This is a genomic window from Cupriavidus sp. MPR-AND1C, from assembly GCF_058809705.1.
Window position 1 is genome coordinate 1 of sequence record NZ_JBXASU010000029.1, and the last position, 57,432, is coordinate 57,432.

The window sequence follows — 57,432 nt, forward strand, 5'->3', positions numbered from 1 at the left end:
GGATAGTGGGGGGAAGCCGTATGTGACCGGGGGACATCGTGGCGGGCATCGGCGCGCAATCCTTGGGCCAAAGGCACGTGCCGGCGCACCGGCGCGGGGCGTTCGAGGATAAAATGCGGCCGACGCCTGCCACCTGCCGCCTTGTCAACCGTGATGCATGCGGTGCTCGGACGCCTCCCCCTCGACATGGACGACTCTCCCCAGCGCGCGCCACTTTTGCCCTGTCATGCCAATCCCGCGAACACGCCGCCCGCTGGGGCGTTGCCCACGCATCTTGCCGCGATGCTCGATAGCGTCGCGGATGGCGTCATGTCGCTCGACCGCGAGTGGCGATTCGCCTACGTCAACCAGACCATGGAGCGCTTGCTCAAGCGCAGCCGTACGGATCTCGACGGGCGCGGCATCTGGGAGTGCTATCCGGACCTGATTGGCTCGGCGTATTACCGGACGTTTCATGAGGCCGCCGTCAGCGGCGCATCACGCACCTGCACCGCCTACTATGTCCCGCTGGCATGCTGGTTCGAAGCGCGCGCCTTTCCCGATGCCAACGGCCTTATCGTGCTCTTTCGCGACGTCAGCCGCGAACGGCAGCAGTCGGCACAGCTGGAATACCATGCCGACCACGACTACCTGACCGGCCTGGCGAACCGCCGGCGCTGCACGCAGGTGCTGGCGCGCGCGGTGGCGCAGGCGGCAGAGCAGGCTGCACAAGCCCAGGTTGCGGTGCTGCCGGCCGGCATGCAGGCGCAAGCGCCGCAAGCGGCCGGGGTGGTGGTGCTGTTCGTCGATCTCGACCGCTTCAAGGAAGTCAACGATGCCTTTGGCCATGCAGTGGGCGACACGTTGCTGTGCAAGGTCGCCGAACGCTTTCGCGCGCTGCTGGCGTCTTCGGCTTTTGTCGCGCGCGTCGGTGGCGACGAGTTCGTGTTCATCCTGCGCGACGCACGGCCGGGACAGGCCGAGCGCTTTGCCGGCACCATCCTGGCCGGCGTGTCGCAGCCATTCCAGGTGGACGGCCACACGCTACTGCTGGGTGCCAGCGTAGGGATCGCGCAGTGGCCCGAGGCCGGCGACACCGCCGACACCCTGTTGAACCACGCTGATGCCGCCATGTATGCGGCCAAGGCTGCGGGGCGTTTCCAGTTCCGCGTCTTCCACCTGGACCTTGCCCAAGGCTTGCGGCAGCGCTTGCAGTTGCGCGCCGACCTGCATGCCGCGATGGCCGACGACCAGCTGGTGCTTCACTTCCAGCCGCAGTGGTCGCTGCCGGATGGCAGGCTGGCGGGCGCGGAGGCGTTGTTGCGCTGGCAGCACCCAACGCGCGGCCTGCTGCCTCCCGCCGCCTTTCTCGATGTGCTGCTGGAGTCGCCGCTGGAGCCGGCGGTGGGGCTGTGGGTCATGCGCGCCGTGTGCCGCCAGATAGCGGCCTGGCGGCGCGGCGGCCTGACGGTGCCCAGGATCTCGCTCAATCTGTCGGCGCGGCAGCTGGTCATGCCGGGGCTGGCGGGCTTGCTGGCGGACCTCGCGCGCGAGCATGAGGTGCCATGCGGGCTGCTGGACGTGGAAGTCACCGAGGACACGCTGATGACCGACCTCGACAGTGCTGCGGCGGCGCTCGACGAGCTCAGGCACTGCGGCATCAGCGCCTCGCTGGACGATTTCGGCTCCGGTTACTCGAGCCTGGCCTACCTGACGCGCCTGCCGGTTGTGACCCTCAAGATCGACAGATCATTCGTTGCAGTCCTCGGCAGCGCACCCGAGGCCCTGGCGGTCATTCGCGGGGTCATCGCGCTGGCGCGCTCGCTGGGCATGAGAACCCTGGCCGAAGGTGTGGAGACCCACGTCCAGCAACGCTTGCTGGTCGAGGAGGGCTGCGATGCGGCACAGGGCTACCTGCTTGGCCGGCCGATGCCGGCAGCGGATTTCGCCGTGGTCATGGGCCAAAGTGCCGTGGCGAGGGGGGATTGACGCGGCGCGGCAACAGCCCCCGCCGTGCCGCAAGCATGTGCCGTCCCGGAGGTGCATAATCGCTCACCGATACGTTGAGCCCTAGCCCGATTTCTCCGGCCTCAACATACATTCATGAACGGATGTATAATTCCGTAATTATTCGCTTGTCCCTAAGCGATTGTTGCGGAAATTGACCATGACTTACCGATTTATTGCCGGGTGCATGAGCGCCTGGCTCGCGATCTGCGTGACCGCGGGCTGGGTAGTGGAACGCCTCTGGTCCTGAGTACGGGTGGTCGGCTTTGCCGCTGGGAGGTGGCAAGGTTTTCGCTAGGACTTGTCATTCTTTGCGGTAATTACCACCCATCATGCACATGACCATCGATAAGAAGAACGCCGGCCTTGCCCGTCGGATTGCAACACGTATCAAGGCGCTTGGCGCCATGGCTGCTCTCGGCGCATGCGCTGCCGCGCACGCTGATCCTGCGGTGCACGTGGCCTTTGGCCGCGATCCCGGCCACAACCTCGACAAGTACGAAGTTGGCGTGAACTGGGACTCCGGCTTTGCCTGGGGCAACCCGCAGGGCTGGCTGGCCAAGCTGCAGTGGGAGGCCGAACTGGCCGAATGGAACGCCCGCAGCGGTACCAATCACCAGAATGTGACCGAATTCGGCTTCTCGCCGATCCTGCGCGTGGAAAAGCGCGGCGGCTCGCTGGTGCCTTTCCTGGAAGCCTCCGTCGGCGTGCGCATGATGAGCCATAAGGCCACCTCCGACGAGCACCGCTCCGGCAGCCTGTTCCAGTTCTCCGACATGATCGGCGTGGGCATGGCCTTTGGCTCCAAGACCGCGTACGAAGCCGGCTTCCGCTACCAGCACGTCTCCAACGCCGGTATCAAGCAGCCCAATCCGGGCAGCGGTTTTTACACGGGTTACGTGCGTTATCGCTTCTGATCCTGCAAAAGTGGCTGGCTTGGCCTGAGGCCATGACGCTCAGGCCAGCCTGACCATGCCTGCGCGCGGGGCGCGCGTGCTGGGGGAAACGGATTCCGCTTCCGCTTCCGCCCCCGCGCCTTGCGTCTGCCTGCCGCGCAGCGCGTCAAAAAACCGCCACAGCGCGGGTTCATCGCTGGTTGCCACGTTGAACCGTATCCACGGCGAATCGCCTTCTTCCGGTTCAAAATAAGACCCCGGCGCCAGCCAGATGCCGTGCTCCAGCGCCAGCGTCGCCAGCCGGTTGCCCGATAGCGCGGCCTGCTCTGCGCCGTCTTCCGGCCGCATCCTTGCCCAGGCGAACATTCCGCCTTCCGGGCGCAGCATCACCTCCAGCCCGTGGGCTTCCATCTTCTCCGTGATCCGGTCCTGCTGGGCGCGCAGCCGTTCGGCCAGTGCAGCGACATGGCGGCCATAGTGGCCGCTGGTCAGCACCGAGTACACCAGCCGCTCGGTCACTTCCGATGACGTCAGCCCCACTGCCATCTTGGTGCGGGCCAGCGCCTTGGCTAACTCCGGGCTGGCCGCGAGGTAGCCGACCCGCAGCGATGGCGTGATGGTCTTGGAAAACCCGTTGACGTAGATCACGTGCGAGAGCCCGTCCATGGCAGCCAGCATGGGTGAGCCGGGCGGCGCCAGCTCGCGGTAGATATCGTCCTCCACCACCAGCAGCCGGTACTGCTCGGCCAGTTGCAGCACGCGGTGCGCGTTCATGCTGGTGAGCGTGCCGCCGGTGGGGTTCTGCAGCACCGTGTTGACGAACAGCGCGCGTGGCGCGTGGGTGCGGATGGCGTGGTCGAGCGCGTCGGTGTCGAGCCCGCTGGCGGTGCGGCGCACGCCAACCACCTGCAAGCCGGCAAGGCGCAAGATCTGCAACAGATTGCAGTAGCAGGGGTCTTCCACCAGCACGGTGTCGCCCGGGCGCAACAGCGTGCGGACCACCAGGTCCAGCGCTTGCGTGGCGCCCTGGGTCAGCACCACTTGCTGGGCCTGCACCGGCATGCCGTACTGGCTGAGCCCGGCGGCGATATGCTCGCGCAGCGCGGCGAAGCCGTAAGGGTGGCCGTAGCCCGAGACTTGCGCGGCGGGCACCCGCGCCGCGGCGCGCATGGCCTGGTGCAGCCCTTCCTCGTTGAGCCAGTCGCCGGGCAACCAGCCCGCACCCGCCTTGATCGGCACCGAATGATCGGCGAACACATCCGACAGCAGCCACGCGGCGTTGAGCCCCGGCGCCTCCCAGCGTGCCGCCGGGGCCTGGCCGGCGGGGGCGTGGCGGTGTGCCACCGTGTAGCCCGAGCCCACCCGCGCGCTCAGGTAACCCAGCGCGGTCAGGCGGCCGTAGGCCTCGGCCACGGTGAAGGTGCTGACCCCATGCTGCTGGGCAAAGCGCCGCACCGACGGCAGCGCCACGCCGGCGCGCAGCACGCGCCGGTCCACCAGGCTGGCAATGCCCGCCACGATCTGCTCGGTGAGGGTGTCGCCGCTGCGCCGGCTGCGGACAAGTTCGAGGTGAAACATGCGTGACATGAAAGGATGGACCTGTACAGTTTAATGGCCGTACCGGTTCGGTGGGAAGCCTCATGGCGGCGCGGGGCTTTGCGGCGCTGCAACGTGAATTCGGCTGCTGGTGGGACTTTGACCGCTGTGGCGGGCGAAGTGGCTGGATCCGCGGGTGCGATCGCCCGGCTTGGGCGGCTCTTGATCTGTACAGTTGTCTCACTCTTAACTGTACGGTAAGGCGAGGTTCTGCCGACCGTATATTCTTTAAGCCGGGCAGGGCCGCTACAGTGGCCGCATTCACCAGAATCACCTGACAACCCGGGCGGCGCCAGCCGCCGCCCAAGCCAATGCCAATTGCTCCTGAGGAGGATGTATGGATGCCGCCAAGACTGTGATCCCCGATCTCGATGCCCTGTGGATGCCGTTTACCGCCAACCGCCAGTACAAGGCGGCCCCGCGCCTGCTCGACTCCGCCAGCGGCATGTACTACACCTCGCATGACGGCCGCCAGATCCTCGACGGTTGCGCCGGCTTGTGGTGCGTCGCTGCCGGGCATTGCCGCCAGGAGATCGCGGACGCGGTCGCCCGCCAGGTGCAGACCCTGGACTACGCGCCGCCGTTCCAGATGAGCCACCCGCTCACCTTCGAGGCTGCCACCAAGGTGGCAGCCATCATGCCGGCCGGGCTGGACCGCATCTTCTTCACCAACTCGGGCTCGGAATCGGTCGACACCGCGCTGAAGATCGCGCTGGCGTATCACCGCGCCCGTGGCGAAGGCCAGCGCACCCGCGTGATCGGGCGTGAGCGCGGCTATCACGGCGTTGGCTTCGGCGGCATGGCGGTGGGCGGCATCGGCCCCAACCGCAAAGCCTTCTCGGCCAACCTGATGCCCGGCACGGACCACCTGCCGGCCACGCTGAATATTGCCGAGGCGGCTTACTCCAAAGGCCAGCCGACCTGGGGCGCACACCTGGCCGACGACCTGGAACGCATCCTGGCGCTGCACGACCCGTCCAACGTGGCCGCCGTCATCGTCGAGCCGCTGGCCGGCTCGGCCGGCGTGCTGGTGCCGCCGGTGGGCTACCTGGAAAAGCTGCGCGAGATCACCAGCAAGCACGGCATCCTGCTGATCTTCGACGAGGTCATCACCGCCTTCGGCCGCCTGGGCGCGGCCACCGCCGCCGAGCGCTTCAAGGTCACACCGGACCTGATCACCATGGCCAAGGCCATCAACAACGCAGCCGTGCCGATGGGCGCGGTGGCGGTGCGGCGCGAAGTGCACGACACCGTGGTCAACGCCGCGGCGCCGGGCGCCATCGAGTTCCTGCACGGCTACACCTATTCCGGCCACCCGCTGGCCATGGCCGCGGCCATCGCCACGCTGGATATCTACAAGAACGAGAACCTGTTCGGCCGTGCCGCCGAGCTGGCGCCGAAGTTCGAAGCCGCGGTGCACGGCGTGCGCGGTGCGCCCCACGTGAAGGACATCCGCAACCTCGGCATGGTCGCCGGCATCGAGCTGGAGCCGCGTCCCGGCCAGCCCGGCGCGCGTGGCTATGAGGCCTTCCTGAAATGCCTGGAGCGCGGCGTGCTGGTGCGCTACACCGGCGACATCCTGGCTTTCTCGCCGCCGCTGATCATCACCGAGGCGCAGATCGAAGAGATGTTCGACACCGTGAAGACAGTGCTGCAAGAACTGCAGTGATTGCAGCGAATGCCGTGGCCGCAAAGACAAGACAAGGAACACTGACGTGAACATCGCAGAGAACCGGCAGATCGCCGACATTGCGCACTACATTGGCGGGACCGTGCGCGCCGCCTCGTCGGACCGGTTTGCCGACGTCTTCAACCCGGCCACGGGCGCCGTTGCCGGGCGCGTGGCGCTCGGCTCGGCGCAGGACGTGGATGCCGCCGTGGCTGCGGCCCACGCCGCGTTCCCGGCCTGGTCCGAGACCGCGCCGCTCAAGCGCGCGCGCATCCTGTTCAAGTTCAAGGAACTGCTCGACCGCCACCATGACGACCTCGCCGCGCTGATCACGCGCGAGCACGGCAAGGTGTTCTCGGATGCCAAGGGCGAAGTCACCCGCGGCGTGGAGATCGTTGAGTTTGCCTGCGGCATTCCCAACCTGCTCAAGACCGACTTCACCGACAACATTGGCGGCGGCATCGACAACTGGAACCTGCGCCAGCCGCTGGGCGTGGTGGCCGGCATCACGCCGTTCAACTTCCCGGTGATGGTGCCGATGTGGATGTTCCCGGTGGCGCTGGCCTGCGGCAATACCTTCGTGCTCAAGCCGTCCGAGCGCGATCCCTCGCCCTCGCTGCTGATTGCCGACCTGCTCAAGCAGGCCGGCCTGCCGGATGGCGTGTTCAACGTGGTGCAAGGCGGCAAGGAAGCCGTCGACGCGCTGCTGGCGCACAAGGACGTGCAGGCGCTGTCCTTCGTCGGCTCCACGCCGATCGCTGAGTACATCTACACCGAAGGCACCAGGCGCGGCAAGCGTGTGCAGGCCCTGGGCGGTGCAAAGAACCACCTGGTGGTGATGCCTGACGCCGACCTCGACCAGGCCGTGGACGCGCTGATCGGTGCTGCCTATGGCTCGGCCGGCGAGCGCTGCATGGCCATCTCGGTGGCCGTGGCGGTGGGCGATGTCGCCGACAAGCTGGTGCCGCGCCTGGCCGAACGCGCGCGGTCGCTGAAGATCCGCAACGGCATGCAAGACGATGCCGAGATGGGCCCGCTGGTGACCGCCGCGCACAAGGCCAAGGTAGAAGGTTACATCGCCAAGGGCGTGGAAGAGGGCGCCAAGCTGGTGACCGATGGCCGCGGCCACAAGGTCGACGGGCACGAGAACGGCTTCTACGTGGGTGGCACGCTGTTCGACAACGTCACGCCGGACATGACCATCTACAAGGAAGAGATCTTCGGCCCTGTGCTGTCGGTGGTGCGCGTGCATGACCTTGCCGAAGCAGTGGACCTGATCAACGGCCACGAGTACGGCAACGGCGTGTCCTGCTACACCAGCGATGGCGGCGTGGCACGTGCGTTCTCGCGCCAGATCCAGGTGGGCATGGTGGGCATCAACGTGCCGATCCCGGTGCCGATGGCATGGCATTCGTTCGGCGGGTGGAAGCGCTCGTTGTTTGGCGATCATCATGCTTATGGCGAGGAAGGCATTCGCTTTTACACGCGGTACAAGAGCATCATGCAGCGCTGGCCGGACAGTATCGGGAAGGGGGCGGAATTTACGATGCCGGTGGCTAAGTGAGGGTTCTGGCGTTGAATGGATGATGGGGTGTTTTGGCTGTTGCCGCTCAAAGAAACAGCGAGCAACCCAAAAGTGACGAATCCGTCCGCCCCATCGCGCTAAAATACGCCGCTTTTCAAAGCCGCCCAGCGCGCCAGGGGTACCCACCGATGAGTCTGTTCCGCACCAAGAACATCGAGGCCATGCTGGCCGCCGCACGCGATGACGGGCTGAAAAAGGTGCTCGGCCCCGTCGACCTGATCCTGATGGGCATTGGCGCCATCATCGGCACCGGCATCTTCGTGCTGACGGGCACCGGCGCGCTCACGGCGGGCCCGGCGCTGACCGTCTCCTTCGTGATCGCCGCGCTCGCCTGCGGGTTTGCCGCGCTCTGCTACGCCGAGTTCGCGTCCGCGATCCCCGTCTCCGGCTCCATCTACACCTATAGCTACGCCACGCTTGGCGAGATCGTGGCGTGGATGATCGGCTGGGATCTGCTGCTTGAATATGGTCTTGCGACCTCGGCGGTGTCGGTGGGCTGGTCGGGCTATTTCCAGTCGCTGATGGCGGGCTTCGGCATTCACCTGCCGGCCATGCTTACCGCCGCACCCGGTGCCGTGCCGGGCGTGCAGACGCTGTTCAACCTGCCGGCTGCCGTGATCATGCTGCTGATCACCTGGGTCGTGTCCTATGGCGTGCGCGAGTCGGCGCGCCTGAACAACGTGATGGTGGCCGTCAAGATTGCCGTGGTGCTGCTCTTTATCGGGGTGGGCGTGTGGCACGTCAAGCCGGCCAACTGGCATCCGTTTGCGCCGTTCGGGCTGGACGGCGTCTTCAATGCGGCCGCGCTGGTGTTCTTCGCTTTTATCGGCTTCGACGCGGTGACATCGGCGGCCGAGGAAGTGCGCAACCCGCGCCGCGACCTGCCGATCGGCATCATCGGCTCGCTGGCGGTCTGCACCGTGCTGTACGTGACGGTGGCGGCCATCATGACCGGCATCGTGCCCTTCGCCAAGTTCGCGGGCATCGATCATCCGGTATCGCTGGCGCTGCAGTACGCGGGCGAGAACTGGGTGGCCGGATTCGTCGATCTCGGCGCCATCCTGGGCATGACCACGGTGATCCTGGTGATGACCTTCGGCCAGACCCGCATCATCTTTGCCATGTCGCGCGACGGGCTGCTGCCGGAGCGGCTCTCGACGGTGCACCCGGTGCATGCTACGCCGTTCTTCGCTACGTGGACGGTGGGCATCGTGTTTGCCTTCATCGCGGCTTTCGTGCCGCTCAATGTGCTGGCGGAGCTGATCAATATCGGCACGCTGTCTGCCTTCACGCTGATCTCGGTGGCGGTGCTGGTGCTGCGCAAGACGCGGCCTGACCTGCCGCGCGCCTTCCGCTGCCCGGGGGTGCCGGTGGTGCCGCTGCTGTCGGTGGGCTTTTGCCTGTTCCTGATGGCGCACCTGCAGGCCCTGACGTGGGTGGCGTTCCTGGCGTGGCTGGCGATTGGCCTGGCGATCTACTTCCTTTACGCGCGCCGCAACGCGGTGCTGCACGGCGGCGCCTGACGCCGCCTGCGCTTACCGTTCGCGCGCGCCGGCTTCCTGCAGGAAGCCAGCGCGCGCGGCTCCTCGACAAAGGCGGAGTTGATGCGGATCCAGGCCGAATCCTCGCCGCCCGGCCGGAAGTAATTGCCGGGCGCCAGCGTCACCCCATGCTGCTCGGCCAGGGTCACCAGCTCGCGCGAATCCTCGATCCCGCGCGTACGAGCCCACAGGAAATTGCCGCCCGCCGGCTCGCAGTACACTTCCCAGCCGGCGTCGCCCAGGTGCTGCACCGCGCGTGCGGTGGCCTGGCGAACCCGCAGCCGCAGCCGCTCCATGTATTTGCGGTAGGCGCCGCGCTCCAGCAGCGCGGCCGTCACGCTCTCCGCGAAATGCGAGCCCGCGACGCTGGTTAGCACCTTCACATCCACCAGGTCCTTCACCAGCGCCTTGTCGGCCACCAGGTAGCCGACCCGCAGCGAGGCTGACACCGTCTTGGAAAAGCCGCCGATGTAGATCACGTGTTCGAGCTGGTCCAGCGTGGCCAGCCGGTCGGTGTAGTTGGTCTGGAAGTCCGAGAAGATATCGTCCTCGACAAAACGAAAGCCATGCCGGCGCGCCAGCTCCAGCAGGCGGAACGCCACCGGCGGTGAGAGGGTCGAGCCGGTCGGGTTCTGCAGCACGCTGTTGGTGAAGAACAGCTTGGGCTTGTGCTCGCGCAGCAGCGCTTCGGCGGCGTCCGGGTCGGGGCCGTTGCGGGTTTGCGGCACCCCCACCAGCCGCACCCCGTGCAGGCGCAGCAGGCCGAACAGGTTGTAGTAGCCAGGATCCTCCACGAACACCGTATCGCCCGGCTTGAGCAGGCGCCGCACCACCAGGTCCAGCGCCTGGCTGGCGCCCGTGGTGATCAGCACCTGCGGCAGCTCCGCTGCGATGCCGAGCTGCCGCACGCGGGTCAGCACATGCTGGCGCAGCTCCGGGCTGCCCATTGGCGTGGCGTAGTGGATCACGCTGTTGATGTCGTTGCGCGAGACCTGGCGAATGGCCTGGGTCAGCCCTTCCACGTCGCGCCAGCTCTCGGGCACGAAGCCGCCCGCCAGCTTGAGCGTGGCGCTGGGATGGTTGAACTGCTCCAGGATATGGTCCGACAAATCCTCCGCCAGACGCGGGTCCGACCAGCCTTGGGCGCCGCGCGCCAGCAGCGGGCTGTCCGCGACGAAGAAGCCCGACCCGTGGCGGGAATCGAGCAGGCCCTGCGACACCAGCCTGTCATAGGCTTCGATCACCGGAAAACGGCTGATGCCATGCTCCGCCGCGAGCTGCCGGATCGACGGCAGGCGCGCGCCGGGGCGCACCTCGCGCGCGCTGATCCAGGTCTTGACCTCGTTGACGATCTGGTCGGTCAGGGGCACGCCGGTGGCGGGAACGAGGGTCAGCTTCATCGGCAGGGTGCAGGGGAAAGTGTCAGGAAAAACTACTGAACAGTTCATGTCAAACTGTTCGCAACTGTTCATGGGATTGTAGTTTGCGCTGTGAATAATGGAAGGCATGCGGCAAAAGTGCCGGCACTGGCTGGGCCGGTGGGCACGACAGACATGGCCGCCATGCAGAACAGGAGTGATGAAATGCGCGAACTAAGGATCTTCGAATTCGATGAACCGGGCCAGCCGGTGAGCTGGCGCGCCCGCGAAGGGCAGCGCGTGAAGGCGGTCGAAGGCCGCCTCTGGCTCACGGTGGAAGGCCACCACGCGGACATCTGGCTGCTGCCGGGGGCCGTCTTTGCGCTGCCTGCCGGCGCCCGGGTATGGTTGTCCGGCGAAAGCGAGGGCGCGCGCTTCACGCTGGCCCAGACGCCGGCCCCGTCGTCGTGGCGCTGGCTGGGCGGGCTGGCGAGTGCGCTGAAGCGCCGCTTTGGCGAGCGCCGTGCCTCCGGTGCCGGCCAGTGCCCGGAACCGGGCCTCTGAGAGGATCTCGGCCGGACCGCGCGCAGCGCGTGTCCGATCATCCCACTCCCATCCGTATTGGTAGAAGCCTGGCCAAGTGTCTGGTCGTGCGCTCTCCAGAATGCCGTTTGCCGGCATCGAACTCCCTCGATGCCTCGCTCCCTCCCTCCACATTGTCGCGCCAACTATGCGAGGATGTTCATATGGCTGGCCGCGCCGCGCGGCATTCAGCGCTGCCGTGGAGTGATTGCCGTTAACGTAAACGTCATATAATCAAGCCGTTGCGCCGGCACCAGCCAGACCGCTCGCGTGTCAGATCCGAGCCGCCTCCAGAGCGGCAGCCATGGACGTCATGCGACCAGCCAGAACACCGAACGTGGTGGAGACAATGACCGATCTTTCCGATGTGCAGAAGGGCGCTCAACCTGGCGCTCAACCTGGCGCTCCCCATCAGGCGCAGGGACCGAAAGGGCCCGTCAACAAGGTGCGCTTTGTCACCGCGGCCTCGCTGTTCGACGGTCACGACGCTTCCATCAACATCATGCGGCGCATCCTGCAGTCCTCGGGCTGCGAGGTGATCCATCTCGGGCATAACCGCTCGGTGGAAGAAGTGGTCAGCGCGGCCTTGCAGGAAGACGTGCAGGGCATCGCCATCTCCAGTTACCAGGGCGGCCACGTCGAGTATTTCAAGTACATGGTGGACCTGCTGCGCCGGCGCGGCGGCGAGCACATCCAGTTGTTCGGCGGCGGTGGCGGCGTGATCGTGGCGGACGAGATCCGCGAGCTGCAAGCCTACGGCGTGGCACGGATCTTCAGCCCGGAGGACGGCCAGCGCCTGGGCCTGGCGGGCATGATCGCCGACATGGTGCAGCGCTGCGATATCGACCTGGCGCGCTACGCCCCCGCCACGCTCGATGCGATGAAAGGCGGCGACCGCCGCGCGCTCGCGCAGCTGATCACGGCGCTGGAAAACGGCAAGGCGGATCCCGCGCTGGCCGACACCCTGCGCGCCGAGGCGGCCACGGTGAAGACGCCCGTGCTCGGCATCACCGGCACGGGCGGCGCGGGCAAATCCTCGCTGACCGATGAGCTGATCCGCCGCATCCGGCTGGACCAGCGCGATGCGTTGTCCATCGCGGTGATCTCGATCGACCCGTCGCGCCGCAAGTCCGGCGGTGCGCTGCTGGGCGACCGCATCCGCATGAACGCGATCAACCATCCGCACATCTTCATGCGCTCGATGGCCACGCGCGAGGCCGGCTCGGAGATCTCGCGGGCGCTGCCCGATGTGCTGGCGGCCTGCAAGGTGGCCGGCTTCGACCTGATCATCGTCGAGACCTCGGGCATCGGGCAGGGAGACGCCGCCATCGTTGCGCACGTGGACCTGTCGCTCTATGTGATGACGCCCGAGTTCGGCGCCGCCAGCCAGCTCGAGAAGATCGACATGCTGGACTTCGCCGATTTTGTCGCCATCAACAAGTTCGACCGCAAGGGCGCGCAGGACGCGTGGCGCGACGTGGCCAAGCAGGTGCAGCGCAACCGCGAGCAGTGGCATGCCAAGCCCGAGGAGATGCCGGTGTACGGCACCCAGGCGTCGCGCTTCAACGACGACGGCGTGACCATGCTCTACCAGGGCCTGCGCGAAGCGCTGTGCGCGCGCGGCATGCGTGCGCCGGGCGGCGTGCTGCCGCAGTTGAGCGGACGTGTCTCCACCGGCCAGAACGTGATCGTCCCGCCGGCGCGCAACCGCTACCTGGCGGAGATCGCCGACACGGTGCGCGCTTATCATCGCCGCGTGGATGCGCAGAGCCGGCTGGCGCGCGAGCGCCAGCAACTGCGCGAGGCGCGCCGCATGCTGCTGGCGGCCTCCGGTCAAGAAGACCAGGGCGAAGCGCTGCAGGCGCTGGCCACCGAGCGCGACGCCGCGCTCGGCGCGCAGGAGCGCAAGCTGCTGGCGATGTGGCCGCAGATGCGCAAGGCCTACAGCGGCGACGAATACGTGGTGAAGATCCGCGACAAGGAAATCCGCACCACGCTCACCACCACCACCTTGTCCGGCACCACGGTGCGCAAGGTGGTGCTGCCGCGCTTCGAGGACGACGGCGAAGTGCTCAAGTGGCTGCTGCGCGAGAACGTGCCTGGCAGCTTCCCCTACACCGCCGGCGTGTTCGCCTTCAAGCGCGAGAACGAAGACCCCACCCGCATGTTCGCCGGCGAGGGCGATGCCTTTCGCACCAATCGCCGCTTCAAGCTGGTTTCCGAGGGCATGGACGCCAAGCGCCTGTCCACCGCCTTCGATTCGGTCACGCTGTACGGCGAGGACCCGCACACCCGCCCGGACATCTACGGCAAGGTTGGCAACTCGGGCGTGTCGATCGCCACGCTCGACGACATGAAGGTGCTGTACGACGGCTTCGACCTCACCAGCCCGTCGACCTCGGTGTCGATGACCATCAACGGGCCCGCGCCCACTATCCTGGCGATGTTCATGAACACCGCCATCGACCAGCAGTTCGACAAGTTCCGCGCCGACAACGACCGCGAGCCCACCGTCGACGAGCAAGGCAAGATCCGCGCGTGGGTGCTGCAGAACGTGCGCGGCACGGTGCAGGCCGACATCCTCAAGGAAGACCAGGGCCAGAACACCTGCATCTTCTCGACCGAGTTCTCGCTCAAGGTGATGGGCGATATCCAAGCGTACTTTGTCCATCACCAGGTGCGCAATTTCTACTCGGTGTCGATCTCCGGCTATCACATCGCGGAGGCGGGAGCGAACCCGATCTCGCAACTGGCGTTCACGTTGTCCAACGGCTTCACCTATGTGGAGGCGTACCTGGCGCGCGGCATGCATATCGATGACTTCGCGCCCAACCTGTCGTTCTTCTTCTCCAACGGCATGGACCCGGAATACAGCGTGCTGGGCCGCGTGGCGCGCCGCATCTGGGCGGTGACGCTGCGCGACAAGTACGGCGCCAATGAACGCAGCCAGAAGCTCAAGTACCACATCCAGACTTCCGGGCGCTCGCTGCACGCGCAGGAGATCGACTTCAACGATATCCGCACCACGCTGCAAGCGCTGATCGCCATCTACGACAACTGCAACTCGCTGCACACCAACGCGTACGACGAAGCCATCACCACGCCCACCGGCGAGTCGGTGCGCCGTGCGCTGGCGATCCAGCTCATCATCAACCGCGAGTGGGGCGTGGCCAGATGCGAGAACCCCAACCAGGGCAGCTTCCTGATCGATGAGCTGACCGACCTGGTGGAAGACGCGGTGATGCAGGAGTTCGAGCGCATCGCCGAGCGCGGCGGCGTGCTCGGCGCGATGGAGACGGGATACCAGCGAGGCAAGATCCAGGACGAGTCGCTGTACTACGAGCAGCGCAAGCACGACGGCACGCTGCCCATCATCGGCGTCAATACGTTCCGCAATCCCGATGGCGACGCCGCGCCGCCATCGCTCGAACTGGCGCGTTCCAGCGAAGAGGAGAAGCAGGGGCAACTTGCGCGGCTGGCGGACTTCCACGCCCGTCATGCGGATGCGGCGCCGGCCATGCTGCAGCGGCTGCGCCAGGCTGTGATCGACAACGGCAATGTGTTTGCGGTGCTGATGGACGCGGTGCGCGTGTGCTCGCTCGGGCAGGTCACGCATGCATTGTTTGAGGTAGGAGGCCAGTACCGCCGCAATATGTGATCCGTCGGCCAGGGGCTGTCTCGTGCGAGGCCCCTGCGTTAAACTTGACGCTTGCGCCAGCCGCGTCGCCTTGCGGGCAGCGAGCGCCAGCGAAGATCAAGACCAAGACCAATCAGGAGTACCGTGTACGATCCCAACAATATCTTCGCCCGCATCCTGCGTGGCGAATTGCCTTGCAACAAGGTATATGAAGACGCCGACACCATGGCCTTCATGGACATCATGCCGCAGTCGGATGGCCACGTACTGGTCGTGACCAAGGAACCCGCCGCCGAGTTGTTCGACCTTTCCGATGCTGGCGCCGAAGCCGCCATCCGCACCACCAAGCGCGTCGCCCGCGCGGTGCGCGCCGCTTTCTCGCCGGACGGCATCTCGATCGGCCAGTTCAACGGCGCCGCCGCGGGCCAGACCGTGCCGCACGTGCATTTCCACATCGTGCCGCGCTACGCCGAGCGCACCCTGCGCGGCCACGGCAGCGACATGCAGGATCCGGAAATCCTCAGCCAGCATGCCGAGCGCATCGTCGCCGCGCTGCGCGAAGCCTGACCAGATACATCGGTGCGCCGTGACTGCAGCGCGCCACGCCAGAATCAAGCAACCAGCAACAAGGAAGACAAGATGGGAATCAGGACAGTGGGCATCGTAGGCGCCGGCACCATGGGCAACGGCATCGCGCAAGCGTGCGCCGTGGTGGGCCTGGACGTAGTGATGGTGGACATCAGCGACGCAGCGGTGAGCAAGGGCATCGCCACCGTGGGCAGCAGCCTGGATCGCCTGATCAAGAAAGACAAGATCAGCGAAGCCGACAAGGACGCTGCACTCGCGCGCATCAAGGGCTCCACATCCTATGACGCGCTCAAGGCCGCCGACATCGTGATCGAAGCCGCTACCGAGAACTTCGACCTCAAGGTCAAGATCCTCAAGCAGATCGACGGCGTCGTCGGCGATGACGTGATCGTTGCGTCCAACACCTCGTCGATCTCCATCACCAAGCTGGCCGCTGTCACCAGCCGGCCGGGCAACTTCATCGGCATGCACTTCTTCAACCCGGTGCCGATGATGGCCCTGGTGGAGCTGATCCGCGGCCTGCAGACCAGCGATGCCACGCACGCGCTGGTGGAAGAACTGTCGAAGAACCTCGGCAAGTACCCGATCACCGTGAAGAACAACCCGGGCTTCGTGGTCAACCGGATTCTCTGCCCGATGATCAATGAGGCGTTCTGCGTACTGGGCGAAGGCCTGGCGTCGCCGGAAGAAATCGATGAGGGCATGAAGCTGGGTTGCAACCACCCGATCGGCCCGCTGGCGCTGGCTGACATGATCGGCCTGGATACGATGCTGGCGGTGATGGAGGTGCTGTACACCGAATTTGCCGACCCGAAGTACCGCCCGGCCATGCTGATGCGCGAAATGGTGGCGGCGGGCTATCTCGGCCGCAAGACCGGCCGCGGTGTGTACGTCTACAGCAAGTGACATTGAAGCTGTAAAAGGCCGAAAGCCCCCTTCATCATCACAAACGGGGGGCACCAAGAAAGCTGGCAGCGGAGCGATCCGCCGCCAGCTTTTTTTCGTTTGTCGAACGCCCCGGCCTGCCGGGTTCTGCAGCGCTGTCGCGATCAATGAAATATGCCTTTTTCGGTTCCTGACTATTTGCTGCCTGCCTGAATTTTTCAAACATGAATCCCCATATCAATTTTCAGTTAATAGCACGATCGTACTGAAATTATGTCAAGCCTGTCGTGGCGAAAAAACCGATAAATACTGAGTGAAATCAATTTCGATCAAAGTAAAGCCAGATGAATGGCTTGATTCACTCCAGACCGCTAAAGCTTTGTAAAGACATTCCCGTAAACGCTGATATGCACTACGCGCCGCCGCAGTCGTGGCATTGCCTGTGCGCTGCGCGTGCTTTGGAAAACCGATGGGGAATCTTTATGCGCAACAACCAACCCGTCTCGCAGCGCGAATACGAACTGCCCGAGAACGCCACGCTGATGTCGACCACCGACACCGAGAGCCGCATTGCCTATGCCAATGCGGCCTTCGTCGATGTCAGTGGTTTCACACGCGAGGAAATCCGGGGCCAGCCCCACAATATCGTCCGGCACCCCGATATGCCGGCCGAGGCCTTCGCCGATATGTGGGCCACGCTCAAGAGCGGCGAGCCCTGGACGGCGCTGGTGAAGAACCGGCGCAAGGACGGCGACCATTACTGGGTACGCGCCAACGCCATGCCGCTAGTGCGCAACGGCAAGTCGGTGGGATACATGTCGGTGCGCACCAAGCCCTCGCGCGAGGAGATTGACGCTGCCGGGCGGCTCTACCAGGACTTCCGCGAGGGTAGTGCGGGCCAACGGCGTTTTCACAAGGGTCTGATCATTCAGGGCGGCTGGAAGCGGTGGGCGTCGGCCTTCAAGACCATGCCAGTGCGCTGGCGCATCCGGGGCGCCCTGGCAACCTTGCTGCCGGCCTCGGTCATTGGTGCGGCGGCGCTTGGCATGAGCGGGATGCCGCTGGCTGGCCTGGGCGGCATCGTCGCCGCCATGTTGCTGCTGGTCTGTGGCTGGCTGGAGGCGCAGATCTCGCGGCCGTTGGAGCGGGTCATGGCACAGGCCCTGCGCGTGGCGTCCGGCGAAAGCCAGCAGGTCGAGCATATGGACCGCGTGGACGAGATCGGCATGACGCTGCGCACGATCAGCCAGCTTGGCCTGATGTTTCGCTGGCTGATCGACGACGTGAGCGAGCAGGTGCTGAACGTGCAGGGCGCAAGCAGCGAGATCGCGCAGGGCAACAGCGACCTGAGCGTGCGTACCGAGCAGGCGGCATCCAACGTACAGGATACAGCGTCGTCGATGACGCAGATGACTGCCACGGTCAAGAGCAATGCCGAGACCGCGGCCCAGGCAAACGCGTTGTCCGGCTCCGCCAGCACCGAGGCGGCCAAGGGTGGCAAGGCGATGTCGCAGGTGGTGGCGACCATGGAGGAAATCAGCAGCAGCTCGAAGCGGATCGCCGACATCATCAGCGTGATCGACGGCATCGCCTTCCAGACCAATATCCTTGCGCTGAATGCCGCGGTGGAAGCCGCGCGGGCCGGGGAGGAGGGCAGGGGCTTCGCGGTGGTGGCCGGCGAGGTGCGCGGGCTCGCGCAGCGCAGCGCCAGCGCGGCCAAGGAGATCAAGGCGCTGATCGGCGCCAGCGTGGAAAAGGTCGACTCGGGGGCGCAACTGGTCAACGACGCCGGCCAGACCATGGACAATATCGTGGCCCAGGTCAGGCGCGTCTCCGACCTGATCGCCGAGATCAGCCTGGCTACGTCCGAGCAGAGCACGGGCATCAGCCAGGTTGGCGATGCCATCGGCGACCTCGATCGCATCACCCAGCAAAATGCTGCGCTGGTGGAGCAGAGCGCGGCCGCCGCACAGAGCCTGAAACAGCAGGCCAACCGGCTGGTGGAAGCGGTCGGCGTATTCCGTTGACTGCGCGCCACGCCCCCTCGGGCCAGGCCGCAAGGCGGCCACGAGGGGCGTGGCGGCCCTACTCGCCGTACTGCCGCAGTCCTTCCAGGTCCAATACCTCGATCACGCCATAGTCGACCTTCACCAGTCCCTGCTGCTCCAGCACCTTCAGCGCCTGGTTGGCCCGCTGCCGCGATATGCCCGCCAGCAGTCCGATTTCTTCCTGCGAGATTTCCAGCGTGGTCCCCAGGCCAGGGTACAGGTGCTCATTGAACAGCGACGACACCGCGCGCGCCACGCGCGAATCGATATCGAGCAGCCGCTCGTATTCCACGGCGGCAATGAATTGTCCAAGCCGCTCGTTGAACTGCGTCAGCAGGAACCGCGTGAACGGCAAGCTGGTATCCAGCAACCACTGAAAAGTCTCGCGCGGCAGGAATGCAATGCGCGAGCGCCGCAGCGCCATCACGTCGTACTTGCGGATTTCGCCCTTGAGCACGGCACCTTCGCCAAACCAGCCCCCCGTGGGCACGCCGGTGAATGTGACCGATTTGCCGGAGGGCGATACGGTAGTGATCTTGACGATCCCTTCCAGCACGCCCATCCAGTGTTCCGCCTTATCGCCTTTATGGCAGACATAGTCGCCCTGGCTATATTCGCGCACGCACATGGCGCGGCGGACGATATCGCGTTGTTCTTCGCTGAGGTCGGCTGCCCACACGCAGCGGTCGACGAAATCGTTGAGCATGACCTGGGAACCTTCCCGTAGGGATTAACCCGGAATTGTCATCGGCGTGACAACCGGGGGAAATGGCATGGACTATCTTACGATCACCACGAACCGCGAATGCGCGCCAGGACAGGCGCGGCGGGCTTGTTGCGTCGCGGCACGAACACCGCCGGGCAAAACAGGCCAAGTATAACCAGCGGCAGCAGGCTTGGCACCGGTGGCGGATCCCCGCGCCGGAGGGACAGGAGACATCCATGCAGGAACCGTCGGCGACGACCTTCCCGCGCTTGTTGCTCGCGCATGCGCAGCAGCGGCCGGAAAGCCCGGCTTACCGTGAGAAGGATCTCGGGATCTGGCAAACCTATAGCTGGGCGCAGACCGCGCAGGAGGTGCGCGCGCTCGCGTGCGGCCTGGCGGCCCTGGGCTTTGCCCGCGGCATGAACCTGGCGGTGGTCGGCGACAACCGGCCGCGCCTGTACTGGGCCATGAGCGCGGCGCAGGCCATGGGCGGCGTGCCGGTGCCGCTCTACCAGGATGCCATTGCCGGCGAGATGATCTATGTGCTGAACGATGCCGAGATCGACTTCGCCATCGTGGAGGACCAGGAGCAGGTGGACAAGCTGCTGGAGGTGGAGGAGCAGCTAGCCGCGCAGGGCCGCAAGGTGCGCCACATCATCTATGAAGACCCGCGCGGGCTGCGTGACTACGATCATCCTGCATTGATGTCTTACCAGCGCCTGCAGGAAATCGGCCGCGAGTTCGATCGTGCCAATCCAGGATACTTCGATGCGGCCGTTGCCGCGGGCGAGCCTGACGATACCGCCATCATCCTCTACACCTCCGGCACCACCGGCAAGCCCAAGGGTGTGTGCCACTCGCATCGCGGCCTGATCGGCGCTGCGCGCAACGGCTGCGCGTTCGATGGCCTGAGCGCAAGTGACGATGTGCTGTCCTACCTGCCGATGGCATGGGTGGGTGACAACCTGTTCTCGTACGCGCAGGCCATGGTGGCGGGCTTTACCGTGAACTGCCCGGAATCGCGCGAGACGGTGATGACCGACCTGCGCGAGATCGGCCCCACCTATTACTTCGCGCCACCGCGCATCTATGAAAACCTGCTCACGCAGGTGATGATCCGCATGGAAGATGCGGGCTGGATCAAGCGTAAGCTCTTTCACTGGGCCATGGGCGTGGCGCGCCGCTGCGGCACCGACATCCTCGACGGCAATCCGGTGCCGCTGGCCGAGCGCCTGCGCTACGCGGCAGGCGAGGCGCTGATCTTCGGGCCGCTGCGCAATGTGCTCGGCATGAGCCGCATCCGCGTGGGCTACACGGCGGGCGAGGCGATCGGCCCGGACCTGTTCCGCTTCTATCGCTCCATCGGCGTCAACCTCAAGCAGTTCTACGGCCAGACCGAAACCTGCGCCTATGTCTGCCTGCAGCCGGACGGCAAGGTCAAGTTCGATTCGGTAGGGCCTGCCGCGCCGGGCATGGAGATCCGCATTGCCGAGAACGGCGAAGTGCTGGTGCGTGGCGTGGGCTTGCTGAAGGCCTACTACAAGCGCGACGATGCCACCCGCGAGGCGATCAACGACCAAGGCTATTTCATGACCGGCGACGCCGGCGTGATCGACGCCGACGGCCACCTCAAGATCATCGATCGCGCGAAGGACGTGGGCAAGCTGTCCGACGGCGCCATGTTCGCGCCCAAGTACATCGAGAACAAGCTCAAGTTCTTTCCCTATATCAAGGAGGCGGTGGCGTTCGGCACCGGCCGCGACAGCGTCTGCGCGTTCATCAACATCGATTTCGATGCCGTGGGCAACTGGGCCGAGCGGCGCCACCTGGCCTATGCGGGCTACATCGACCTGGCGGCGCAGCCAGAGGTGATCGCCATGATCGGCGAATGCGTCGAGCAAGTGAATGCCGACCTTTGCGTCGATGCCATGCTGGCTGGCTCGCAGGTGTCGCGCTTCCTGATCCTGCACAAGGAACTCGATCCGGACGACGATGAGCTCACCCGCACGCGCAAGGTGCGCCGTGGCTATATCGCCGAGAAATACGCGTCGCTGGTCGAAGCGCTGTACGCCGGCAAGCCGGAGCAGTTCATCGAGACGCGCGTGAAGTTCGAGGACGGGCGTGAAGGCAGCGTTTCGGCCACGTTGAAGCTGGTCGATGTAAAGCGCTTCCCCCCGGCCACCGCCGGCGCGAAGCGCGCAGCATGAGCAGGGGCGAGAGGATGACGCAAATGGCATGGCAAGGCGTGGGGCGCGGCGGCGATGGCCAGCCAGCGTGGAGCGGCGCGAGCGCGGGGGCAGGGGCAACAGCACAAGCGCTCGGCGGGGTTCAGATGGAGCATGCGCAGGTGCGGCAGGCCGGCGACGTGATACTCGACCTGCAGAATATTTCGTTGGCCTTCGGCGGCGTGAAGGCGCTGACCGATATCTCGTTTGACGTGCGCGAGCATGAGATCCGCGCCATCATCGGCCCCAACGGCGCGGGCAAGAGCTCGATGCTCAATGTGATCAACGGGGTCTACCACCCGCAGCAAGGGCGCATCGTGTTTCGTGGCGAGGAACGGCGCAAGATGCATCCCACCGCCGCGGCGCGCCAGGGCATCGCGCGCACTTTCCAGAATATCGCGCTGTTCAAGGGCATGACCGTGCTCGACAACATCATGACCGGGCGCAACACCAGGTTCCGCAGCGGCCTGCTGGCCAACGCGCTGTGGTGGGGCCCGGCGCGCAACGAGGAAATGCAGCACCGGCGCAAGGTCGAGGAGGTGATCGATTTCCTCGAGATCCAGGCGATCCGCAAGACGCCGGTGGGGCGCCTGCCGTACGGCTTGCAAAAGCGCGTGGAGCTGGCACGCGCGCTGGCGGCCGAGCCTTCGATGCTGCTGCTCGACGAGCCGATGGCCGGCATGAACGTGGAAGAGAAGCAGGACATGTGCCGCTTCATCCTGGACGTGAACCATCAGTTCGGCACCACCATCGTGCTGATCGAGCACGACATGGGCGTGGTGATGGACATCTCCGACCGCGTGGTGGTGCTGGACTACGGCAAGAAGATCGGCGACGGCACGCCGGAAGCGGTGAAGGCCAACCCGGATGTGATTCGCGCCTATCTGGGCGCTGGTCACTGATGCAGCTGCAAGACAAGGACAACCATGACGTTCTTCTTTGAAATCCTGATCGGCGGCTTATTGTCGGGGTTGATGTACTCGCTGGTGGCACTGGGGTTCGTGCTGATCTACAAGGCATCGGGCGTGTTCAACTTCGCGCAGGGCGCGATGGTGTACTTTGCCGCGCTGGCGGTGGTGGGGCTGATGGACAAGGGCCTGCCAATGTGGGCGGCCGTGATCGGCGCGTTTGGCGTGATGGTGGTGGTCGGCATCAGCACCGAACGGCTGGTGCTGCGCAAGCTGGTGAACCAGCCACCCATCACGCTGTTCATGGCCACCATCGGGCTGTCTTTCTTCCTCGAGGGGCTGGGGCCGTTGTTGTTCGGCAATGAAGTGCGCCCGATCAACCTTGGCATCGTCGACGAGCCCATCGAAGCCATCCTGACGCGCTTCAATATCGTGGTATCCAGGTTCGACCTGGCGGCGGCGGGCATCGCCGGCATCCTGGTGGGCACGCTGGCGCTGTTCTTCCAGTACACCAAGGTGGGCCGTGCATTGCGCGCGGTGGCGGACGATCACCAGGCGGCGCTGTCGCTGGGGATTCCGCTGCAGCATATCTGGGCCATTGTCTGGGGCGTGGCGGGCTTCGTGGCGCTGGTGGCGGGCATGCTGTGGGGCTCGCGCAATGGCGTGCAGTTTGCGCTGACGCTGACCGCGTTGAAGGCGTTGCCGGTGCTGATCCTGGGCGGCTTTACCTCGGTGCCCGGCGCCATCGTCGGCGGGCTGATCATCGGGGCTTCGGAGAAGCTGGCCGAGATCTATATCCCGCCCGTGTTCCAGTCCGCGTTTGGCGGCAACTTCGGCGGCATCGAAGGCTGGTTCCCCTATGTGTTTGCGTTGTTGTTCCTGCTGGTGCGGCCCGAGGGGCTGTTCGGTGAGAAACACATCGATCGTGTCTGACCGGCCCGCGCCTCAGGAGAGAAAACATGTTCTACCGTGAATCCGGCCAGTTCAAGACCACCTACGTTGCCGACAGCCAGATCTTCCCCATCCGCCAGGACCGCATCGGCTTTGCGGTGCTGATGGCGGTGGCCTTCGTGGCGATCCCGCTGCTGGGTTCGGAGTACTGGTTCTCGGCCATCCTGATCCCGTTCCTGATCTTCGCGCTGGCCGCGCTCGGGCTCAATATCCTGACGGGCTACGCGGGGCAGCTCTCGCTCGGCACCGCGGCGTTCATGGCGGTGGGCGCTTACGCGGCCTACAACTTCCAGTTGCGCATCGAGGGCCTGCCGGTGCTGCTGACCTTTATCCTCGCCGGCTTGTCGGCGGCGATGGTGGGCGTGGCGTTCGGCCTGCCGTCGCTGCGCATCAAGGGCTTCTATCTTGCGGTGGCGACGCTGGCAGCGCAGTTCTTCGTGGTGTGGGCGCTGACCAAGTTTCCCTGGTTCTCCAACAACAGCTCATCGGGCGTGATCACCGCGCAGCAGTTGAACCTGTTCGGCATCGCCATCGATACGCCGGTGAAGAAGTACCTCTTCGTGCTGATGTTGGTGACGGTGCTGGCCATCGTGGCCAAGAACCTGGTGCGCTCTTCCACCGGGCGCGCCTGGATGTCGGTGCGCGACATGGACGTGGCGGCGGAGGTGATCGGCATCCCGCTGATGCGCACCAAGCTGCTGGCCTTTGCCGTGAGCTCGTTCTACTGCGGCGTGGCGGGCGCGCTCTATGCGTTCTGCTACCTGGGCTCGGTCGAGCCGGACGGTTTTTCGCTCGACCTTTCCTTCCGTGTGCTGTTCATGATCATCATCGGCGGCGTGGGCAGCATCCTCGGCTCGTTCCTGGGTGCGGCCTTCATCCTGCTGCTGCCGATCTTCCTGGACATCGCGCTGCCACCGCTGGCCGCGCTGCTGCACCTGCCCTTTACCAACGCCGCTGTGTCGCATATCCAGTTGATGGTGTTCGGCGGGCTGATCATCTTCTTCCTGGTGGTGGAGCCGCATGGCCTGGCGCGGCTGTGGCAGATCGCGAAGGAGAAGCTGCGGCTCTGGCCATTCCCCCATTGAGTCTCATCGCATTGACGTTTTTGGTTCGGCACAAGAGAAACGGGTATTCCATAACAAACACACCTGCCAAGGTGAAGGAGACTGTCATGACCATCCTGATTCGCAATCTGCAGCGCATAGCCCTGGCGATGGGGGCGTCGGCCGCACTGCTGGCGCCGCTGGCGGTGCAGGCGCAAAGCGGCGAGCAGTTCGTCGCGCTGCCAAGCTATCGCGTCGGCCCTTATGGCGCCAACGGACAGTCCTTTTATGGCGGCTTCGTCGACTACCTGAACTACGTCAACCTCAAGGACGGGGGCGTGAACGGCGTCAAGCTGTCGTGGGAAGAGTGCGAGACGGAGTACAACAACGCCAAGGGCGTGGAGTGCTACGAGCGGCTCAAGGGCAAGAGCCCCATGAGCAAGGGCACCGCGTACCACACCATGTCGACCGGCATCTCCTACGCGCTGGTGGACAAGACCGCGGGCGACAAGGTGCCGCTGGTGATGATGGGATATGGCCGCACCGATGCGGTCGACGGTTCGGTCTTCCCCTATGCCTTCCCGCTGGTCACCACCTACCAGATGCAGGTCTCGGCCATCGTCAAGTTCCTCGCGGGCAAGAACGGCGGCTCGCTGGCAGGCAAGAAGATCGTCTACCTGTATCACGACTCCGCTTATGGCAAGGAGCCGATCGTGGCGCTGGAAGCCGAAGCCAAGCTCGGCAAGTTCAATCTGGTCGAGATCCCGGTGGCGCACCCCGGCAACGAGCAGGGCGCGCAGTGGCTGAAGATCCGCCAGGAGAATCCTGACTACGTGATCTTCTGGGGCTGGGGCGTGATGAACCAGACCGCGCTCAAGGCGGCGCAAAAGGTGGGCTTCGCGCGCGACAAGATGATTGGCTCATGGTGGGCAGGTTCGGAAGAAGACACCGTGCCCGCCGGCGATGCGGCCAAGGGCTATATGAGCGCAACCTGGAACGTGGCGGGCAGGGGCGTGTCGCTGATCGCCGATATCGACAAGGTGGTCTACGGCGCCGGCAAGGGCAATATGCAGGACCGCAACAAGGTTGGCTCGGTGCTCTACAACCGTGGCGTGTCCGCGGCCGTGGTGACGGTGGAAGCGATCCGCGTGGCGCAGGCCAGGTATGGCAAGGGCAAGGTCATGAGCGGCGAAGACATGCGCTGGGCATTCGAGAACCTGAACGTGAACAATGCGCGCCTGCAGCAGCTGGGCGCCACGGGCTTGCTGCCGGAGATCAAGACCAGCTGCGACAACCACGAAGGCTCGGGCAAGGTGAAGATCCAGCAGTGGGATGGCACCAAGTGGGTCGTCGTGTCGGACTGGATCGAAGGCAACAAGAACCTGATCCATCCGCTGTTCAAGGCGAGTGCCGCGCAGTTCGCGAAAGAGAAGGGCATCTCGCCTGCCTGCATGAAGTCTTGATCCGGGCGCTGCAAGGCGTTTGTTGATTGTTGTCGTCTGCGCTCGCCCGCATGCGGGCGAGCGCAGATGAAGCCAGCCAGGAACCACCAACCGAGCCGCACCATGAGCCTGTTGTCCGTCAACAATATCGAAGTCATCTACGACCACGTCATCCTGGTGCTCAAGGGCGTTTCCCTCGAGGTGCCCGAGGGGCGGATCGTGGCGCTGCTGGGCGCCAACGGCGCGGGCAAGACCACCACGCTCAAGGCCATCTCCAACCTGCTGCACGCCGAGCGCGGCGATGTCACCAAGGGCTCGATCGAGTACCGCGGCAACCGGGTCGACCGGCTCACGCCCAACGAGCTGGTCAAGCGCGGGGTGATCCAGGTGATGGAGGGCCGGCATTGCTTCGCCCACCTGACGCTGGAGGAAAACCTGCTGACCGGCGCCTATACGCGCGGCTTGTCGCGCAGCGAAACACGCGATGCGCTGGAGCGCATCTACGACTACTTCCCACGCCTGAAGACGCGCCGCAAGTCGCAGGCGGGCTACACCTCGGGCGGCGAGCAGCAGATGTGCGCGATCGGCCGGGCCATGATGGCCAAGCCCAGCATGATCCTGCTCGATGAGCCATCGATGGGGCTGGCGCCGCAGATCGTGGAGGAGATCTTCGAGATCGTGCGCGACCTGAACCAGCGCGAGAAGGTCAGCTTCCTGCTGGCCGAGCAGAACACCATGGTGGCGCTGCGCTATGCGGACTACGGCTACATCCTGGAGAACGGCCGCGTGGTGATGGATGGCGCGGCCGAGGCGCTGCGCACGAATGAGGATGTGAAGGAGTTCTACCTGGGCGTCGCCGCGAATGATGCAGAGGGCGGCGGGAGGAGCTCCTTCCGCGACGTGAAGAGCTATCGCCGGCGCAAGCGCTGGCTCGCCTGAGAAGCGCGCAAGCCTGCCGCGGCGAACCGTGCTCGACGGCGCTCCTCAACGCTGCCTCGGGTCGCTCGCAACGGCTTCTTCGCGCCTCTCGATGCGCATCCGGCGCATCCGACATTAAACAGTACGGTTCATCACGCGACCACCTACGCGAACTACGCACCATGCCTGAATACTTCGATTTGCTTGAAACGCGCGCCCCGGCCGCCCGCTTGCAGGCCTTGCTGGACGCGTTGTCGCGCCAGGTTGCGCATGCCAAGGCGCATGCGCCTTACTTCGCGCAGGTGCTGCGCGACGTGGATCCGCGCGCGCTGGACTCACGCGCTGCGTTGGCGGCGCTGCCGGTGACGCGCAAGTCCGAGATGACGGCGCGGCAAAAGACCATGCCGCCGCTGGGCGGGCTGAATGCGACGCCGCTGGGCGGCCTGCGCCACATCTTCCAGTCGCCCGGACCGATCCACGAGCCCGACGGGCATGGTGCCGACTGGTGGCGGATCGCGCGCGCGATGTTCGCCGCGGGCTTCCGCTCGGGCGATCTCGTCTACAACACCTTCTCCTACCACTTCACGCCGGCCGGCATGATGATGGAAACCGGCGCGCATCGGCTGGGTTGCTGTGTGTTTCCGGCGGGCGTGGGACAGACCGAATCGCAGGTGCAGGCGATGGCGAGCCTGCAGCCGGCGGCCTACGCGGGCACGCCATCCTTTCTCAAGCTGCTGCTGGAGAAGGGCGACGAGCTCGGCTTGCCCTGCCAGGGCCTGACGAAGGCGCTGGTGTCTGGCGAGGCATTGCCGCCATCACTGCGCGCCTGGTTCACCGAGCGCGGCATCCGCGTGCAGCAGATGTACGGCAGCGCCGACGTGGGCCTGATCGCCTACGAGACGCAGGGCGGCGACGGCTGGGTGGTGGACGAGAATGTGCTGGTGGAGATCGTCGAGCCAGGCGGCACGCAGCCCATGCCTGACGGCGAGACCGGCGAGGTGGTGGTCACGGTGCTGGGCAACGGCGACTATCCGCTGATTCGCTTCGGCACTGGGGACCTGTCGGCGTTCGTGGCCGGCTCGGACGAGCGCGCCAGCCCGTGCGGGCGCACCAACCAGCGGCTCAAGGGCTGGCTGGGACGCGCCGACCAGACCACCAAGGTCAAGGGCATGTTCGTGCATCCCGGGCAGGTGGGCGAGGTGGTGCGGCGCCATCCCGAGGTGCGCGCCGCGCGCCTGGTGGTGACGGGCAGCGTGGGTGCCGACGTGATGACGCTGCATTGCGACGCCGCGCGCGACGACGCGGCGCTGGCACAGGCCATTGGCGAATCGCTGCGCGAGGTGATGCGCCTGCGCGGCGAGGTGCGCTTCGTTGCGGCGGGCTCGCTGCTGCAGGATGGCAAGGTGATCGAGGACGCGCGGCGCTACGACTGAGCGCGATCGCGGCCGGGGGGCGGAGCAGCATGGCCGCCGGCGGGCCGCGTCGGCAGCCACACCAGCCACGCGCTGACGGCCGCGGCGATGGCGACCAGTGTCAGCGAGGCCAGCGGACGTTCGCGCATCAGCCATGCGGTGGTGCCCATCGACAGCGACATCATGCCAATGGCCAACTGCTTGGCGCGCAGGGGAATGCTGCGATGGGCCTGCCAGTCACGCACCAGCGGGCCGAAGCGCGGATGCGCAATCAGTCGCGCATGGAAGCGCTCCGAGCCGCGCGCGAAACACGCGGCGGCCAGCAAGACGAAAGGCGTGGTCGGCAGCACAGGCAGGAAGATGCCGACGATGCCCAGCAGCAGGCTGAGCACGCCGAGCGCCACCCACAGCCCGCGCAGCGCGCGTTGCCTGCGGCTGTGCGCGGCGGGCGGGGCGGGACGGATGGGCGTAGCGGCTGGCAACGCGCTCAGACCGCGAGCCCCAGGCGGGCGCGTGCGTCGTTGTACTCGGTCTTCATGCGCGCCACGATTTCGCCGGCGGTGGGGATGTCGTGGATCTGGCCCACGCCCTGGCCGGCGCCCCAGACGTCCTTCCATGCCTTGGCCTTGGAGGCGCCGCTGGAAAAGTCCATCTTGGTCTTGTCCGCCTGCGGCAGGTTGGCGGGATCCAGCCCCGAGGCCTCGATGCTCTCGCGGATGTAGTTGCCGTGCACGCCGGTAAACAGGTTTGTGTAGATGATGTCGGCCGCGGCGGAGGTGGTGATCGACTGCTTGTAGGACTCGCTGGCATGGGCTTCCTGCGAGGCAATGAAGCGGGTGCCGACGTAAGCGAAGTCCGCGCCCATGGCCTGCGCGGCCAGCACGGATTCGCCGGTGGCAATCGAGCCCGACAGCGCGATCACGCCGTCGAAGATCTTGCGCACTTCGCCCACCAGCGCGAACGGCGACAGCGTGCCGGCATGGCCGCCGGCGCCAGCCGCCACCAGGATCAGCCCGTCCACGCCGGCCTCGATCGCCTTCTCGGCGTGGCGGATGCTGATCACATCGTGCAGAACGATGCCGCCATAGCTGTGCACGGCGTCGATCATCTCCTTGGGCGGCGCGCGCAGCGAGGTGATGAAGATGGGTACCTTGTGGTCCACGCACACCTTGATGTCATGCTCCAGCCGCACATTGGAGGTGTGCACGATCTGGTTGACGGCGATCGGCCCGACCGGCTTGCCCGGGTTGGCGGCGCGGAAGGCGGCGAGATCGTCTTCCATCTGCGTGAGCCAGTCGCCCAGCATCTCGGCGGGGCGCGCGTTCAGCGCGGGGAAGGAACCGACGATGCCGGCCTTGCACTGCGCCAGCACCAGCTCGGGGTAGCTGACGATGAACATCGGCGAGGAAATCACGGGCAGCGCCAGGTTTTGCAGGACCTGGGGCAATTGTTTGGCGGCGGGCATGGCGTCTCCTGGACCACGAACGGGCGCCGGTGGCGCCCTGGATATGAACGATCGTTCGATTATAGGGAGTTTCGGCTGGCGGGCGTTAGACGGGCGTTAGAAGGGGCTGTCTACCGTGGCCATCCACCGGGACAAGCTGCGGGGGCAGTCTTTGTGACCCGCACCGTTCTCCGCGCCATCTCAACGCCGTTGCCGGCTGGCGCGAAGCGCCGTTCTTTTCCGATGACGAGATCGCCGAGCCTGGCTTTGCCATCGTCACGATCAACGCGTGGAACCTGCTCAACGTGAGCTTTCGCAACCCGATCCCGGAAAAGGCGTAACGCGAAAAAAGGCATGACGCCAGCCCGAAGCAGCGAACAAAAAAAACCCCGCTACGCCGCGGGGCAACTACCACGAAGACTGATAGGAAGAGGCGGGAGGGCACCTGCCAATGCCGCATCCGCACAGCGGACTATAGGCGGCGTTTGTGACGGACTGAAGGCGCTCGCGTGAAGACGGGATGACGGCCGCGCGCGCGGCATGCCCATGGAAAAACGGCGCCCGGGGGCGCCGTCTCTTCCTGGACTGTCGCTTCGGGTTCAGGCCCGTTTCAGATCTTTTCCAGCAACAGGCCCTTGAGGTACTCGCCTTCGGGGAAGGCAGCCAGCATCGGGTGATCGGTGCCGGCCGAGAGGCGCCGCAGGATGCGCGCATCGGCGCGGGCATCGGTCGCCGCGCCCGCCACGATCTTCTGGAACAGCTCCATGCTGATCGCGCCGGAGCATGAGTAGGTAAACAGAAGGCCACCCGGGCGCAGCAACTGCAGGCCGACCAGGTTGATCTCCTTGTAGGCGCGCGCGGCACGGTCGATGTGCTGGGCCGACGGCGCGAACTTGGGCGGGTCCAGCACGATCAGGTCGAACTGGCGGCCGTCGGCGCGGAACTGGCGCAGCGACTTGAACACATCGGCGTCGAGCCAGGTCGCGCGCTCGGGGTCGAAGCCGTTGAGGGTGACGTTGCCCGCGGCGGTCTTGAGCGCCTCGCCGGAGGAGTCGATCGAGGTCACCGAGGTGGCGCCGCCGCGCAGCGCCGCCAGCGAGAAGCCACCGGTGTAGCAGAAGCAGTTGAGCACTTCGCGGCCATTGGCCAGATCGCCTACCAGCTTGCGGTTGTCGCGCTGGTCGACATAAAAGCCGGTCTTGTGGCCGCTCTTCACGTCCACGTAGTAGCGCACGCCGTGCTCGGTCACGTTGAGCTCGGGATCGGGCTCGGCGCCGGCCAGCACGCCGGTCACCAGCGGCAGGCCTTCGCGCTCGCGCACGGCGGCATCGGAGCGCTCGTACACGTTCGGGCAGCCGGTTTCCTTGACCAGCGCCTGCACCAGCGCGTCCTTCCAGGCTTCGACCCCGGCCGCGTTGAACTGGCACACCAGCTGGCCGTTGGCGCCGCTGCCGTAGTAGTCGACGATCAGGCCCGGCAGGCGGTCGGATTCACCGAAGATCAGGCGCACGGCGTCGCTGTCTTTCACCCACTGCTTGCGATGCGCGAGGGCGGAGGATACGCGCCGCTTGAACATGGCGTGATCGACTGGCTCGTTCTCGTCGAAGCTCCACACCCGCACGCGAATCTGGGAAGAGGGGCTGTACGCCCCGCGCGCCAGAAAGCGGCCGTCGGCGGCGCGCACGATCACGGTGCTGCCAGGCTCGCAGCGGCCTTCGACGGTATCAACGCCGGTGGCGTAGACCCAGGGGTGGCGGCGCAGCAAGGATTTTTCCTTGCCGGGCTTGAGGGTGATGGTGTTCATGATTTCTTGTTTTAGGCGCCAGACGAAGCCGAGCAGACAGGCCAACCCGGTCCGAAGCGCCTGATTGTTGTTACGCCTTCTCCCCTCGGGCGCGGAGGGGAGAGGGGAGCCGCGCAGTGCAGGCGAAGGATGACGGCAAGCTCGCCGGCCCGCTACACCGCTTAACCGGCTACAGCACCACCTTCACCATGGGGTGCGACGTCAGCGCGCGATACAGCTCGTCGAGCTGTTCGCGACTGGTGACCCATACCGTGACGGTCAGGCCGAGGTAGTTGCCCTTGGCTGAAGGACGCATCTCCATCTTGCCGGCGTGGAAGTCGGGATCGAAGCCTTGCACCAGCGTCACGATGGCCTCGGCAAAGCCATCCTGCATGCCGCCCATCACCTTGATGGGGAAATGGCTGGGGTACTCGATCAGCGATTCGGCCGGCGGGATGTCGCCCGGCTTGCCCTGGTCGGAATTGTCGGCGCTCATTTCAATGCCCTCCTTACTTGCGCTTGAACCACAAGCGGATGGTATCCCACAGGCGGCCGAAGAAGCCGGCCTCGGGCACGTCTTCCAGCGCCACCACCGGGAACTCGGCGACCTTGGTGGCGCCGTCCATCAGCTTGACCGTGCCGACCTGCTGGCCGGCGGCAAGCGGCGCCACCAGCAGTTCCTGGCGCTCCAGCACCGGCTTGATGCGCCCGCCCGTGCCCTTGGGCACGGTGATGTAGGTCTCGTCCTTGACGCCGATCTTGACGGTCGATGCCTTGCCCTTGTAGATGTCGGGCGTGGCCAGCACCTGGCCGCGGTCGTACAGGCGCAGCGTGTCGAAAAACTGGAAGCCGTAGTTCAGGATCTTCAGGCTTTCCTGCGTGCGGACCGCTTCGGTGGTGGTGCCGATCACGATCGAGACCAGGCGGCGCGAGCCGTTAGGCACATTGGCCAGCGGACGCTTGGCCGAGGAGATCAGGCAATAGCCGGCCGACTTGGTGTGGCCGGTCTTGAGGCCGTCCACGGTGGGGTCGATGTAGAGCAGGCGGTTGCGGTTGGGCTGGCGAATCTTGTTGTAGGTGAATTCCTTTTGCGAGTACATGCTGTAGTACTCGGGGAAGTCCTTGATGATCCGCGTGGTCAGCGTGGCCAGGTCCATGGCCGTGGTGTAGTGGTTCGGATCGGGGATGCCGTCGGTGTTGCTGAAGTGGGTGTTCTTCATGCCCATGCGCTGGGCCTCGCGATTCATCATCGCCACGAAGCCCTCTTCCGAGCCGCCCACGGCTTCGGCCAGCGCCAGCGCCGCGTCGTTGCCCGATTGCACGATCAGGCCCAGCAGCAGGTCCTGCACGCTGACCGGCTTGTTGGCTTCCAGGAACATGCGGGATTCGTCGCTCTTGACCTTTTGCACGATCGTGGTCGGCACCACGGTCTGGTCCAGCGTGAGGCGCTTTTCCTTGAGTGCCGCGAAGGCCAGGTAGGCGGTCATCAGCTTGGTCAGCGAAGCCGGCTCGATGCGCACATCGGCGTTCTGCGAAGCCAGGGCCTGGCCGCTGGTGACGTCAAACAGCATCCAGGACTTGGCCGCCACCTGCGGCATCGGCACGCCCTGGGCGTGCACGGGAGCCGGAGCAAGCACCACGGCGGCGCCGACGACGGCTGCCGTGACCAGGGCGGATGTGTTGGCGGACGCGAAAAGCGGCGTGGCTCTATTCAACATGTTTCAGTTTCCGGCAAAAAAAAGGGGCGTGGAGTGCATCCGGTGACATGGCGGGGCGGCGCGCCGCCCCCGTCACTGGTCCCACGCATTGACGACGAGCTGCTTGATCAGGTGCAGCTTGCGGTGAAAGAAGTGGTCGGCGCCGGGGATCACGATCACCGGCAGTTCCTGCGGGCGGGCCCAGTCGAACACGCTCGCCAGCGGCACGGTATCGTCCTGCTCGCCGTGGATGACGATGGTGTCGGCCGGCACGTTGGCGACTTCCCAGCGGCTGGCGGCGGTGCCCACCATGGCCAGCCGCTGCGCCGGCGTGCCTGCCTCGGCCAGGCGCCTGGCGACGTGGCTGGCGACGAAGCTGCCGAACGAGAAGCCGGCCAGCGCCAGCGGCAGCGTGGCGGCATCGGGCGACCACTGGGACTGGGTGCGCATCCAGCCGATGACAGCCAGCAGGTCGTCCTGCTCGCCCACGCCGTTGTCATGGCTGCCGGCGGTGCCGCCGACGCCACGGAAGTTCGAGCGCACGGTGGCGTAGCCAAGCTGCACGAAACTGCGTGCCAGTGTCTGCGCTACCTTGTTGTCCTTGGTGCCGCCGAACAGCGGATGCGGGTGGGCCACCAGCGCGAGTCCGCGCGGGGCGCCGGCCTGGGGCAGGTCGACTGAAACGTCGATGGCGCCGACGGGGCCGGCGACGGTAAGTACCTGGGTATGCGCGTTCATGGAAACAGGAAGCAGGAAGCAGGGTGGCTGGCTCTGGCGCCGTGGCGCCTGGGTTTCAGTGATTCAGCGTTTCAGCCGGTGCCGGGCTGAGGTCATTCAGTGATCGACCATCAGGCGTTCGACCGGCTTGCCGCCTACCAGGTGGCTCTCGATGATCTCGTCGATGTCCTGCTCGTCGACGAAGGTGTACCAGACGGCCTCGGGATAGACCACCAGCACCGGCCCGAGTTCACAGCGGTTCAGGCAGCCAGCCTTGTTGATGCGCACGCGGCCTTCGCCGCCGGAGATGCCCAGTGCCTTGCAGCGCTTCTTGGCATATTCCTGCATGGCCTGCGCGTTATGCGCGCCGCAGCAGGCGCCGCCGTCCTCGCGCTGGTTGAGGCAGAAGAAAACGTGGTGCTGGTAGTGGCTGCTCATGCGTGGTGGGCGTATCGGCGGCGGCAACGCAGCAGGCAAAGAGTGCCCGGGGGGCGCGCCGGCCGCCAAGAATAGGTGGAAGGGCTGAATTATACGGCGTCATGGGGGGCGGTTCGACGCTTTGGGAGCCTGCTTCGATGCCGCGCGTGCCGCGCCGCGGCGACGGGTGGCGTAGCGCGCACCCACACCGGCCGCGTCGTCCGAATCTCCGGACGGCTGATTTCCGGAATTCCGGAAAATCGGAGTGAGGCGTCGTCCGCTTTTCCAGCTTCCTTTTGAAATCAGTCACTTGGCGACACCGGCTGGCCTGGCACGGCGGTTGCAATGCTTAAGGCAGACGCGTTCCATTTGCAGGGCGCGCGAACCTGCCGCTGTGCGGCGGCGGGCACGGTCAAATACCGAGGACGACATCATGAGGAAACCCTTTTACAAGATCCTGTACGTGCAGGTGCTGTTCGCCATCGCGGTGGGCATCGTGCTCGGGCATTTCTGGCCCGCTACGGGCGTAGCCATGAAGCCGCTGGGCGATGGCTTCATCAAGCTGATCAAGATGATCATCGGTCCGATCATCTTCTGTACCGTGGTGTCGGGTATCGCCGGCATGCGCGACATGAAGAAGGTGGGCCGTGTCGGCGGCAAGGCGCTGCTGTACTTCGAGGTGATCTCCACCTTCGCGCTGTTGATCGGCCTGCTGTCCGCGCACCTGCTCAAGCCGGGCGTGGGCTTCAACATCGATCCGGCCACGCTCGACACCAAGGCGATCTCGCAGTACGTGACGCAGGCGCATGGCCAGAGCACGGTCGAGTTCTTCATGCACATCATCCCGGACACGATGGTCAGCGCGTTCGCCAACGGCGACATCCTGCAGATCCTGCTGATATCCCTGTTCTTCGGCTCGGCGCTGGCGGCCATGGGTGACCGCTCGAAGATCGTGTTCGACTTCGTCGAGCAGGTCTCCAAGGTGTTCTTCCACATCGTTCACGTGATTACCAAGGTGGCCCCGCTGGGCGCGTTCGGCGCGATGGCCTTCACCATCGGCAAGTACGGCCTGGGCTCGCTGGTGCCGCTGCTCAAGCTGATCGGCACCTTTTACTTCACCGCGATCGTCTTCGTGGTGGTGGTGCTGGGTACGGTGGCACGCCTGACGGGCTTCAACATCTTCCGCTTCATTTCCTACATCAAGGAGGAACTGCTGATCGTGCTGGGCACCAGCTCGTCGGAAGCCGCGCTGCCGCACCTGATGGAAAAGCTGGAAAACCTCGGCTGCTCCAAATCGGTGGTGGGGCTGGTGGTGCCCACGGGTTACTCCTTCAACCTGGATGGCACCAACATCTACATGACCATGGCGGTGCTCTTCATCGCCCAGGCGACCGGCATCGAGCTCACGCTGCTGCAGCAGCTCACCGTCCTGGGCGTGGCGATGATCACCTCCAAGGGCGCCAGCGGCGTGACCGGCTCCGGCTTCATCACGCTGGCCGCCACGCTGGCGGTGGTGCCGGATATTCCGGTGGCGGGCATGGTGCTGATCCTGGGCATCGACCGCTTCATGAGCGAATGCCGCGCGCTGACCAACATCATCGGCAATGGCGTGGCGACGGTGGTCATGTCGGCGTGGGAGCATGAACTTGACCGCGTGCAGCTTGACCGCATGCTGCGCCGTGGCGGCGATGAAACGGCCGAACTTGCCGAAGCCGGCCCCGGCGTCCGCTGAGGTCCCGGCCTCCAGAGCGGCGGGGCCCGCCGGCGCCGCCCGCCAGCGGGTATCATCGGCGCGTGTCCCAACGCATGCGCCGATGCCACATTCCGACGATTTCCTCGCCGTGCATGATCCTGCTTCTGACCGCCTGGTGCATGCGCCAGGTGATGGCGGCGGAACCTGGCGGGGCTTTGCCGCCGCGCTCGCCGTCGGCCTGGTCGTCCTGTGCTCGCTGACCTGGCTGGTATCGATGCAGCGCGGCATCGACGGGCTGCAGCAAGCCACGGCGACCCGCGCCGATCGTTACGCGGCCACGCTGGAAAGCACGCTCGACCGCTACGAGTTCCTCCCCGCGCTGGTCTCGCTCCATCCCTTTGTCCATGACCTGCTGGCCGCGCCAGGCGATCCCGTGCGCGTGGCGGCGGCCAACCGCTACCTGTCCGAAGTCAACCGCCGCGCGCGGGCTTCGGCCACCTATGTCATTGCCGCCAGTGGCCTCGCGCTGGCCGCCAGCAACCATGACGAGCCGGGCAGCTTTGTCGGCACCGACTATCGCTTCCGCCCTTACTTCCAGAGCGCATCGCGCGGGGAGATCGGGCGCTTCTACGCCATCGGCATTACCAGCGATGAGCCCGGCTACTACATTGCGCAACCCGTGAAGGTGGGCGCGCGCGTGGTGGGCGTGACCGTGGTCAAGCTCAACCTGGAGTGGTTCCAGCGCGCTGGCGCCGGCGGCGCCGAGCCGGTGATGGTGAGCGACGAGCATGGCGTGATCTTCCTTTCCTCGGTGCCGGCCTGGCAGTACCGCACCTTGCAGCCGCTGCCAAGCGAGCTGCAAACCGAGCTGGACCGCACGCGCCAGTACCATGACCGGGAGGTCAGGCCGCTGCCGCTGGAGGCGCTGCGATCGCCCGTGACGCAATGGCTCGGCCGGACAGTGCTGGGCGAGGGCGCGCGGCTGGTGCGTATCGGTACCGGCAGCAACGCCGAGCGCTACCTCGAGATCAGCCGCAAGGTGGGCCCGGCCGACTGGACCATGCAGGTGATGGCGGCGCTGGACCCGGTGCTGGCCAGCGCGCGCAATGCCACCATCGGGGCGGCGCTGGCCTATGCGTGCATGTGCCTGCTGCTGTTCAACTGGCGCCAGCGCCGGCAGCGCGCGCGCGATATCGAATACGGCAGGCGCCTGCTCGAAGCCGCCTACGACGAGCTGGAGCGACGGGTGGAGGCGCGCACCGCCGACCTGATGGCCATCAACGAGCAGCTGGAAGCCGAGGTGGCGGAGCGCACCCGCGCCGAGAGCGAGCTGCGCGCGGCGCAGGATGAACTGGTGCAGGCCAGCAAGCTGGCGGCGCTGGGCCAGATGGCAGCGGGCATCACGCATGAGCTGAACCAGCCGCTGGCAGCCTTGCGCACGTTCTCCGACAACACCCGCGTGTTGCTCGAGCGCGGGCAGCTCGATGCTGCCGCCGGCAACCTTGTCGCCATCGCCGACCTCACCACCCGCATGGGCAAGATTACCGGGCAGCTCAAGCTGTTCGCCGGCAAGGCGCGCCAGCGACGGCATGCGGTGCATGTGCGCGCCGCGCTGGACCACGTGCTGGCGCTGATGGCCCCGCGCCTGGCCCATGTCACGCTGAAGGTGGAGGGCTTGTCCCAGCCGCCCGGGCCGGCGGTGTGGGCCGATGAGCTCAAGCTCGAGCAGGTGCTGCTCAACCTGATCGGCAACGCCCTCGATGCGCTGGCTACCGCGGCGCCACACGCGCCCTGCGTGGAAGTGGCGGTGAGCGAGCACGGCGGCACCGTCAGCATCGCGGTGCGCGACAATGGCACCGGTATCGCCGCCGACGCCTTGCCGCGATTGTTCGAACCCTTCTTCACCACCAAGGAGATCGGCCAGGGACTCGGCCTGGGGCTGGCCATTTCGTCGTCCATCGTGCGCGAGTTCGGCGGGCAACTGAGCGCGGCCGACCGGCCCGGCGGCGGCGCGCAGTTCGTGGTGATGCTACGGCGCGCGCCCGCGCCCGAAGGCGCCGCGCCCCGCGACGGCGCCACTTCCATCTCTCCCACCCATACTGAGTGAGCATTGCCATGCAAGACGGATTGCGTGTCCTGTTCGTCGAAGACGAACCCCTGGTACGCCAGGCCACCGCGCAGAGCCTGGAGCTGGCTGGCTTCTCCGTGCTGGCGCTGCCCTCGGCCGAGGCCGCCATGCCGCACCTGTCGCCGGAGTTTCCCGGCGTGCTGGTGACCGACGTGCGCCTCACCGGCGCCAGCGGGCTGGACCTGCTGCAGCACTGCCGCAATGCGGCGCCGGGCGTGCCGGTGATCCTGGTCACCGGCCACGGCGATATCACCATGGCGGTACAGGCCATGCGCGAAGGCGCCTACGACTTTATCGAGAAGCCCTTTGGCGCCGACCGCCTGACCGAAACCGTGCGCCGTGCGCTGGAGCGGCGCGCGCTGGAGCTGGAGAACCGCGCGTTGCGGCGCGAGCTGGCCGGCCCGGCCGCGGGCACGCGCATCATCGGGCGCTCGCCGGCCATCGAGCAGGTGCGCACGCTGGTGGCCAACGTGGCCGCCACGGATGTCCCCGTGATGATCAACGGCGAGACCGGCACTGGCAAGGAGCTGGTGGCGCGCAGCCTGCATGCTTTGTCGCCGCGCCACCAAGCGCCCTTTGTCGCGCTGAACTGCGGTGCGGTGCCCGAGGCCATCTTCGAGAGCGAGATGTTTGGCCACGAGGCCGGCGCGTTTACTGGCGCCGGCAAGCGCCGCGTGGGCAAGCTCGAGCACGCCTCGGGCGGCACGCTGTTCCTCGACGAGATCGAGAGCATGCCGCTGGCGCTGCAGGTCAAGCTGCTGCGCGTGCTGCAGGAGGGCACGCTGGAGCGGCTCGGCTCCAATGCCTCCATCGCCATCGACGTGCGCATCGTGGCCGCGGCCAAGGGCGATATGGAGACGCTGGTGGCGCAAGGCACGTTCCGCGAGGATTTGTACTACCGGCTCAACGTGGTCACCATCCCGTTGCCCCCGCTGCGCGAGCGGCGCGAGGACATCGTTGCGCTGTTCGAGCATTTCATGCTGGTGGCGGCGGTGCGCTACCAGCGTCCCGTGCCCATCCTCTCCGAGCTGCAGCGCCAGGCGCTGATGCAGCGCGCATGGCCCGGCAACGTGCGCGAGCTGCGCAACGCCGCCGACCGCCTGGTGCTGGGCGTGCCGGAGGGCGGTACGCGCGCCGATGCGCTCGACGACTCCACGCCGCTCAAGGAGCGCATGGAGCACTACGAGCGTGCCGTCATCGCCGATACGCTGGCGCGCACCGGCGGCGCGGTCAGCCAGGCGGCGGATCTGCTGCAGGTGGGCAAGGCGACGCTGTACGACAAGATCAAGCGCTACGGGCTGTAGCGCTTCCTGCGCTTCCTGCGCTTCCGGCATTTCCGGGTGAACCGGCCGCTGGGCGCCTCGGGTCAACATCTCTTGATACACTCGCGGGCCCGAACAGCTCATCCGGAACACGCAATGAACGAGGTATCCAGCCAGCACGCATCCAGCCGCCTGGGCGGCACGGCCGTCGAGGTCGATGGCCAGCAACTCACCGCCGCCGCGTTGGCGCAGGTGGCGCAAGGTCGTCGCCCGGCCAGCCTGGACCAGGCTGCGCGTGCCCATGTGGCGGATGCGCGTGCGCGTTTCGAGGAACTTGCCTCGTCCAATATCCCCATCTACGGCGTGTCCACCGGCTTTGGCGAGCTGGTGCATAACTGGGTGGATATCGAGCATGCCGGCGCCCTGCAGGAAAACCTGTTGCGCAGCCACTGCGCCGGCGTGGGCCCGCTGTTCGGGCGCGAAGAGGTGCGCGCGATGATGGTTGCGCGCGCCAATGCGCTGGCGCGGGGCTATTCGGCGGTACGCCCGCTGGTGATCGAGCAATTGCTGCGTTATGTCGAGGCGGGCATCACGCCCGCCGTGCCGCAGGTGGGCTCGCTCGGCGCCAGCGGTGACCTCGCGCCGCTGTCGCATATCGCCATCACGCTGATCGGCGAAGGCAAGGTGCTGCTGGCCGACGGCACTACCGCGCCCACCGGGCAGGTATTGCGCGAGCATGGCATCGAGCCGATCAAGCTGTCCCACAAGGAAGGGCTGGCCCTGATCAACGGCACCTCGGCCATGACCGGCATGGCGTGCCTGTTGTTGGAAACCATGCGCGCCCAGGTGACGCAGGCCGAGATCATCGCGGCGCTGGCGCTCGAAGGGCTGAACGCCTCGGCCGATGCCTTCATGACCCACGGCCACGACATCGCCAAGCCGCATCCGGGCCAGGTGCAATCGGCGGCCAACCTGCGCGCGCTGCTGGCGGGTTCCACGCGCCTCTCAGGGCATGGCCAGCTGGCGGGCGAAATGAAGACCCGCGCCGGCGACGAGAAGAACACCGGCACCGGCGTGTTTATCCAAAAGGCCTACACGCTGCGCTGCATTCCGCAGGTGCTGGGCGCGGTGCGCGACACGCTGGGGCACTGCGCCACCGTGGTCGAGCGCGAGCTGAATTCGTCCAACGACAATCCGCTGTTCTTCGACGACGGCGAGCTGTTCCACGGCGGCAATTTCCATGGCCAGCAAGTCGCGTTTGCCATGGACTTCCTCGCCATCGCGGCCACGCAGCTCGGCGTGGTGTCGGAGCGTCGCCTCAACCGCCTGCTCAGCCCGCACCTGAATAACGGCTTGCCGGCTTTCCTGGCGGCCGCCAACGAGGGGCTGAGCTGCGGGTTTGCCGGTGCGCAGTATCCGGCCACCGCGCTGATCGCCGAGAACCGCACCATCTGCAGCCCGGCCAGCATCCAGAGCGTGCCGTCCAACGGCGACAACCAGGACGTGGTGAGCATGGGCCTGATCGGCGCGCGCAATGCACGCCGCATCATCGACAACAACCAGTACATCCTCGCCGTGGAGCTGCTCGCAGCCTGCCAGGCTGCCGAGCTGGCCGGCGCGGTGGAAAGCCTGTCGCCGGCGGGCCGCGCGGTCTTTGCCTTTGTGCGCGAACGCGTGCCGTTCCTGGCGATGGATCGCTACATGACCGACGATATCGAAGCCATTGCCGCGCAACTGCGCGCCGGCGCGCTGGTGGGGGTGGTGCGCGCGGCTGGCGCGGCGGTCAACTGACACGCGGGCTCATTTCCACATATCGCGCATGCGCCCGGCCAGGTCCAGCCTGGGCAGCGGCGCCTTGGCCGGCGCGTCCGCCACCGGCGGGGGCGGCGGCCAGGACCGGCTGTGGAACAGCGGCATCACGCGGTTGGGCAGAAAGCGCGTGCGCGAGGCGTAGACGTGGCGATCGCCATAGGCGGTCTGCTGGTGCACATAGAACCGCTGTGGCACCACGATGTCGAGGTGGTCGCGGGCGCGGGTCATGGCGACGTATAGCAGCCGGCGCTCTTCCTCGATTTCCTCGGTGGTGCCGGTGGCCAGGTCCGAAGGCATGCAGCCGTCGACGGCATTGAGCACATAGACGGCCTTCCATTCCTGGCCCTTGGCCGAGTGGATGGTGGACAGGATCAGGTAGTCCTCATCGCGCAGCGGCACGCCGGATTCGTCGCTCGATGCGTCCGGCGGGTCCAGCGTGAGTTCCGTCAGGAAGCGCTCGCGCGACGCGTAGGTGGCGGCGATACGCTCCAGCTGCTGCAGGTCGGCGGCGCGCGCGGGCGCGTCGTCGTGCAGGCGCTCGAGGTGCGGCTGGTACCACGCCACCACCTGCTCGAAGGCGGATGGCCACGGCGCGGCCGGGGCCATCAGGCTGCGTGCCAGCGCCAGCAGGTCGGGCCAGGCCTCGGCGGCGGCTGGCGGCGCCTCAAAGGACTCCAGGGCAAACAGCGGCTCGGTGGCGATTTCCACCGCATCGAGCACGCGAGCGGCAGTCTTGGGTCCCACGCCCGGCAATAGCTGCAGGCTGCGGAAGCCTGCCATGCGGTCGCGCGGATTTTCCAGCCAGCGCACCACCGCCAGCACATCCTTCACGTGCGTGGATTCCAGGAACTTCAAGCCGCCGAACTTCACGAACGGGATATTGCGCCGGACCAGCTCGATCTCCAGTTGCGCGCTGTGGTCGGCGGCGCGGAACAGCACCGCCTGCGACAGCAGCGCCAGTCCGGCCTCGCGCCGCGAGAGGATCTGCTCGACCACATAGCGGGCCTGGTCCGCCTCGTCGTTGACCACCACGATCTCCGGCTTCTCGGCCGAGCCGCGCTCCGACCACAGGTCCTTGGTATAGCGCTCGGCCGCCAGCCCGATCACCGCGTTGGCGGCGGCCAGGATGGGTTGGGTGGAGCGGTAGTTGCGCGACAGCGTGACCATGTCCGCGGCCGGCGTGAACTGGGTGGGGAAATCGAGGATATTGCGCACCGTGGCGCCACGGAAGGCGTAGATCGACTGGGCATCGTCGCCCACCACCGTCAGGCCGCGCCCGTCGGGCTTGAGCGCGAGCAGGATGGCAGCCTGCAGCGCATTGGTGTCCTGGTATTCGTCCACCAGCACGTGGTCGAAGCGCGCGCCCATGTCCTGCGCCAGCGCGGGCTCGGCCAGTGCCTGCGCCCAGTAGAGCAGCAGGTCGTCGTAGTCGAGCACCTGCTGCTTTTGCTTGGCTTGCACATAGCCGGCAAATAGTCCGCGCAGCGCATCCGTCCACATGGCATAGCGCGGGAACCAGTGCTTGAGCACGTCTTCGAGCGGCGCCTGCGTGTTGACCACGCGCGAGTAGATCGACAGGCAGGTTTCCTTGCGCGGGAACCGCGAAGCCTGGGCCGACAGGCCCAGGTCGTGCCGCACCACGTTCATCAGGTCGGCGGCGTCGCCGCGATCGCAGATGGTGAAGCTGGGCGACAGGCCAAGCGTTTCCGCGTACTCGCGCAGCAGGCGCGCGCCGATGGCGTGGAAGGTGCCGGACCATGTGAGAGCCGCGCGTCCCGCCCCGCAGGCTTGCATGCCCAGCGCCTGGTCGACGATGCGCTCGACCCGCCGCCCCATCTCCGACGCCGCGCGGCGCGAGAACGTCAGCAGCAGGATGCGGCGCGGGTCTGCGCCGCCCAGCACCAGATGGGCAACGCGGTGCGCCAGCGTGTTGGTCTTGCCCGAGCCGGCACCGGCGATGATCAGCAGCGGCGCGGCGGGCTCGTGCGTCACGGCCGCGCGTTGCTCCGGGTTCAGGGTGGACAGGTAGGCCGGCGTATCGGGGGCGGCGGCATCCACGGTATCGGGTTGCTTGACGGCGGGTGCATCGCAAAGCACGGCGCTGGGATCGGGATCGAGTAACACGGAGCGGGGGCCTTAGGGGATGCCGCGCGCAAGTGCGCTGGCCAGCATGGGCGGAGAAAGCTGCTGGCAACTGTATATCCATACAGCCGGGCTGCGCAAGCCGGGCGTTGCGCGACGGCGCCCGGCAATAAAAAAAGGTGCCATGGAAGGCACCTTTCCGGACGGAGGCGGCGGGCCAGGCAGTGGCTCAGGCCGCCTTGGCGAGCGCGCCGTCGAGCAGCTTGTGCAGTGCGTCCCACTCGGGCTCGCCCACATAGCGCTTGAGGATGCGGCCGTCCTTGTCGATCACGAAGGTGGTCGGGGTCAGCTGCACTTCGCCGAATGCCTTGGCGGCCGCGCCGTCGGAATCCATCGCCACCTTGAACGGCAGCTTGCGCGTTTGCGCATAATTCATCACGTACATGGGCGGGTCGTAGCTCATTGCCACGGCGACGAACTCCAGGCCCTTGCCCTTGAACTTGTCATAGGTGCGGACCATGTCCGGCATTTCCTTGACGCAGGTGACGCAGCTGGTGGCCCAGAAGTTGACCAGGTAGACCTTGCCCTTGAGATCGGCGGTGCTGACTTTTTCTCCCGACAGCAGCGTGAACGTGGCGGGCGGCGCCGCATTGGCGGGGGCGATGGCGCGATAGCCGAACCAGCCCAGCACGGCAACCAGCAGCACGGCGGCGATCACAGGCCACAGCTTGCGCGAGGCGGTGCTTGCCGGGGTGGGTGCGGTGGGGGAAGCGGAGGTCGTCATGATGCTCGCCGACAGGTCAGACAAGCCACTATTCTACTGCCGCTGCCGGGACGCTGCCGGCTGCATTCACCGAGCCGCCGCGGATGCGACGATTGGCCGCAGCTGCGTGCGCCTTCGTGCGCCTCAATGCGTCTTGCTTGCCAAGGCAGAGCGGGCCTGGTCCAGCGCCTGCTCAAGGTAGGCGCCATAGAAATCGGGCTGCATGCCGCGCAGCGGCGTGGCCAGGGAGCGGCCGCGCGCGTCGAGGAAGAGCACCGTGGGCGCTACCGCCACATTGCGGCTGCGGGCCCATTCCCGTGCGGTGGTCATGCTGCCATCGGCGTTGCGCAGCGGCGTGTCGGCGGTCATGTCCAGCTCGCGCGCCTCGATTTCGCCCGCCGCGGCTTGCGGGCCGAGATAGTTGCGGCGCACCGTTTCACAGTACACGCAGCCGGGCAATGTCACCAGCACCACCAGGGGCTCGCCCCGGCTGGCCGCAGCGGCGGCCTGGATGGCGAGATCGTTGACGGGGGGCAGGTGGGGCGTGGCGGCCAGGGCGCTCGTGCTTGCCGCGACCAGCAAAGCGCCGAGCATCGCCGCGCCGGTACGGCGTGCGGTGCCAAAGACACTCCGGGGGGATGGCCGCATTGGCTGGATCGATGGCTGGATCGATGGCTGGGTGTGCATTGGCGGGCAATGTAGATGAGCGCTGGCACGCGGGTTCTACGATAATAGCGGCTTATTTCCGCATTCGCCGCCCTGATGCCCCACGCCTGGTTTCCACGGTTCTTCCGCTTGCCGCAGTCCCTGCTTGCCAACGCCATCGTCCTGGGCGCGCTCGGCGCCGGGCTGATCGCCTGTTCGCCCCGCTATGACTGGCGCACCATCCAGTCCAACGAAGGCGCCTACGCGGCGCTCTATCCCGGCAAGCCTTCCGGTGCCGCGCGCGAGGTGGCGATTGCCGGGCGCAAGCTGCCCATGACGATGGACGCGGCCCGGGTCGACGAGACCTTGTTCGCCGTGGGCGTGGTGACCTTGCCCGCCGATGACGCCAAGTTGCGCAAGGCGGCGCTGGATTCCATGCAAAAGGGCTTGCTCGACAACCTCGGGCCGCATCCCGCCGAAGCGGTCAGGACCCGCAAGGTAACCGTGATGTCGGCCGCATCGCCGGCCGTGGCGCTCGAGGGCGTGGAGGTGCAGGTGGCAGCGGTATCGCCGCAGGACCAGTCGCCACGCAGGCTGACGGCGCGGCTGGTAGCGTCGGGCGTGCACGTCTACCAAGCGGTCGTGCTGGAGGCGGGAGAGGCCGCGCGCGACCAGCGCCAGGCGGAACAGATAGACCAGTTCCTGACGGGTTTCCATCCGTTCTGACCTGGGCGCCCCAGGCTTCCAGGCAGATTCAAGACAGTTGATTTTCAAGGAGTAACGCAATGCGTTGGGATGTTTGGCTGGCCTATTTCGCGGCCTGTTGGGTGATTGCTGTGTCGCCGGGTTCCGGCGCGGTGCTGTCGATGAGCCATGGCCTGTCTTACGGCCTGCGCAAGACCACCACCACGATCTTTGGCTTGCAGACCGGGCTGGTCATCATCCTGCTGGTGGCTGGCGGCGGCCTGGGCGCGTTGCTGGTGGCCTCCGAGCATGCCTTTGCCGTGGTCAAGACGATTGGCGCGCTCTACCTGATCTATATCGGCGTGCAGCAATGGCGCGCGCGGGTGGACGGCGGCGCTCTGGACGATGCCGCGCGGGGCACGGAAGCGCCGCGCGTGGCCGCGCTGAGTCCGCGCCGGCGTTTTGCCACGGGCTTGCTGACCAATGTGACCAACCCCAAGGGCATCATCTTCATGGTGGCGGTGTTGCCGCAGTTCATCGATCCGGCCCATGCGTTGGGACCCCAGCTTGCCATCCTGGCCGCGACGATGTGCGGCGTGGACCTGGTGGTGATGCACGGCTACGCGCTGCTGGCCTCGCGCATGCGCGGCTTGTTCCGCAATGCGCGCGCGGTGCGCTGGCAGAACCGGATCTTCGGCAGCGTGCTGGTGGCCGTGGGCGCGGCGTTGTTCTTCGTCAGGCGCCATCCGGCTTGAGGACCCGGGGCCGGCGTCGCGCCGGCCCGATCCATCCATATGTCTATCTATCGCTGGCTTCCCACGAGTGCGTTTGCTTCAATAAGGTAAGACGAAGACGACCCAAGCGGAGGCAAGCAATGCGAAGCTCTTCCCCCCAGCAGGCTTCATTGCAAGCGCGGCCCGCCCACACGGTGCCGCCGGCCGAAGATCCGCTGCCGCCGGGCGTGCCGCCCGACCTCCCTCCGATCGAGGAGCCCCCGCCGCCGTCGGAGCCCCCTGTGGCCGTGCCGCCGCGCCGGGCCTGAATGGCTACGGTGTCCGCAACGCGCGCCGGTACTGGATAGCCTCGCCCACATGGCTCGGCTGCAATGGCTCGGCGCCTGCCAGGTCGGCAATGGTGCGGGCGATCTTCAATACGCGGAAATAGGCGCGCGCCGACCAGGCTAGTTTGGCCATGGTGCCGCGCAGCAATGCCTGCGCCTCGGGCGCGAGCGGGCAGTGCTCGTCGATCTCGCGACCGGACAGGGCGGCATTGGGCTTGCCTTGCCGGGCCTGCTGCACGGCCCGGGCGGCCAGCACGCGCTGGCGCACGTCTGCACTGGGCTCTCCGGGCGGGCCGTCGAGCATTTCCTGATGATCCTGCGCCGGCACTTCCACTTGCAGGTCGATCCGGTCGAGCAAAGGTCCCGACAGCCTGGACTGGTAGCGCAGCACCTGGTCAGGCGTGCATCGGCAAGGACGGGACGGGTGCCCCTGATAGCCGCAAGGACAGGGGTTCATCGCGGCGATGAACTGGAAGCGCGCCGGGAAGTCGGCTTGCCGCATGGCGCGCGAGATGGTGACGCGGCCGGATTCCAGCGGTTCGCGCAGCACTTCCAGCACCTTGCGGTCAAATTCAGGCAACTCATCCAGGAACAACACCCCTTGGTGGGCCAGCGAGATCTCGCCCGGCCGGGGATTGCTGCCGCCGCCCACCAGCGCCGCCGCCGACGCGGTGTGGTGCGGCGAGCGGTAGGGCCGCTCACGCCAGCGGGCGGGATGGAAGCCGGCGGCGGTCAGGCTCTGCACCGCGGCGGATTCCAGCGCTTCGTCCAGCGTCATGGGCGGCAGCAGGCCGGCGAAGCGCTGGGCCAGCATGGACTTGCCGGTGCCGGGCGGACCGACGAGCAGTGCCGAATGCTGGCCCGCCGCCGCGATCTCCATGGCGCGGCGCGCTTGCGCCTGGCCCCGCACGTCACGCATGTCCGGGCCGGCCGGGTCGCCTCCGGCGATCTCCACCAGCGGCTGCGCGCGTGCCAGGCGGTCCGCGGGCAGGGGGCCAAGGTGAGCACAGACTTCCAGCAGGGAGCGCGCCGCATATACCGTGACGCCGTCGATCAGGGCCGCCTCGGGCGCGTTTTCCGCCGCCACCACGAAGCTGCGCGCCGGGCCTTCGCCAGCGGCTTGCCGTGCCGCGTTGTCGCGCCCCAGGCCCATGGCCATGGCCAGTGCCCCGCGCACGGGGCGCAATTCGCCGGACAGCGACAGCTCGCCGGCGAACTCGCTGGCATCCAGGCTATCCAGCGGGACTTGCCCGCTTGCGGCCAGGATGCCAAGCGCGATCGGCAGGTCGAAGCGGCCGGACTCCTTGGGCAGGTCGGCCGGCGCCAGATTCACCGTAGTCGATAAGGTAGTGTTTAGGCGTGTGTGGTGTAGATGATCCTTACTATCCTTAGGGTTTCCAGCGTCGCTTCACCTGCGATATCGTGAATAAAAGTCCACAAACCTTAGTAATCGAGACCAGTGCGAAGGCACATGGTCGCTGTTACAAATCGCATATAGAAGTGCCGACTGAGATACTTTGCCGCGCGCCCTTGAACTGTTGGCTCTGGGAATCTCTGTCCAGACTCGCGCAACTCTCAAAAGTCCACCCTCGACCAAACGCCGATACCCGGCTGATCTTGAAAGTGTCTTATGTGGCGCTGCGCGATAAAGCTTGCGCAGAACTCCTGAAGCTTCAGGCGAGCGCCGTGGGTCGACACGAAGCCCTCCATTTCTTTGCCGAACTGGAGCGTGCCATCGGGCAAGTTGCAACGTGGTCTGATGCGCGAAAAGCGAGGGCTTCAATGCTCTTGAGGAAGGCGCTCCTCGAGGGCCAGGCGCCGAATCAGTTTCGTGAAGATCTGAGTCACTGTGCCGTCACTTTTCGGACCTCATTAACCGGGAAGCCCCGACCGAGGCCTCCGTTGAGTGACTTTCTTTCCGCATCGGCGTCGCCAAATTCCGATGGATTGCCGTTAGATGCCATACCCCATGCAAACATCGGCGACCTTCGGGCGAAAATTCGTGTTCGCTTGGATGCCGATGTGAACTTGCTGCTCCAGTGTGCTTCAACAGAATTGGAAATATGGGGTACCGTCCGGGATAGCCTACGGAAATTGGCGCTAGAGCCGGTCGATTCCAATACAAAGGATCTCGCGTATCGATATTTAAGCGGGGCGCACATACCTCAAGAAGGGCATCGCGGCAGCGGGCTAGAGATAATCGCCAAATGCGACGCAAGGAAATTTGTGGCCGCATGCGCGGCACTGTCTAGCAGCGGCGCACTATTGTCTAGGGTCTCCGCAAACGGCAGTCGGAATCCTCGTATCTGCGAGATGTTGAGTGTCGCAGGCCTATCAGCGGTCGACGCTATACGGGTCTCTCCGAGGCAAATATTTCGCATGCAAGAGCGAGCGCATGTGCACGAACTCTTCGCAGCATTTCTTGTATTACTTCTACACACCGGTTGGAATGCAGATACATTGAGATGTCTGGCAAGCAATAGGATTGAGTGGGGAAATGGGACAGTGACTATTTCCTCCTTTAAGCCGAAGACGGGGCTTGCAGTGCCAGATGTGGTTCTGGACGCTAAGGCGAAGGGAGTTGTCGATGCGCTCCGACTACTGGAGTGGAATAATCGACGGCTTCGCGAGGCAAAAATAATAGATCAGGCAGATTTTAACGGCTGGTATCCTTGGGCGAAAGATAGAATTAGCAGCAGTCCGAAGCTAGCAGATTTTTCAATTGCACTGCGATCTTTTACGCTGAAGTACGGAATCAACCACTTTAGCTTGGATCAGATCCGAACGCACATGCTACTCCGAGCGGCCGTCGCAAGAGGGAGCATCGAGTCCGCAAGGCAGCTTGCCGGCCACGCAAGTATTGCCAGCACCGCGAATTATCTAGATCAGTTCATCGCTCGTATTCTCAATAAATCAATAAATTTAGAGTTTCAGCGCAGATTTGAACTTGAAATAATGAGAAGGAGCCGGAAAACCAAAGACAAAGGTGAGCTTCACCCGGTCGGTGATGGCTCATTTTGCAAGGCGCCTAATTCCCCTCCAGACCCGGCGTGGAAAAGCGACGGTCTGTGCAATGCATTGAACTGCCATCGCGAAAATGGTTGCATAAACAATAAGGTTGTAATAGATAAGCCAAGAATCAGGGAGCTGGTGCACTGGAATGAATACTATAGAAGGAATTGGGGTAGGCTATATTCTGAAAATCCTCAATCCTTCGAGAGATATCACGGGCCGGCTATGCTGTGGAACGTGCAGGTGCTTCGATATCTAGAGTCATCAGTCTTGTGGGGTGAAATTTCTGAGATAGTAGCTGAGGCGAGAAATGCCTTTGGGGGACCAGTGACATGATTCCTAAAGCAAAGAGTATCGTGTCGGAGCTTGGATGTGACTCAACTCTCGACGAAATAAGGGGGCAGATAGTTAATCCAGATCTCACCCTGGATAATGAATGGGTCCTCTCCCTTCGTCGATTAGAAGTCCTCCCTGATGAGGATGCGTTCTTGCGGCTCGATTTTAGGACGGCCTTTCTTCCGCCCAATGGAATTTACCGAAACGGGTGTTCGTTTGTCGATCATCCACGGATAGTGTTTGCAGTGGTACTCGCAGTACAGGAATATCTCAGGAGATCAAAGAATACAAAGTCAAGAAGTCGGCGTGTTTCAAACTTGGTTCACACACTCTGTCTATTTTTTGAATACATATGGCTGCACGATATTTGCGATCTGCAAGAGGTTACACCTGAGGACGTTTCCGGGTTGCCTATCAAATTGAGTCAGGGGTCATGGTTTTCGGCGCTTGATTTGCCACAACGCCTTCTTAGTGCGGATCCTGTTTCCCTTGAGATCGCAGGGAGAAGAATTGTATTTATTCCGGGTGTCGAGTCGAGCGGACTCAAAGTTAGGCGCTTGCTCTTTACTAACCTTCCTACGGTTCTGCGAGAATCAAGAAGGCACCAAGAGGGGCGGTCTAAATTTAGCGAGAGTAATCCTTCTTCCTCCAGTCTACTTATCGAAAGACTAAATTCAATAAATTACTTGGCGGATATTAGTTGTGGAGTTGGATTGGCATTCGTTCCATTTCCAAAGCCTGAAAGGACTGCGCTGAAGTACGGCAGGGAGAGGGGAAGAACAGAAAATATCCGTATTGAGCTGGCGGTGAAGTTGCTCACATGTGCCGTGGAATGGGTTTATCAATATGGTCCGAAAGTTCTAGATCTTCTGGACGAGCTTGTGCGTGAGGTCCAGCGTTGCTCAGGTTTTACGCGAAAATATCAGGGGAGGCGTTTATACACCGCGTTTATCGCCTCGGAACAGCGAGCGAAGATCAGTAAGCAGTTACCCTTCCCCATTGAGGTCCTCGATTTTGGTCGGCAGGATCAGCGCCAAAAGCACTCTTTGCGCGCTGCAATACTATGCGTTATGTCAGCGTGCTTTGTTTGTATCGCTGCGATGAATGCAAGAAGAAAAGATGAGATAGTTCATCGCAAGTTTGGTATTCGGCAGGGCGATTTGTCCGTTGTAAATGAAGGGCTGAATATATTTGAGGTGAATTTCTATATAGAGAAAACGTACAAGAGTCGGCAGAAGTTCTATGTAAATAAAATCTCGGCGGATGCTATCCGTTTACTTGAGCGAGTGCAGATGGCGTTCGAGAGCATCGAGAACGGTTCCCCCTATATTTATAATAATCCTAATGGGGAAATAGGACGGCCGCTCTTCGGGTATCGGCGTTTCAGTACCATGAAGGGATTTAGTTCGTTGCCAAAGTGGTTTGACTTTCACGCCTACGCGCATGAATCGGATGCATCTTTATTCTTGCAGATGGCGGTGGGACCAGGGCAAGTTTCTTCGGTTCGCCCACATATGTTTAGGCGAATGTATGCACTTATTTTCTATTATAGATATGAAAATGGAGATCTGCAGGCATTGGCACAGCAACTAGGTCATTATGATTTGGTGTCAACACTACTCTACGTAACTGACCCAGCGAGTCGCAGCCAAATGGAGTCCATCGACAAGCTCTATGGAGATCGGAGGGATAATATGCTCAGCGCAATACGACTTACAGAGCAATCGTTGCTTCGTAAAACGATGATTGAGGTTGGAGATGAGAAATTCACAGAGGATGTTTTCGCCGTGCTCGACGGGGGGCGATACGAGGGGGGGTATAAGAGATACATCGAAAAGGTACGTTCCGTCTTGGTCAGAGCTGTGCGATTTTCCTTGTCCTCTGATAATCCAGATGCTGTTGTTAGAATACTCAAGCAGCGCGGCCATTTTCCAAGGCCAATGAAGCATGGCCAATGCATGGTAGGCAATACCCTCTCGCCGAGGTCTGCCCGATGTTTCTCTGAACCCGAAGGGAGACTAATGCAGGAAAATGCACGAGTAGAGATTTGCTCAAGATGCATCTTTCATCTCACTTCTGCAGCCTATCTGAAGAGCATCGAAGAGGATCTCGCAGAAAGGCAGTCCCAACTTTCCGATGTTCCGAGGGAATCATTGAAATTTCGGGAATTGACCTTAGAAATTTCGCACGGAGTAGAAGCCTTAAGACTGCTAAAAGATCGCCTGAGTGCGGGGAAAGGTGAAAGAAATGCAAAATCGTAAGCCGCCCGTCGCATGGCAAAGCGAGCGCCTAGCGAGGGAAAATATAGAGCGGAAGATAGAGGCCATGAAAAAGGTCCTACTTGACCGAAAGACCCTTGTCATTGCAGGAGGTCATACGCCGAAGCTGATTATTCCGACTTCGATTCGGCAGTTCAATCTCTGGAGCGTGGGCGGGTCAGTCATTTTCGGGAGGGACGATGTCCAGGGCATACGGCGCAACTCTCATGAGACGCTTCGCCGCAACCCGGAGTTGCATTTTGCGGTCGCGGAATTGTTGCGGGTGGCAAAGGAGCTGAGCGACGAGAGGTTGGGGGATATTTGCAGCGAAGAAGGAATTTCCGCCAAGCTTAGGAGAGAATTAAGACGTTCCGAAGATCTGCGCGGTATTCTTGAGACCCAGTTAATTATTTCAATACGAAGGATCAATGCTCTAGAGAATGAACTGCAAAGCGTAAGAATAAAGCTGGCGGGAATTAAAAAGCATTTTGCGGCGGCGCTTGAAAAAGATTGTGCTATTGCAAAAACTGTTTCTATAGTCGATTCAGCTCGGTCTGGCAAGTTATGAAGGCGCCTGAAGTCATGCTCGATCAGATGGTTATTTTTTCGTGGCATTCGATTCTTGGCCGTGCGTATTTGGTCGCATATGACGTTCGTGTGAAGGCGCCGGTCATGCCGGCCATAAGGTACGCAATATATCTGTCAGATACGGAGCTATTAAATCCTAAGACCGTCAGAAATGAAGTTACCTTCTTGAGGTCTTTCTTTGAGGCTGTTGGGCCATTTTCGTGTGAGTGGATGATAAATGATGAATTTTTGAGGGGATTCCGCGATGATGAATTGGAGAGGGTGAAGCTAAGGAGGAATTCATTCAAAAATGAAAGGACGGCGAAGCGAACGGTAAATATGAAGATGCGCCGGATCTATATGTTTTTGTTTTGGTGTGAGGCTGAGGGAATCCTGCCGAAGCATAGTATTGGACCGTATAGGTGCGCGGTGACAGCGGCTCGCGATAGTGGGAAAATTGGGCGGTGGGGAGAAAATCAAAATAGATACACAAGCGCCAGTCTTCGATTTCCGCTTCTATATCGTAGAGTTGGGGGTGGAGTGAGGCTGAGCTGTAAATACGCAGCAACGGATGAAGATATCAGAAGGCTATTGAATTACTTTCGAAAAGCTCACACGGAATACGTGTTTTTGAGAAATCTCCTGATAATGAAGATTGCTTGCGAGGTCGGCTGGAGGCGCGAGTCGATTGCATCTTTAACTTGTCAGCAGATTCTGAACTGCGAGGGGGAGGAAGCGGCCGTGGTTGTGCCGACCGCTCAAAAATTTGGCTACCAAAATTCATATAAACTCAGTGGGCCATTGCTCGGGGCGATCCTATCCTTTATATATACAAGTCGGAAAGATTTTGTCGAAAGCATGGGTTGGCGCAACAAAACTGATGCGATTTTTGTTTCGGCAAAGGACGGGAGAGCTTTAACCCCGCAGGCGATGTCGCGAGCCTTTGGCCTAGCCTTTAAGGCTGTCGGCTGCCCCATAGGGGCCGGGCTGCATTCATTCCGGCGGAAATTTGTGCAGGACAAAATAACTGCGGAAACTGAGCTACGACTTAGGCTGGGCATGGATACAAGTGTTGCTTCGATAGCTGCTTCGGTGGCGGTGGAGCTGGGTCATCGGAACCCCGCCTCGCTTTGGAGCTACGTGAGTCACTCACAAGCGCAGATAGTCAGCACTGCATTTCAAGCCGAAAACGCAGCCGACAAGTGACGATAGTTCTTCGTACGTGGTGAATCGGATTAATCCATTCCGTACCCGCACGCGAGCTGACTCGTCGAGCGCTTGGCTGAGGACAAGTACCGTCAAAGTGCTGTGGTGGATCGCTACGGTAGCATCATAGGCCCGCTTCGAGCAGGATGTCCGAAACACGGCAGCCCAGAGCCGATGCGACGCGGGCAAGGTTCAATATCGTAACGTTTCGTTCCCCGCGCTCAATCTTTCCCATATGACTTCGGTCGATCTGCGCCAAGTCGGCAAGCTCCTCCTGTGAGAAAGCCCGACGTTTGCGAAGCCGCCTTACGGCGCTTCCTAACGCCGCTAGTTCCTTTCCTTCGTGGCTTTGTCCTGAGACCCTTTGCATCAGGATATGCTGATGCTACGATCCTCATACGACCACGGTATTTACGACCCATTTGGGAGGAGCAATGCATATCGAACGGGATGCCTTGCATGTATTGCTCCTGTCGGTGGTAATTGCCGAGCCTAATCCACTGTTGCGCGAAGGGGTGTTGCTCAGTTCATCGGACCACGCGCCGCTCACTCCATCCCGCAGATTGGACGCGGAACTGATCAATTTGGCGGACGATCTAGACGCCTCATTTGCGTACATGCATGATCCCCAGCGACGTTTTTTTGAGCGCCAAACAATTGCACTCGAGATTCGCTTGCCGGAGGACGTGATAGAGCAAGTCTCTTACAAACTCGAGAACTTCGCCGCGAGTATTACTTCAACCAGCTCTGTGGCTCTGTCAGTTGGGCAGAGAATCGCACTTGAGGAGACCTACTCGTTCTTAGAGGTGCATCTAAGAAAAAGGGGCTGGCGACTGCCGGATGAGGAAGATACAAACGCCTTGCTGAGCGCACTTCTGTGGCGGTACTCTGCAGGCCAGGCTTGTAGCCTCCTAGTTAGTGCCAGTCGAAAAGTGGCTGATGATCAGGCTCTCGGTCGGGCAGTGAAGGAGGTGGCAGGCCTGACGGTCCTTGAAGGCGCAGTAAGAATGAGTGAGCGCGCAGACGCTGAATGCTGGAGGATTGCCAAATTTCGCAGACCGATAACACAACGCCAGAGTAGGCTGTCGCGACTAATATACGACGAGCTTCTCCTAATCTCCGACCCTCATTTTGCTTGATTCGCCGTCCTCCCTGGTAACGTGAGCGGAAAGTTGTCTGTTTGCACGGCGAGTGTAAGAGGCAGGGATATTTGCAAATGAACATTGCAAAGTGAGAATATTGCCAATTATTTGCTATCTGAGTGGATAGTGGGCAGTGTTACATAAATAACGGCTCTGCCACGGCGAGCGACGCAGGCTCGGCTTGCTGTCCCTCTGCTAACCTTCGGCGAAACTGGGTAGGTTCTCGACTTTTGCCGAGAGGATGCGCAGATACGAAGGTAAACTGAGCGAACCCAAAGGGGTCTACCACGTCAAGAACTGGAAGGCTTACAACGCTGGCCTGATCGCGAGGTGATGTGACGATGTCCAGATCAAGTTGCCATGGACTTGGCGGATCCGGCTGCCGCGAAGCGCCACCGACAGAACATGGCAAAGCGCGACGCCTTAGCCCCATCGATTGCCACTTCGTCGTACTCGAATTCACGGCTTGGCCAGCGCCTCCTCACGCATCCTCACGCGAACGAACCCGACTGAGCTTGCGCTGCTTGTGCTCAGCGTTTTTCCCACAGAGCGCAGTGACTGCTGGATGCGCTTCTTGTGCGCCTTGAAACCCTCATCATTGCCATCGAAGAATTCCCTCGCGCCGCTGCCCCCCTTCCGTACGCGCTCGTCCTGAAAGCGACGAACGTCCAAGACTACCTGAATCGGACTGTAGTTTTGATCCATCATGCTTCCCTATGTTCGGGCTCATCAAGCCATCGCGCGACGGTAGACTTGCTCTTTTCAAACAAACTTCCGAGTTCGATCAGGCTGATCTTTTGTGCCAAGGTCCTGCGGATCCAGCGTGCAAGTTCTGGGTCTTCTCGGCGGAGTATAGCTTTGACCTCCGGCGATAGTCGCCCGCTATTCAGCGCAGCGATTTCTCGTAGTACATCAATCACGGGCGCGGCGTGCTCAGCCATGGCATTGCGCTTTTTGAACAGCGTCGTCACCGAGCGAACTTCCGAGCCCGCGCTCCCCTCCATCAGGGCGGCGATGAGCGACACAACGCCCGACGATGTCTCGACGGGCGCGAGGGTGCGTCGAACGATAGCCTCCCTGGCTTCCTGCGACGGCAGCGGGACTTCAATCTGGACCGCAAAGCGTCGCCAAACTGCGGAATCTAGCAATTGCGGATGGTTGGTGATGCCCAACGTAATGCCGGTTGCCATACGGACATCCATGTTCTGCAGTAACGCGTTGACAACGCGTTTAATTTCGCCGACCTCATTTGGGTCATCGCGCACCTTCGCCAGCGAATCGAGTTCGTCCAACAGCAAGACGCATCGGAAACGGTTGGCGAATGAAAAGACCTGAGCGATGTTGCGTGAGGTTGTGCCGAGAAACGAGGACATCATCGCGTCAACCCGAGCCACCAGGACCGGCACGCCGAATTGCTGTGCCAACCACAATGCCAGCGACGTCTTTCCTGTCCCCGGCGCGCCAGTCAATAGGCAGGACATCGTGGGCTCCTCTCCTACCTTCCTTAGCTCTGCCACATTCCGCCACTCATCCAGAAGCATCTGTATGGCTCGGTCAAGATGTGCCGGGAAGATCGGACGGGCCAACGTGCCCGCATCGGGAAAAACGGCGTCGACGAGTCGCACGCCGGATTCGCGATCCGCGGGCAATACCGTGGTAGGTAGCAGTACCTCACCCGGCAGGACGGGGGCGGCGCGAGATGGCACCAGTCGGCGCGGCGTCATGTCTTGAGCGCGTGCGGCGCTCCTTAGCAGCTGCTTAATCTGCTGGGCTGACTTGCTGTCTCCGCCTTCGGTCAGCGCGGCGGATAGGCGCTCGACCTGGTGGGTCAGCGCATCGCTGGGCGCGATGAGCGCCAGACGACAGATGGCGTGAACAATCGAAAAGTGATCCATGCTTTGCCCGGTAAATTCTCAATACTAATTTTGCGCGAATTGACCCATGATTTCAAGGGAAAGTGCCACGTATGTGCCATTATTACCGGAAACTTGGTATCATGTCCCGAAAATAAATGTAGATTTCCCATTACGCATACCTTAGGGTGACTATTTGATGGGGTAGGTTGTCGCCATACAAATGAGATGTATAAGACACATATTTGCAAATATCAGATGGGAGTTTGACCATGGCTGTCCACTTCCTTAGCAAGGAGCCGCAGACGCTGCTGGCTGCCTTCGAAGAACGGATCGAACAGTCCGCGCCAAAAGGCAAGATTACGACTTGGCAGAAAAGCGACGATGAGCAGTTTTACACGCATCGAGCTCCCGAATGGAGCCGGAAGGCGTGGTTCAAACCAGTTGTCGATGCAGCCGGGGGCAAGTTGTCATTCCTTATCATCAAGCCGAAAAACGCTGCGATCTCGACGGTAACCTACGCGTACTATCACGGGCATCTGATCGAGACGTTTCTTGCGCATTTCGATGGCATGTTTTCGACGTCACGTGCGAGCGCGCTTCCGCAGCCAGGGGAACGGGTCATTAAGTGACCCAGCCCACATTCGCCCAACAAAACAACACGGAAAGTGGCATGACAAAGGCTCTGGTTGCCATTGGCGTTGGCAAGACCGAAGGAAAGTTTCCTCCGCTCAATGGCGCATCACAGGATGCGCGCGAGTTCCATGAATGGGGGGTGAAGCAAGGCTTTGAGGCTCGTCTGCTGGTGGACGACGATGGCCCGGTGACCGTCGCTGATGTCTATAGAGTCATCAACGGCTTTGTAAAAAAAGGGGTCTACTCGCAGGTCGTCGTT

Annotated in this window: 47 protein-coding genes and 2 pseudogenes (1 of these 49 only partly in view); 31 read left to right on the forward strand and 18 right to left on the reverse strand. The window is 63.8% G+C overall.

All coding sequences use genetic code 11. The features are described 5' to 3' along the window. The first annotated feature begins 282 nt into the window (after window positions 1-282). A complete protein-coding gene (locus tag AC1RWI_RS17175; protein WP_492867643.1) occupies window positions 283-1,968 on the forward strand; it encodes a putative bifunctional diguanylate cyclase/phosphodiesterase in 1,686 nt (561 codons plus the stop codon). A 356-nt stretch (window positions 1,969-2,324) separates the two neighbouring features. Continuing rightward, window positions 2,325-2,903, forward strand: coding sequence for an acyloxyacyl hydrolase (locus tag AC1RWI_RS17180; RefSeq protein ID WP_492867645.1), 579 nt, complete (start codon window positions 2,325-2,327; stop codon window positions 2,901-2,903). Between the two features lie 39 nt (window positions 2,904-2,942). Here AC1RWI_RS17180 and AC1RWI_RS17185 read toward each other — a convergent pair whose 3' ends face one another. Then, on the reverse strand, window positions 2,943-4,460 hold the full coding sequence (locus tag AC1RWI_RS17185; RefSeq protein WP_492867714.1) for an aminotransferase-like domain-containing protein: 1,518 nt from the start codon (window positions 4,458-4,460) through the stop codon (window positions 2,943-2,945). Between the two features lie 355 nt (window positions 4,461-4,815). Between AC1RWI_RS17185 and aptA the strand changes: the two genes are divergently transcribed. From aptA to bcaP, 3 genes are all read left to right on the forward strand, one after another. After that, window positions 4,816-6,147: an omega-aminotransferase AptA gene (gene aptA, locus AC1RWI_RS17190; protein ID WP_492867647.1), complete on the forward strand. Its 1,332-nt coding sequence runs from the start codon at window positions 4,816-4,818 to the stop codon at window positions 6,145-6,147. 46 nt (window positions 6,148-6,193) lie between these two features. Further along, window positions 6,194-7,711: a CoA-acylating methylmalonate-semialdehyde dehydrogenase gene (locus AC1RWI_RS17195; protein WP_043343228.1), complete on the forward strand. Its 1,518-nt coding sequence runs from the start codon at window positions 6,194-6,196 to the stop codon at window positions 7,709-7,711. 149 nt (window positions 7,712-7,860) lie between these two features. Further along, window positions 7,861-9,255 carry a branched-chain amino acid transporter BcaP gene (gene bcaP, locus AC1RWI_RS17200; protein WP_043343230.1) on the forward strand — a complete coding sequence of 465 codons (1,395 nt, stop codon included), beginning with the start codon at window positions 7,861-7,863 and terminating at the stop codon, window positions 9,253-9,255. On the opposite strand, the gene AC1RWI_RS17205 is transcribed toward bcaP, so the two are convergent. Then, complete coding sequence (locus AC1RWI_RS17205) at window positions 9,216-10,673, reverse strand: aminotransferase-like domain-containing protein (protein WP_492867650.1); 1,458 nt, start codon at window positions 10,671-10,673, stop codon at window positions 9,216-9,218. The genes bcaP and AC1RWI_RS17205 overlap by 40 nt on opposite strands. Window positions 10,674-10,856: 183 nt before the next feature. Here AC1RWI_RS17205 and AC1RWI_RS17210 point away from each other — a divergent pair, with 183 nt between their 5' ends. The 4 genes from AC1RWI_RS17210 to AC1RWI_RS17225 all read left to right on the forward strand — a co-directional run bounded on the left by AC1RWI_RS17210 (window position 10,857) and on the right by AC1RWI_RS17225 (window position 16,344). Then, entirely contained in the window at window positions 10,857-11,195 is a 339-nt protein-coding gene (locus AC1RWI_RS17210; RefSeq protein ID WP_492867652.1) for a DUF2917 domain-containing protein, read from the forward strand. A gap of 367 nt (window positions 11,196-11,562) precedes the next feature. Then, window positions 11,563-14,871: a fused isobutyryl-CoA mutase/GTPase IcmF gene (icmF, locus tag AC1RWI_RS17215; RefSeq protein WP_492867654.1), complete on the forward strand. Its 3,309-nt coding sequence runs from the start codon at window positions 11,563-11,565 to the stop codon at window positions 14,869-14,871. A 111-nt stretch (window positions 14,872-14,982) separates the two neighbouring features. Beyond that, window positions 14,983-15,417, forward strand: coding sequence for an HIT family protein (locus AC1RWI_RS17220; RefSeq protein WP_043351192.1), 435 nt, complete (start codon window positions 14,983-14,985; stop codon window positions 15,415-15,417). A 72-nt stretch (window positions 15,418-15,489) separates the two neighbouring features. Then, complete coding sequence (locus AC1RWI_RS17225; RefSeq protein WP_043343243.1) at window positions 15,490-16,344, forward strand: 3-hydroxybutyryl-CoA dehydrogenase; 855 nt, start codon at window positions 15,490-15,492, stop codon at window positions 16,342-16,344. 37 nt (window positions 16,345-16,381) lie between these two features. On the opposite strand, the gene AC1RWI_RS17230 is transcribed toward AC1RWI_RS17225, so the two are convergent. Then, window positions 16,382-16,549 (reverse strand): hypothetical protein, encoded by a 168-nt coding sequence (locus tag AC1RWI_RS17230; protein ID WP_158408258.1) that lies wholly within the window; start codon window positions 16,547-16,549, stop codon window positions 16,382-16,384. A gap of 256 nt (window positions 16,550-16,805) precedes the next feature. Between AC1RWI_RS17230 and AC1RWI_RS17235 the strand changes: the two genes are divergently transcribed. Then, a complete protein-coding gene (locus AC1RWI_RS17235; protein WP_492867657.1) occupies window positions 16,806-18,350 on the forward strand; it encodes a methyl-accepting chemotaxis protein in 1,545 nt (514 codons plus the stop codon). Between the two features lie 58 nt (window positions 18,351-18,408). Here the strand turns inward: AC1RWI_RS17235 and AC1RWI_RS17240 are convergent, their stop codons facing one another. Continuing rightward, window positions 18,409-19,077 (reverse strand): Crp/Fnr family transcriptional regulator, encoded by a 669-nt coding sequence (locus AC1RWI_RS17240; protein ID WP_492867659.1) that lies wholly within the window; start codon window positions 19,075-19,077, stop codon window positions 18,409-18,411. Window positions 19,078-19,313: 236 nt separating this feature from the next. Here AC1RWI_RS17240 and AC1RWI_RS17245 point away from each other — a divergent pair, with 236 nt between their 5' ends. From AC1RWI_RS17245 to AC1RWI_RS17275, 7 genes are all read left to right on the forward strand, one after another. Beyond that, window positions 19,314-21,284 (forward strand): AMP-dependent synthetase/ligase, encoded by a 1,971-nt coding sequence (locus tag AC1RWI_RS17245; protein ID WP_043343252.1) that lies wholly within the window; start codon window positions 19,314-19,316, stop codon window positions 21,282-21,284. Window positions 21,285-21,298: 14 nt separating this feature from the next. Further along, window positions 21,299-22,204, forward strand: a complete 906-nt coding sequence (locus AC1RWI_RS17250) for an ABC transporter ATP-binding protein (RefSeq protein WP_082054781.1) — start codon at window positions 21,299-21,301, stop codon at window positions 22,202-22,204. Window positions 22,205-22,228: 24 nt separating this feature from the next. Next, window positions 22,229-23,143 (forward strand): branched-chain amino acid ABC transporter permease, encoded by a 915-nt coding sequence (locus AC1RWI_RS17255; protein WP_043343258.1) that lies wholly within the window; start codon window positions 22,229-22,231, stop codon window positions 23,141-23,143. A gap of 26 nt (window positions 23,144-23,169) precedes the next feature. After that, entirely contained in the window at window positions 23,170-24,246 is a 1,077-nt protein-coding gene (locus AC1RWI_RS17260; RefSeq protein ID WP_174426560.1) for a branched-chain amino acid ABC transporter permease, read from the forward strand. 86 nt (window positions 24,247-24,332) lie between these two features. Further along, a complete protein-coding gene (locus AC1RWI_RS17265; protein WP_043343265.1) occupies window positions 24,333-25,667 on the forward strand; it encodes an ABC transporter substrate-binding protein in 1,335 nt (444 codons plus the stop codon). 102 nt (window positions 25,668-25,769) lie between these two features. Further along, the gene (locus tag AC1RWI_RS17270) at window positions 25,770-26,585 is read left to right on the forward strand and encodes an ABC transporter ATP-binding protein (RefSeq protein ID WP_043343267.1); all 816 of its coding nucleotides are present in this window, start codon (window positions 25,770-25,772) and stop codon (window positions 26,583-26,585) included. A gap of 161 nt (window positions 26,586-26,746) precedes the next feature. After that, complete coding sequence (locus tag AC1RWI_RS17275) at window positions 26,747-27,997, forward strand: phenylacetate--CoA ligase family protein (RefSeq protein ID WP_492867663.1); 1,251 nt, start codon at window positions 26,747-26,749, stop codon at window positions 27,995-27,997. Here AC1RWI_RS17275 and AC1RWI_RS17280 read toward each other — a convergent pair. Together AC1RWI_RS17280 and AC1RWI_RS17285 are read right to left on the reverse strand one after the other, a co-directional pair. Beyond that, window positions 27,988-28,458, reverse strand: a complete 471-nt coding sequence (locus AC1RWI_RS17280; protein ID WP_492867664.1) for a YbaN family protein — start codon at window positions 28,456-28,458, stop codon at window positions 27,988-27,990. The genes AC1RWI_RS17275 and AC1RWI_RS17280 overlap by 10 nt on opposite strands. A gap of 5 nt (window positions 28,459-28,463) precedes the next feature. Beyond that, window positions 28,464-29,441: an NAD(P)H-dependent flavin oxidoreductase gene (locus AC1RWI_RS17285; RefSeq protein WP_043343271.1), complete on the reverse strand. Its 978-nt coding sequence runs from the start codon at window positions 29,439-29,441 to the stop codon at window positions 28,464-28,466. 173 nt (window positions 29,442-29,614) lie between these two features. On the opposite strand from AC1RWI_RS17285, the pseudogene AC1RWI_RS17290 reads away from it, so the two are divergent. Next, a pseudogene (locus tag AC1RWI_RS17290) lies at window positions 29,615-29,761 on the forward strand (carboxymuconolactone decarboxylase family protein); the annotation flags it as partial. A gap of 269 nt (window positions 29,762-30,030) precedes the next feature. Here the strand turns inward: AC1RWI_RS17290 and AC1RWI_RS17295 are convergent. The 5 genes from AC1RWI_RS17295 to AC1RWI_RS17315 form a co-directional block, all read right to left on the reverse strand. Beyond that, window positions 30,031-31,224 carry a class I SAM-dependent rRNA methyltransferase gene (locus tag AC1RWI_RS17295; RefSeq protein WP_043343274.1) on the reverse strand — a complete coding sequence of 398 codons (1,194 nt, stop codon included), beginning with the start codon at window positions 31,222-31,224 and terminating at the stop codon, window positions 30,031-30,033. Between the two features lie 169 nt (window positions 31,225-31,393). Next, window positions 31,394-31,699, reverse strand: coding sequence for a YbeD family protein (locus tag AC1RWI_RS17300; RefSeq protein WP_043343278.1), 306 nt, complete (start codon window positions 31,697-31,699; stop codon window positions 31,394-31,396). A gap of 13 nt (window positions 31,700-31,712) precedes the next feature. Continuing rightward, complete coding sequence (locus AC1RWI_RS17305; RefSeq protein WP_043343280.1) at window positions 31,713-32,921, reverse strand: D-alanyl-D-alanine carboxypeptidase family protein; 1,209 nt, start codon at window positions 32,919-32,921, stop codon at window positions 31,713-31,715. A gap of 72 nt (window positions 32,922-32,993) precedes the next feature. Further along, window positions 32,994-33,638 carry an alpha/beta hydrolase gene (locus AC1RWI_RS17310; RefSeq protein WP_492867668.1) on the reverse strand — a complete coding sequence of 215 codons (645 nt, stop codon included), beginning with the start codon at window positions 33,636-33,638 and terminating at the stop codon, window positions 32,994-32,996. Window positions 33,639-33,734: 96 nt separating this feature from the next. Then, window positions 33,735-34,055 carry a (2Fe-2S) ferredoxin domain-containing protein gene (locus tag AC1RWI_RS17315; RefSeq protein ID WP_043343288.1) on the reverse strand — a complete coding sequence of 107 codons (321 nt, stop codon included), beginning with the start codon at window positions 34,053-34,055 and terminating at the stop codon, window positions 33,735-33,737. 409 nt (window positions 34,056-34,464) lie between these two features. On the opposite strand from AC1RWI_RS17315, the gene AC1RWI_RS17320 reads away from it, so the two are divergent. The 4 genes from AC1RWI_RS17320 to cmdF all read left to right on the forward strand — a co-directional run bounded on the left by AC1RWI_RS17320 (window position 34,465) and on the right by cmdF (window position 40,908). Further along, window positions 34,465-35,766 (forward strand): dicarboxylate/amino acid:cation symporter, encoded by a 1,302-nt coding sequence (locus AC1RWI_RS17320; protein WP_043351194.1) that lies wholly within the window; start codon window positions 34,465-34,467, stop codon window positions 35,764-35,766. Window positions 35,767-35,848: 82 nt separating this feature from the next. Next, entirely contained in the window at window positions 35,849-37,834 is a 1,986-nt protein-coding gene (locus tag AC1RWI_RS17325; protein WP_043343291.1) for a sensor histidine kinase, read from the forward strand. Between the two features lie 8 nt (window positions 37,835-37,842). Continuing rightward, window positions 37,843-39,159, forward strand: a complete 1,317-nt coding sequence (locus tag AC1RWI_RS17330) for a sigma-54-dependent transcriptional regulator (protein ID WP_043343292.1) — start codon at window positions 37,843-37,845, stop codon at window positions 39,157-39,159. Window positions 39,160-39,273: 114 nt separating this feature from the next. Further along, window positions 39,274-40,908 (forward strand): tyrosine 2,3-aminomutase, encoded by a 1,635-nt coding sequence (gene cmdF, locus AC1RWI_RS17335; RefSeq protein WP_052494409.1) that lies wholly within the window; start codon window positions 39,274-39,276, stop codon window positions 40,906-40,908. A 9-nt stretch (window positions 40,909-40,917) separates the two neighbouring features. On the opposite strand, the gene AC1RWI_RS17340 is transcribed toward cmdF, so the two are convergent. The 3 genes from AC1RWI_RS17340 to AC1RWI_RS17350 form a co-directional block, all read right to left on the reverse strand. Continuing rightward, window positions 40,918-42,987, reverse strand: coding sequence for an ATP-dependent helicase (locus AC1RWI_RS17340; RefSeq protein ID WP_144409868.1), 2,070 nt, complete (start codon window positions 42,985-42,987; stop codon window positions 40,918-40,920). 253 nt (window positions 42,988-43,240) lie between these two features. Continuing rightward, window positions 43,241-43,795, reverse strand: a complete 555-nt coding sequence (locus tag AC1RWI_RS17345) for a TlpA disulfide reductase family protein (RefSeq protein WP_043343295.1) — start codon at window positions 43,793-43,795, stop codon at window positions 43,241-43,243. A 123-nt stretch (window positions 43,796-43,918) separates the two neighbouring features. After that, complete coding sequence (locus AC1RWI_RS17350; protein WP_492867671.1) at window positions 43,919-44,422, reverse strand: thioredoxin fold domain-containing protein; 504 nt, start codon at window positions 44,420-44,422, stop codon at window positions 43,919-43,921. Window positions 44,423-44,536: 114 nt separating this feature from the next. Between AC1RWI_RS17350 and AC1RWI_RS17355 the strand changes: the two genes are divergently transcribed. Together AC1RWI_RS17355 and AC1RWI_RS17360 are read left to right on the forward strand one after the other, a co-directional pair. Beyond that, on the forward strand, window positions 44,537-45,145 hold the full coding sequence (locus AC1RWI_RS17355) for a hypothetical protein (protein ID WP_492867673.1): 609 nt from the start codon (window positions 44,537-44,539) through the stop codon (window positions 45,143-45,145). Between the two features lie 59 nt (window positions 45,146-45,204). Then, a complete protein-coding gene (locus tag AC1RWI_RS17360; protein WP_492867675.1) occupies window positions 45,205-45,858 on the forward strand; it encodes a LysE family transporter in 654 nt (217 codons plus the stop codon). Window positions 45,859-46,149: 291 nt separating this feature from the next. Here the strand turns inward: AC1RWI_RS17360 and AC1RWI_RS17365 are convergent. Further along, window positions 46,150-47,553 (reverse strand): annotated as a pseudogene (locus tag AC1RWI_RS17365) (YifB family Mg chelatase-like AAA ATPase); the annotation flags it as partial. Window positions 47,554-48,560: 1,007 nt separating this feature from the next. Here AC1RWI_RS17365 and AC1RWI_RS17370 point away from each other — a divergent pair. The 4 genes from AC1RWI_RS17370 to AC1RWI_RS17385 are packed head-to-tail and all read left to right on the forward strand — an operon-like array spanning window position 48,561 to window position 53,542. Continuing rightward, window positions 48,561-49,511 (forward strand): hypothetical protein, encoded by a 951-nt coding sequence (locus AC1RWI_RS17370; RefSeq protein WP_492867677.1) that lies wholly within the window; start codon window positions 48,561-48,563, stop codon window positions 49,509-49,511. Next, on the forward strand, window positions 49,508-51,772 hold the full coding sequence (locus AC1RWI_RS17375; protein ID WP_492867679.1) for a hypothetical protein: 2,265 nt from the start codon (window positions 49,508-49,510) through the stop codon (window positions 51,770-51,772). The genes AC1RWI_RS17370 and AC1RWI_RS17375 overlap by 4 nt, the downstream gene beginning before the upstream one ends. Continuing rightward, entirely contained in the window at window positions 51,759-52,337 is a 579-nt protein-coding gene (locus AC1RWI_RS17380) for a hypothetical protein (protein ID WP_492867681.1), read from the forward strand. Before AC1RWI_RS17375 ends, AC1RWI_RS17380 begins: the two co-directional genes overlap by 14 nt. A 14-nt stretch (window positions 52,338-52,351) precedes the next feature. Next, the gene (locus tag AC1RWI_RS17385; protein WP_492867683.1) at window positions 52,352-53,542 is read left to right on the forward strand and encodes a site-specific integrase; all 1,191 of its coding nucleotides are present in this window, start codon (window positions 52,352-52,354) and stop codon (window positions 53,540-53,542) included. Between the two features lie 124 nt (window positions 53,543-53,666). Here the strand turns inward: AC1RWI_RS17385 and AC1RWI_RS17390 are convergent, their stop codons facing one another. Continuing rightward, a complete protein-coding gene (locus AC1RWI_RS17390) occupies window positions 53,667-53,912 on the reverse strand; it encodes a helix-turn-helix domain-containing protein (RefSeq protein WP_492867685.1) in 246 nt (81 codons plus the stop codon). A 64-nt stretch (window positions 53,913-53,976) separates the two neighbouring features. Between AC1RWI_RS17390 and AC1RWI_RS17395 the strand changes: the two genes are divergently transcribed. Further along, a complete protein-coding gene (locus tag AC1RWI_RS17395; RefSeq protein WP_492867687.1) occupies window positions 53,977-54,681 on the forward strand; it encodes a hypothetical protein in 705 nt (234 codons plus the stop codon). A gap of 462 nt (window positions 54,682-55,143) precedes the next feature. Here AC1RWI_RS17395 and AC1RWI_RS17400 read toward each other — a convergent pair whose 3' ends face one another. Together AC1RWI_RS17400 and AC1RWI_RS17405 are read right to left on the reverse strand one after the other, a co-directional pair. Beyond that, a complete protein-coding gene (locus AC1RWI_RS17400; RefSeq protein WP_492867689.1) occupies window positions 55,144-55,392 on the reverse strand; it encodes a hypothetical protein in 249 nt (82 codons plus the stop codon). Beyond that, on the reverse strand, window positions 55,389-56,579 hold the full coding sequence (locus AC1RWI_RS17405) for an AAA family ATPase (protein WP_492867691.1): 1,191 nt from the start codon (window positions 56,577-56,579) through the stop codon (window positions 55,389-55,391). Before AC1RWI_RS17405 ends, AC1RWI_RS17400 begins: the two co-directional genes overlap by 4 nt. A gap of 230 nt (window positions 56,580-56,809) precedes the next feature. Between AC1RWI_RS17405 and AC1RWI_RS17410 the strand changes: the two genes are divergently transcribed. Together AC1RWI_RS17410 and AC1RWI_RS17415 are read left to right on the forward strand one after the other, a co-directional pair. After that, window positions 56,810-57,169: a hypothetical protein gene (locus tag AC1RWI_RS17410; protein ID WP_492867693.1), complete on the forward strand. Its 360-nt coding sequence runs from the start codon at window positions 56,810-56,812 to the stop codon at window positions 57,167-57,169. A gap of 41 nt (window positions 57,170-57,210) precedes the next feature. Then, window positions 57,211-57,432: the beginning of a caspase family protein gene (locus AC1RWI_RS17415; protein WP_492867695.1), read on the forward strand. The gene runs 1,509 nt beyond the window's last position; only the first 222 of its 1,731 coding nucleotides appear in the window; its start codon is at window positions 57,211-57,213; its stop codon lies off the right edge, out of view.

Bases quoted from the DNA above. Each gene is read 5' to 3' on its own strand.
- AC1RWI_RS17230 (WP_158408258.1), bottom strand. From the start codon at position 16,549: ATGTTTGAAAAATTCAGGCAGGCAGCAAATAGTCAGGAACCGAAAAAG.
- AC1RWI_RS17260 (WP_174426560.1), top strand. From the start codon at position 23,170: ATGTTCTACCGTGAATCCGGCCAGTTCAAGACCACCTACGTTGCCGAC.
- AC1RWI_RS17325 (WP_043343291.1), top strand. From the start codon at position 35,849: ATGCCACATTCCGACGATTTCCTCGCCGTGCATGATCCTGCTTCTGAC.
- AC1RWI_RS17350 (WP_492867671.1), bottom strand. From the start codon at position 44,422: ATGCGGCCATCCCCCCGGAGTGTCTTTGGCACCGCACGCCGTACCGGC.
- AC1RWI_RS17300 (WP_043343278.1), bottom strand. From the start codon at position 31,699: ATGAGCGCCGACAATTCCGACCAGGGCAAGCCGGGCGACATCCCGCCG.
- AC1RWI_RS17295 (WP_043343274.1), bottom strand. From the start codon at position 31,224: ATGAACACCATCACCCTCAAGCCCGGCAAGGAAAAATCCTTGCTGCGC.
- AC1RWI_RS17375 (WP_492867679.1), top strand. From the start codon at position 49,508: ATGATTCCTAAAGCAAAGAGTATCGTGTCGGAGCTTGGATGTGACTCA.
- AC1RWI_RS17285 (WP_043343271.1), bottom strand. From the start codon at position 29,441: ATGCCCGCCGCCAAACAATTGCCCCAGGTCCTGCAAAACCTGGCGCTG.
- AC1RWI_RS17225 (WP_043343243.1), top strand. From the start codon at position 15,490: ATGGGAATCAGGACAGTGGGCATCGTAGGCGCCGGCACCATGGGCAAC.
- cmdF (WP_052494409.1), top strand. From the start codon at position 39,274: ATGAACGAGGTATCCAGCCAGCACGCATCCAGCCGCCTGGGCGGCACG.
- AC1RWI_RS17345 (WP_043343295.1), bottom strand. From the start codon at position 43,795: ATGACGACCTCCGCTTCCCCCACCGCACCCACCCCGGCAAGCACCGCC.
- AC1RWI_RS17175 (WP_492867643.1), top strand. From the start codon at position 283: ATGCTCGATAGCGTCGCGGATGGCGTCATGTCGCTCGACCGCGAGTGG.
- bcaP (WP_043343230.1), top strand. From the start codon at position 7,861: ATGAGTCTGTTCCGCACCAAGAACATCGAGGCCATGCTGGCCGCCGCA.
- AC1RWI_RS17275 (WP_492867663.1), top strand. From the start codon at position 26,747: ATGCCTGAATACTTCGATTTGCTTGAAACGCGCGCCCCGGCCGCCCGC.
- aptA (WP_492867647.1), top strand. From the start codon at position 4,816: ATGGATGCCGCCAAGACTGTGATCCCCGATCTCGATGCCCTGTGGATG.
- AC1RWI_RS17330 (WP_043343292.1), top strand. From the start codon at position 37,843: ATGCAAGACGGATTGCGTGTCCTGTTCGTCGAAGACGAACCCCTGGTA.
- AC1RWI_RS17315 (WP_043343288.1), bottom strand. From the start codon at position 34,055: ATGAGCAGCCACTACCAGCACCACGTTTTCTTCTGCCTCAACCAGCGC.
- AC1RWI_RS17250 (WP_082054781.1), top strand. From the start codon at position 21,299: ATGACGCAAATGGCATGGCAAGGCGTGGGGCGCGGCGGCGATGGCCAG.
- AC1RWI_RS17210 (WP_492867652.1), top strand. From the start codon at position 10,857: ATGCGCGAACTAAGGATCTTCGAATTCGATGAACCGGGCCAGCCGGTG.
- AC1RWI_RS17255 (WP_043343258.1), top strand. From the start codon at position 22,229: ATGACGTTCTTCTTTGAAATCCTGATCGGCGGCTTATTGTCGGGGTTG.
- AC1RWI_RS17240 (WP_492867659.1), bottom strand. From the start codon at position 19,077: ATGCTCAACGATTTCGTCGACCGCTGCGTGTGGGCAGCCGACCTCAGC.
- AC1RWI_RS17265 (WP_043343265.1), top strand. From the start codon at position 24,333: ATGACCATCCTGATTCGCAATCTGCAGCGCATAGCCCTGGCGATGGGG.
- AC1RWI_RS17380 (WP_492867681.1), top strand. From the start codon at position 51,759: ATGCAAAATCGTAAGCCGCCCGTCGCATGGCAAAGCGAGCGCCTAGCG.
- AC1RWI_RS17405 (WP_492867691.1), bottom strand. From the start codon at position 56,579: ATGGATCACTTTTCGATTGTTCACGCCATCTGTCGTCTGGCGCTCATC.
- AC1RWI_RS17185 (WP_492867714.1), bottom strand. From the start codon at position 4,460: ATGTTTCACCTCGAACTTGTCCGCAGCCGGCGCAGCGGCGACACCCTC.
- icmF (WP_492867654.1), top strand. From the start codon at position 11,563: ATGACCGATCTTTCCGATGTGCAGAAGGGCGCTCAACCTGGCGCTCAA.
- AC1RWI_RS17355 (WP_492867673.1), top strand. From the start codon at position 44,537: ATGCCCCACGCCTGGTTTCCACGGTTCTTCCGCTTGCCGCAGTCCCTG.
- AC1RWI_RS17360 (WP_492867675.1), top strand. From the start codon at position 45,205: ATGCGTTGGGATGTTTGGCTGGCCTATTTCGCGGCCTGTTGGGTGATT.
- AC1RWI_RS17305 (WP_043343280.1), bottom strand. From the start codon at position 32,921: ATGTTGAATAGAGCCACGCCGCTTTTCGCGTCCGCCAACACATCCGCC.
- AC1RWI_RS17385 (WP_492867683.1), top strand. From the start codon at position 52,352: ATGCTCGATCAGATGGTTATTTTTTCGTGGCATTCGATTCTTGGCCGT.
- AC1RWI_RS17180 (WP_492867645.1), top strand. From the start codon at position 2,325: ATGACCATCGATAAGAAGAACGCCGGCCTTGCCCGTCGGATTGCAACA.
- AC1RWI_RS17410 (WP_492867693.1), top strand. From the start codon at position 56,810: ATGGCTGTCCACTTCCTTAGCAAGGAGCCGCAGACGCTGCTGGCTGCC.
- AC1RWI_RS17395 (WP_492867687.1), top strand. From the start codon at position 53,977: ATGCATATCGAACGGGATGCCTTGCATGTATTGCTCCTGTCGGTGGTA.
- AC1RWI_RS17310 (WP_492867668.1), bottom strand. From the start codon at position 33,638: ATGAACGCGCATACCCAGGTACTTACCGTCGCCGGCCCCGTCGGCGCC.
- AC1RWI_RS17400 (WP_492867689.1), bottom strand. From the start codon at position 55,392: ATGATGGATCAAAACTACAGTCCGATTCAGGTAGTCTTGGACGTTCGT.
- AC1RWI_RS17390 (WP_492867685.1), bottom strand. From the start codon at position 53,912: ATGCAAAGGGTCTCAGGACAAAGCCACGAAGGAAAGGAACTAGCGGCG.
- AC1RWI_RS17205 (WP_492867650.1), bottom strand. From the start codon at position 10,673: ATGAAGCTGACCCTCGTTCCCGCCACCGGCGTGCCCCTGACCGACCAG.
- AC1RWI_RS17245 (WP_043343252.1), top strand. From the start codon at position 19,314: ATGCAGGAACCGTCGGCGACGACCTTCCCGCGCTTGTTGCTCGCGCAT.
- AC1RWI_RS17235 (WP_492867657.1), top strand. From the start codon at position 16,806: ATGCGCAACAACCAACCCGTCTCGCAGCGCGAATACGAACTGCCCGAG.
- AC1RWI_RS17270 (WP_043343267.1), top strand. From the start codon at position 25,770: ATGAGCCTGTTGTCCGTCAACAATATCGAAGTCATCTACGACCACGTC.